The following is a 57671-nucleotide window of genomic DNA, read 5'->3' as shown; positions in this document are numbered from 1 at the left end:
CGATTTTGCCAACCGCCGGCTCGTCAGCAAATAAGGCCTGGCGGGCTTCCTGCGAGATGACGAGCGGTGGATGCGCAGCCACTTCGTCGTGCCGGTTGAACCAGCGGCCTTCCGCCAGCTCCAGGCTCAGCACGTCCTGCATGTCGTCGCCGGCGCTGTAAATGTCGCTGTTGGTTGATTTGCTGTCGGCCTTGAAGTCGGTGCTGCTGTCGCTGAACGAGAAAGGCGTATTGGAGCGGGTGGACGCCACACTGCGCACGCCGGGCATTGATTTCAGATGCTGAATCAGGCGCTGAAACGTAGCGTCCTGCCGGCTGATTGGCTGGCCGTTAGGGTCCATGTCTACCCGCCACACGTGCTCGTAGGTGTAGCCCAGCGGGGCGGTGTACTTGCGGTAGTTGTCAACCAACAGGCTGCCCAGCACGAACAGCACGACGAAGGCAAAGAATATTTCGGCAACCAGCAGGAAATTAGCCCGCTTACGATTCCAGATCAGGGTGAACAGATGGCGTATCATATTGGATTGGAAGAGCAGAAGAGAGAAACTAATTACGGCCGCCTTTCAGGGCCTGTACGGCCTGAAGCTTCGACATTTTGTAGGCTGGATACACACCCGACAGCACCCCGAACAGCAAACTCAGCAGCAGCCCGCTCGCGAAAATGCGGGGGTTGAGCGTGAGCGTGGTGTAAGGAATGAATCCGCTGCTATCAATGATATGCAGTACCACGCTGGCCAGTACTAACCCCAGCACGCCGCCCAGCAAGGTCAGGAACACGTTTTCCACCAGGAACTGCCGGATGAGCGTACCCGAGGTGGCGCCGAAGGCCTTGCGCACCCCGATTTCCGAGGAACGCTCCAGAATGCGGCTTACGTTGACGTTGATGAGGTTGAGGGCCGGCAGCAGCATGAACAGCAACGTCATGAGAGCCACTTTGCCCATGAGGGCGGCCACGCCGTCGTCGGGTTTGCTGTTGTTGTTGAACCAGCGCACCGTGGAGGACAGCAGGTTGCCGGCGTACACGTGCACTTTTGCGTGCTTCTTGGGGTCGGGTACGGGCACCTGGTCCACTACCCGGTTGAACTCGGCCTGAATGACGGGCATATCGGCCGGCGTGCGCGCCTGGATGATGGCCATACAGTCGCCGAAATAGCTAGGGTCTTTGGCGTCCTGGGTGCTGGTGCTGATGGGTGCCCACATGTCGGCGTAGGAGTTGAAGCGCATGCCGGGCACGTCCTTCACCACCCCTATCACCTGGTAGCGGATTCGGTCAGTTTCGATGGTCTTGCCCAACACGCCGCTAGTCGTACCGAAGTACGCTCGGCAGGTACGCTCGTTGATAACGGCTACGTGGGCGCCGCTCTGCACTTCGCTGAGCGTATAGGGACGGCCGGCTACGAAGTCGAAATCCAGCACTTGCCAAAACTGGCCGTCGGTATATTTCAGGTCCACATCCAGCTTCTGGTTGCCCACGTAGGCAGCCGTAGAGGCGAAATACGTGCTAATGGAAATCTTCTCAGGGGTGCGCAAGGGCCGCACGTAGCGCTCCAGAAAGCTGTAGCTGATGGTGCCATTGTTGCTGCCGTCGCCTTCTTTGTAGGATACGGTGGCGCGGTTGATGAACAGCAGCCGCGCCACCTTTTTCTCGGGGGTATGCGGGCCCACCGTGTGGTCGTAGAAGGCATACACCACCAGCAAAATCATGAGGGTGAAGCTGATGCCGAACAAGCTGATGAAGGTGAAGAACTTGCGGCGCAGCAAGACCTTCCAGGCAATTTTGAGGTAGCTAAGCAACATGAGCGTGGGCGTAGGAAGACGAAGAATAGGAGGAGTTGAAGGCCGCCACTTGGCGCTGCAGCACGGCGCGGGCCTTGCTGAGCTGCGACTTGCTGGTACCCTCCGAAATGCCCAGCAGCGAGGCTACTTCGGGGTGCGAATAGCCTTCCAGCGCGCATAAGTTGAACACGGCGCGGTAGCCGGCTGGCAGCTCCTGCACCAGCCGGAGCAAATCGGCGGCTTGCAGCTCCACATCGGCGGCCGGCAGGTCGGCGGCCAGGTGGCCCGTGTAGCAGTCCTCGATGCTGAGCGTGAGGGATTCCCGGCGGCGCAGGATGCTCAACGATTCGTGCACCATAATGCGGCGCACCCACCCTTCCAGGCTGCCCTTGCCTTCGAACTGATGCAGGCAGCGGAACACCTTCATAAAGCCGCGGGCCAACGCATCTTCGGCGTCGAACTCGTGGCGCATGTAGCGCAAGCACAACGCCAACATCTTGGGGGCAAAGCGGCTATAAAGCTGCTCCTGCGCGGCGGCGTTGCCTTTACGGCAGGCGGCTACCAAAGCAGCATCGGAGAGCGGAAGGGGGAGGGTTTTCATACTTGGAAGAATGTCGAACTGCTATTGGGCACTGCCTACTTTAGTGGGGCTTACTGTACTTGGCTACCGTCGAAGAAGCGGATCAGGCGCTGTGTTTTCAGGGCCTGCTGCTCGTCGTGGGTCACCATCACAATGGTGGTTCCCTCCTGCCGGTTGAGGCCCAGCAGCAAATCCATAATTTCCTCGCCCATCACCGAGTCGAGGTTGCCGGTGGGCTCATCGGCCAGAATGATTTCGGGGCGGCCGGCCAGGGCCCGGGCAATGGCTACGCGCTGGCGCTGGCCGCCGGAAAGCTGGCTAGGGAAGTGGTTGGTGCGGGCACCCAACCCTACTTTTTCCAGGGCGGAGTAGGCCCGCTCGCGCCGCTCTTTGCCGCCTACTCCGGGCCGGTACAGCAACGGCAGTTCCACGTTGTCGAGCACCGAGAGGTCGTTGATGAGGTGGTAGCTCTGGAAAACGAACCCTATTTTGTGGTTGCGCAACGAGGCCAGCTCCTTATCGGAATACGACTTCACGGGCCGGCCGTCCAGCTCAATCGTGCCGCTGGTAGGCTCGTCCAGCAACCCGATAATGCTCAGCAGCGTGGACTTCCCGCAACCCGACGGCCCCATGATCGACACGAATTCGCCCTTGTTGATGGTCAGGTTCACGCGGTTCAGGGCTACGGTTTCGATGGTTTTGGTTTGGTACACCTTCTCGATGTCGCGCAGCTGAATAACAGGCTGGCTGGCGGCTGAGCGAGTTGTTTCGGTAGTTGCCTGGGGCCGGGAAGTGGTTTGAGCGAGGACGTTTTCCATGAGAAACTAAAGTCAGTATAGGAAGGATGACGAAGGAAGTGTCCGGTTTCAAGCAGTCCGGCGCTGGGTTCGTAGTAGTATAGCCAAGCGCCGTGCCATGTTTTCAATCATTTGACATACAGTTATTTACACATAAAACGCGCTTTATACCAACTGCAAATCATGTCCAAAAACGGACAGTGTGTTCGAAAATAAAGGGCCGACTGTACGCATTTCAGCTTTTGTTGCAGACGAGGAAATAGAAGCGTGAAATCTGGTTCCAATCTGCTAGCCAGTAGGGTACTCTCAACTTATAGACTGGGCTTTAGACATACTAAGGTGAAACAAGTGGTAACTAGCTAAGCGCCACCGTAAGCCCCATCAAACTTTTCACCCGCCATCAGGTTGCACAAGCTTTGAATTCTACAAGCAATGCTGCCATGACAACTACCGCGCTGAGCACCCTGTACCAAGAGTTGGCGCCCTGTACTGGCCACGACCTAAGCACGCTGCTACCCCAGGGCATTCAGCGGGAAGTGGGCCACTTCAATGTGTTTGATTTAGCTGACCTCTGGGATTCCACTCAGCTACAGCCGGCCACGTCGTATCCTTGCCGCTCGTTCTACAAAATCAGCTTGTTACGCAGCCGCAGCCGCGCTGAATACGCCGACCAAACCATTACTGTTGAGCCCGATGCCCTGGTATTTTCGTCGCCCAAGGTATCGTTTCAGTGGCGGCCCGCCGAGGTGCAACAGGGGCATTTCTGCCTCTTCACGGCGGAGTTCTTGCTCCCGGTTCTCGGCGGCCTTGCTCCCGACGAGTTGCCTCTATTTCAAGCCAACGGCTACCCCGTATTCCAGCTGACGCTCGCCGAAGCCGCACGGGCGGCCAGTATTTTCGCCCAGATGCGCGAAGAATTGGCTTCCGACTACGCTCACAAGTACGACCTACTACGGGCCTATGTACTGGAACTGCTGCATCTGGGCCAGAAACGGCAGCCCGCCACCACGCTGCATCCTGCCCAATCGGCAGCAGCCCGGCTTTCTTCGCGCTTCGTAGAGTTGCTGGAACGGCAGTTCCCGCTCACCACACCCCAGCAACGCGTGCCGCTACGCACGGCCAAAGACTTTGCCGACCACCTGGCCGTACACGTCAACCACCTCAATAAGGTACTCAAGGACAGCACCGGCCGCACCACCACCGACCTCATCGGCGGGCGGCTGGCGCAGGAGGCCAAGGTGCTGCTGCGCCAAACGGAATGGACACTCTGGGAAATTGCCGACAGCCTGGGCTTTGTGGATGTAGCGCACTTCTCGCACTTCTTCCGCCGCTACGCCACCGTGAGCCCCGGCGCCTTCCGGACGCTGGAAGCCGTACCGGTTTGATTTCTACAAAAAGCGGATTGACGAGTACAACATTGCGAGAAGCTACTCGGGAGACCTTTGTCGTGTTCAATTAACACCACAAACGCACTTCATATGAGCACCTCCAAAATAGCCCTCGTAACCGGCGGCAGCCGGGGCTTAGGCAAAGACATGGCCCTCAAACTGGCTCAACAAGGCATCGACGTTATCCTGACCTACCGCAGCCAGCAGGCTGAAGCCGCCACCGTGGTGACTGAAATCGAAGCCCTGGGGCGCCGGGCTGTGGCCCTGGCTCTGGATGCCGCCGACATCAGCACGTTCGAGGCCTTCTTTGGGCAAGTCACCACGACCCTAGCCGATACCTTCGGCACCGACCGGTTCGATTTCCTTGTCAACAATGCCGGTACCAGTTTAAGCGTGCCTATTGCCGAAACCACCGAGACGCAATTCGACGAAATGCTCAACATCCATTTCAAGGGCGTGTACTTCCTCACCCAAAAAGCGTTGCCGCTACTCCGTGACGGCGGCCGAATTATCAACATTTCCTCTGGTACCACACGGGTTACTTTCGCAGGAAGTTCGGCCTACGCCAGTATGAAAGGAGCCGTGGAAGTATTCACGCGCTATCTGGCCCTGGAGCTAGGCCCGCGGGGCATTGCCGCCAATGTGGTAGCCCCCGGCGCAGTATTCGGTGGCGGCGCCATGACGGATACGCCTGAAATCCGCGCCTACGTGGCCCAGATTACGGCCCTAGGCCGCGTGGCCGAGCCCGACGACATCGGGGGCGTTGTTGCCTTTCTCTGCACCGATGCCGCCCGGTGGCTCAATGGCCAGCGCCTCGAAGCCACAGGCGGAATGATGCTGTAGTACGCGGGCGAGGAAACAGTCTATCCGTCTGCATTGCAGACAAAAAGCCCGTCGTTGCCGGTAATTCCGGCAACGACGGGCTTTCTATTTTTAGCAGTGGAACTGGGTATAAGGCGGATTGGAACTGTGTTCTAGCAAGCAGCTACAAAGCCTTTTAGACTGCTATAGATCCTATTCGCGTGGTGTTAAGGCGGCTTACTTTGCCGCCAGCGGCATTTGGCGCTCGAAATCGTAGAGCGTGAGGGCGCGCAGGCGGTAATGGGCCACCCAAGCGGCGCGCAACGCCAGGATGTAGGCGCGGCGGGCTTGGTCTTTTTCGGCGGAGGCAATAGTGAGGTCGGTGAGGCTGATGCGGCCGACTTTGTAGGTAGCCTGGGCAATGGCATAGCGCTGCTGCGCCAGGGAATCGGCTAGGGTTGCGAGGGACAGTTGCTCCCCCAAGGTGCTCAGTTGGCCGGCCTGAACCTGCACAGTTTGCTCGAAGGTGGCCTCCTCCTGGCTGACATCAACCTGCACTTGACGACGGGTTAGTTCGGCGGTTTTCACAATGGCCTTCTGGCGGCCCCAGTCTACGAGCGGCAGCGCAAAAGTAAGCTGTACCTGCTGTTGGTTTTGCAAGGCCGCGTACGTATCCCATAGGTTGGGCGCCTGATTTACGTAGCCCAAGTTGGCCGAAAGCGTGGCCTGGAAACCGGTAGTACCACGGGCTTGTGCTACCACCCGCTCGGCCTCCAACAAGCGGCGGCTGAAGGCCAGCACTACGCTCCGGTTTTGCCGGGCTTCAGTCAGGGCCTGCCCCGCTGGCACCACCAGCCGCGGAGCCGCCACCGGCACGGCTAAGCGTAGCGTTTGCGGGCGCACCCCCGTGTAACTCTGCAAGCTGACAGCGGCATTCTGGGCATCCAGTTGGCCTTGCGCCATGGCTTGGCGGGCGTTGAGTAGGTTCAGTTCCAGCCGCAGCAAGTCGCTCTGAGAGAGTTGGCCGAGCTGGTACCGCTCTTTGCCGAGGCGCAGTAGCTCCTGGTTGGCTTGCACGTTCTGGCTGGCTACCTCGGCGTTTACCTGCTGCTGCAACACATCAAAATACAGCTCCGTAATGCGCTGGGCAATGGTTTCGCGCTCTTCGGCGTACAGCCGCTGGCTTTCCTGATAGCGCAGCGGCTCAATGCGCCGCGCCCAGCGCAACGAATTGAAGCGGCCAATCGGCTGCGTCAGGCCGACGGCTACGGGCTGGTTGTTGTAGCGCTTCAGGCTGCGGTTGAAATCGTCGAAGCGCTGCACCTCTGAGGCAATAAATATTTGCCCGCCCGTCAGGCCGATGTTCTGGCTGGCTGTCAGGGAGAGGTTAGAGTTGTTGATGCGCACGGCCCGGAAGTCGGTGGTACCGTCGGGCTGCACGACAGGCGTTACGGCCCGGCTGAAACCGGGCACCACGCCTTGCAGCCCCAGTTGCGGCTTGTAGTCGGCTTGGTAGCTGCGCCACTGCCAGTAGCTTTGGTCGCGGCTGGTTTGGGTTTGCTTGGCCACCGCCGACTGCGTTAGGGCCAGCTCGATTACTTGGTCTAGCGTCAGACTGCCCGGTTGGGTTTGCGCCAGAACGGGGCTACCAGCCAGTAACAGCAGGAAATAAAGTATCCGTTTCATGGGCTTGGCTAGTTGTTGAGAGTGAGTTCGGGCGTTTCGAGGTGCTCCTTCATATCCGACACCACCACCTCTTCGCCAGGACGCAGGCCCCCGATGATTTCCACGAAATCCAGGTTACTGTCGCCGAACTGCACCACACGCCGCGTGACCTTGCCGCCTTGCACCACAAATACTGGCTGCTCTTTGCCGCCCTGGTAGAACGGCCCGTTTTTCACTCGCACCACGTTGTGATGCGCCTTGGTCACCACAAACACATCGGCCCGCAGGTTGGAGCGAAGCGCCGGGTGGTGGTCTTGTGCTAGGGTGGCGTAGAAGGTCACCACGCCTTTGTCGACGGCGGGGCTTACGGTGCTCACGGTGCCGCGCAAATCGGTGTCGTTGATACGGATTACCACCGGGTCGCCGAGGTGAAGGGCGTCGGCGTAAGCATCGGAAATGGTGGCCCGTACCCGGAAGCGGCTCAGGTCGGCTACGCGGGCCAGTGGGTCGCCGGCCTGCACGGTGGTGCCTAGGTCTTCATTCACCCAGGTCAGCACGCCGGGTTGCTGGCTGCTGATGTTGGCTTGCGCCAGCTTACCGGCCAGTTCGGCAATGCTACGGTCCTGAATTTGCATGGTGAAGCCCAGCTCTCGCACATCGGCCCCGTTGGCGGCGCGCTGGTTACGGATTTGCTCACCCAGCCGCTTCAGCTCTAGCTGCGCAATTTTCAGGTTCAGCTCGGCCTGGCGCACACTCTCCGAGGTGCCGCCCCCTATCTTCAGCAAATACTGCTCATCACGCAGAGCCGACTGCAAGCTGCGGACCCGCACTAGCTGCACCTGCTCCTGCGAGCGAAGGTCGTTCAAGGCTTTTTCTAGACTGAGTTGGAGCTGACTGTTCTTGTTGCGGTTCTGCTGCTGCTCGTCTTGCAGCTTGGCCAGCGCCGACGTGGTCTGCTCTTTATCGAGTTCCAGGATAGTTTGGCCCGGCAGTACCTTGCTACCCACCGCTACCGTTACCTGCCGGATGGTGCTTTGGATGGGGCTGGTTATCACCGCCTCATGCGCCGGAATGACCACGCCCGCCGCTGTCAGGGCCGCTTCTACATCGCCGGTTTCCACTTTGGCGGTCAGGATGGCGTTGCGTTCCAGCGTGGGCTTTAGCACGTTGCGAAACGCAAACAAGCAAGCGGCTAGTAGCAGTAGTGCCCCGGCGCCAAGCAGCCACGTGCGGCGCTGGCGGCGGTTCTGGGTGGAGGTTGAAATAGCTCTGTCCATTTTCGTACAGGAAGGAATAGGATTCCCTTACTGTAAGCCAATGGCCGTGCCACATCTATAAAATATTGAAAATCATAATTTTAAATACAATATTTGTTTATCGACTACTCGGTAATCTGTTCGAAAATGGACAACGTGTTCGGCTGTGAAAAGCAAGTTGTTCACTTATGCAAGCAAAGAGCCCAGCAACTTGCGCTGCCGGGCTCTTTATCACCTAATCTATAAACTGCCTTATAATAATAAGCTCTTGCCTATCAGTAAGCCACCTATATTCTAATCTAATTACTCTTTATAAATCAGCTATTTAGCGCTGGTTACGAATGGTAAAGCTGTTGAACGCCACGGTGGAAGAAGCGGGTCCTTGAGCCAGCAGGCCCACCCGGATGCCCCGGTCCCACGGCGGCAGGTAGGTCCCGTTGAGCGCGAAGCTGTCGAGCACTACTGGCTGCCAAGCGCTGCCATCCATGTTATAGGTGAAGCGGAAACGCTGCCCACCCCAAGCTTCGAGGCGCAGATTCAGGGTTTTGCCGATAGGCAAATCCACTTTCGTAATGCACTCGTGCTGCCCGCCCTTCACCGACCACACTTGCAACGTACCGTCGCCAGCTACCAGGGCCAGCGCGTTGTTGGGGTCACCAATGGCCGAGAGTCCGGCGAAAGTGGCGGGCGGCAACGAGTTCATTTCCACCGCGGTAGTCACTTTGTAAGTGGCCGTGAAGGTGCGTTGCGCTACCAACGAGCCCACGCCGTCGGGGCTGGCGGTGAGCAGTAGTTGCCCGTCGCTCACTCCTACCTGCGGCTGGCGCCCGATGGGCCATTGCCAGGTACCAGCCAGGCAGTTGCCCTCGAAGTTGTCGGCTACGTTGAGGATGCTCACATCATGCAACGGAGCGGCCTGGGGGCTTTTGTTTTCAAATTCCGGCCAGCCTTCTTCGTTCCAGGTGAACTCGCTCAGAATGCCCTGCCGGCCCACAAACTCGTGGCTTTGCACGTGGTAAGCGTGGTGTAGCAGGAACCAGCGGCCCTCAAACTCGGCTACCGTACCGTGGCCTGGGCATTTCCAGGTGGTATTTTTCTTAAGAATCGGGTTTTCGGGACACTTCTCCCACGGACCCAGCAAACTTTCGGCACGGGCTACGCCGGTAGCATAGGTGCAGCACTTGCCGCAGCAGCCGTTGCCGGCATAAAACATGTAGAAGTAGTTGTTGTGCCGCACGATGGCCGAACCTTCTACCAGGCAGCCTTCCCAAGGGGCATCGTTGCGGAACAGTTCCACCTTCTTGCCTACCAGCTTGGTATGCTTAGCGTTGATGCGCTGCGCCCAAATGGGGGTCGGCTTCTTGTACGCGTTACCGTCTTCCTTCCACACCAGATACAGGTCGCCGTGCTCGTCGCGCATCGGGAAGCCGTCGATGGAGCCGTAGCGCTGGGCTACCAGCGGGCCGTGATCAGTGTAGGGGCCGGCCGGGTCGTCGGCCGAAGCTACGCCGATGGCCAGTGGGCCGCCTTTCTTACGAGCGGTGTAATAGACGTAGGTTTTGTCGTTTTCGTGGAAAATCTCGGGCGCCCAGAAGTTGGCTTCCGTCCATTCCGGCAACAAGTCATTGGTAGGGAAAACGTGGCTGACCAACTGCCAGTCTACCAGGTTGGTGGACTTGAACAGTGGGAAAACCGGGCCCCATTCCGCCGAAGTGGCGCTGGCCCAATACGTATCCCCTATTTTGGCAATAGTCGGGTCGGGAAAGTCGCCGGGCAGTACCACGTTGGCGTAGGAGGTAACGGGAGCCGTGGCCACGGGTGGGGCCGTACTAATGGCCGTGTTGGTAGTGGCAGCCGGCACACAATCTGCGGACAAATCCGCCACCGGAGCTAGAGTCTGAACTGATGTTTCTGATTGAAGAACCACAACAGAAAAAGCAAAGAGTGAGAGAAAAGTAGTAAGCCGCTGTGCAAGGAAGCCACCCTTAAAGCAGCTATTTCCTTATGCCAGGCAGTTGTTTGCTAATTACTTAAGCCCAAGCCATGGCTGGTGCCCAAACGGTATCAAGCGTGGAAGTCAGTAGAAAGACTCCGTTTGAGCTGGCCATAACGAAGTAGGCGTTGATGCTTGTGAAGGCACTCCAGTTGATGTCAACTTCCTGGGAAACTCTGATTGAAGCAGTCATAATAAAGTTAGATTTTTTCCAAGAAACACGAATCCTTTCTCCTTCTCGCCAGCACCATCTACCAACACCCTTTTACCGATATCCAAAGGTAGAAAATTACTTGCAATAGCCTAAACAACGCTACTTGGGCGGCTTTTCTGAGTAGGAAGCACAATCCAAGCCAATTATTTTCCAACATCGACAACCAACTCATATAAATTATAACTTTTCTTATAAAAACATCCTCCTCAAGCATTACGCCTGAGCTTATTTGCCCTTGCCCACCAACTGCCGAGAGGGAAAGCCGCAGGCAGCGCTAAACGAATGAAGCCTAGCAGCAAGTGAAAAGCCAACAATTCTGGCCGAATGAATGGGACTATCTGGGTGCTGACCGTCGTTAAAGCAGACATAGGCACTCAACTGGCCAACAACTCTGCGGCTCAGGCAACCCTTTAGTAACGGCTACCATCTACCTGATATGCCCACTATTAAACGAGTGATGGAGCATTTCAAGAGCTTTATATAGAATGCAGCAAATTCATCTACCGGACAGGAGTGCTATAAAAAGCGCTGATAAGCCACCTAGAGCCATTTGGTGCAATGAAAAGTCTAACCGACTGCTATGTAAAGCCAGTTATAGATAAATATTTATCAAAGGTACCTTGCGTTACATAGTACCTTCTGTTACCTTTGGAACATCAACTAGAGAAAATCTCAGCCGCGCCGCTGCTCCCAACCGGGGAGTTGCCCCGGCCGATGCCAGACACCACCGCGCCAGCCGGGCCGGTTGCCGAACAGCCCAGCACGAAACCTAGGTTTCGGCTTGCTGCTCACCGTGTTATGGCCGCTTGATGCGCTGCTTTTATGGTAGCGTCATCCTTCTTTTCTATACCTGAATTTCTAGCAAATAGCCACCCAGCGGAACCGCGGCCGCCTGGAACGGCACCCCTTTGCCTGATGTGTTGACCTAACTCTCCTATCCCGATGACTTCCTTTCCAACCACTCAGGCCCTCCGGTGCCTGGGGCTCCTTACCGCGTCTACACTTTATTTATCGTCGCTGGATTTGCAGGCTCAAAACGCCCTGCCCCAAAGCGCTACCAAGAGCACAGCCGCCGGCAGCATTTCCGGCACTTTGCTCGACAGCAAAACCGGCCAGCCGCTTTCCTTTGCCAGCGTAGTGCTGTTGCACGCCAACGCCGACAGTAGCTTTGTGGCCGGCGCCCAAACCGCTGAAAATGGCGCGTTTGAGCTGACGAAGGTAGCGGCCGGACAATATCTGCTCCGGGTTACGGTGCTCGGCTACAAGCCTTTGCGGCAGGCTGTTACACTTTCGGCCGCTGCTGGCACGGTGCGGTTGGGTGCTTTGCGGCTGGCGCCTACCGCCACCCAACTGGCTGGCGTAACGGTACAGGGTGAGCGGGCCGCCGTGGAAGAAAGCCTCGATAAGAAGGTTATCAACGTGGAGAAGGATTTGAGCAGCGTGGGCGGTACGGCCGTGAATGTGCTGCAAAATGTGCCCTCCGTGGCCGTCTCGCCCGATGGTACGGTGAGCATGCGTGGCAGCAGCAACATCACCATCCTGATTGATGGCAAACCCAGCCAAGCCGCCAACAGCGGCGCCGGCGGCAACCGCTTGGAACAGATACCAGCCAGCGCCATTGAGAAGGTGGAAGTGGTAACCAACCCATCGGCCCGCTACGATGCGGCCGGTAGCGGCGGGGTCATCAACATTATCCTGAAAAAGCAGAAAAAAGACGGCTGGAACGGGCAAGCCACCCTCAACCTAGGCACCCGCGACAAATACAACACCAGCCTGAGCCTGAACCGGCGCGCCGGCAAAATGAACTGGTTTGGCTCGTATGACTTCCGCGACGACCGGTACCGCAGCCGCATGAACACCCAGCAAACTACCCTGCTGGAAGGCCGGGAGCTGCGCCTTCTGCAAGACGGCACAAACCAGCGCCACAGTGTTTCGCACTCGGCCCGCTTAGGCTTCGACTACACCATTTCGCCCGAGCAAAGCCTGACGGTGACCGTAGAACCCAACAAAAACAACGGCCTAAACTCGGGTACGCAGCTGGCTACGCTCACGGCCCCCGACGGTACCACCCGCATTGGCAGCACGTTTCAGGTGCGCGAGAATGTGATGAACACCGAAGGCTCGGTGGATTACCGCCGCACTTGGGAAGCCCACAAAGGCCGCGAGTGGACTACCAGTGTGGCCTACACCAACCTGGACGCCAACGTGGTGATTGGGCAACGCAACACCGAAGGCACCGCCGACCTGCTGGAGTGGAAACAGGACCTGCAAGTTGATTTGAACGCTGCTTCCTACCAAACCGACTACGTACATCCGCTGGGTGAGAAAAGCCGCCTGGAAGCCGGGCTGAAAGGCCAGCTGATGCTAAACGACGGCACCGACGACTTCCTGCGCCAAAACGCCGACGGCCCCAACTTCGAGCGCCAAGTGGACCGGTCGTATGCCTACAACTTCCGCGAGTACACTCAGGCAGGCTACGCCACCGCCCAGCACGAACTAGGCAAGTGGCGCGTGCAAGGCGGCTTGCGGGCCGAGTACACCAACACCAGCGGCCAAGTAGACGGCGGCACCGGCAAATTCAAGCTTAACTACCTGAACCTGTTCCCTTCGGCCACGCTGGTAAAAACGCTGCCTACTGCCGATCAGCGCGTGCAGCTTAGCTACTCACGCCGCCTCAACCGCCCCGGTTTCATGCAGCTGCTGGCTTTCCCGCTCTACCAAGACCAGCGTAGCTACCGCATCGGCGACCCTACGCTCCGGCCCGAGTATATCAATGCCTTCGAGCTGGGCCACCAGGTAACGGTAGGCAAGGCCACGGTCAGCTCCACGCTGTTCTACCGCCAAACCACCAATGCCATCCAGCGGCTGGTGCGGGTGGACACCACCGCTACCCGACTGTACGGCAACGGCGCCGTGGTGACGGCTACCTACGCCGACAACTTTGGGCAAGCCACCAACCTGGGGGGCGAGGTGTCGTTGAACCAGCAGCTTAACAAGTGGTGGCGGGTAGCGGCCAGCGGCTCCTTGTTCCAGAGCAGCGTAACGGCCGCCACCGGCAACGAATCCAGCCGGACCACAGTGTCGGGCACGGCCCGCCTGATGAACAGCTTTACGCCTACCCCTAAGCTGGATGTGCAGCTGACTGGCAATTACCGCGCGGCGGCCCTCACCACACAAGGACGGCTGGCCCCAGTGGGCTCGGTGGATGTGGCCTTGCGCCAGCGCCTCTTCAACGACCGGGCGGCCCTCACGCTCCGCATCAGTGACTTGTTCAACACCCAGCGCAACCTCACCAACGTGTACACCACCGATGCCGCCGGCAACAACTTTCAGGCCCGCTACTATAACAAGTGGGAGTCGCGGGTGGGCTACTTGGGCTTCTCGTGGTACATGGGCTCCAACAAGCCGCCCAAAAAGATTGACAGCCAGCCTCAGGGCGGTGGCGGTGGTTTCGGAGGCTAAGAAAATCAAGCACTTACCTGCAACCGAAAATAAATCCACTGGTCTTTGTAACGTCTCCCCGGTAAGGCGGTATTCACTTCCGAAACCAGCTTTCTTGTTCACCTCCTGAGGCATCAAGCCACCGCAGCGCCCCCCGAAATTATTGTTTCGTTATGCCTGCTGCCCTGCCTCCCGCCGCTCTGCACTATCCACTAGTTTTGCCCCCGCAAAGAAGCTAGCACTTTGCGTTCCGCTCCTGCTTCGCTAGGCGGCGACTTCCACTCGGGAAGTCAGGCCACCCGCCCACCGAAGATTCTTCGCCCAGCCGGGGCGGAGCGTAGTACCCGCCGCCTAGTGTGGCCTTCCATCTCTCTTTTCGTTTTCTGAATTGCGCTTTTTTGGTAGCCCTTCGGCTTGCCTACTGGCTACTGCCTTGCCTTAACTTTTCGTTTTTTCCTTTCCATTCTTCTGTTTCTCACCTTCTTACTTATAACGCATCATGAAATCTTCTCTGTTTTCCCGCCTGAGTGTTGCCTGCCTGTTCGTAGTTGCTTCCGTTACCGGGGCTATGGCTCAGAAAGTAGTGTACAGCGAGCAGCCCGTGGTAGCCACTTCCGGCTATTGGACGCTGGAAACCGACAAAACCGTCGGCGACTACACCGTGGTGAGCTTCTTCAACGACCAGCACGAATTGCTGTATCAGGAACGCCTGAATGGTGTTTGCCTTAACCCTTGCAAAAACGCAGGCTCACACCGCCGCATGGCCCGTATGCTGGGCACTACCTTGCAGCAAGTGCAGCGGCTACAAGCCAACTCTATGGTGTCAACCCGGCTAATGGCCTCTAACCGGGTTGTACAACGCGCCTACGCAGCCCGTTAAGCACGAGGTGTAGGATACTTTGAGTTGCTAGCACCCAAATGCTACGGTAAGTAGCCCCAAACCTGCTAGTCTGTTTTACTGGAAGAGGACGCATAACCACTTTGGCTTATGCGTCCTCTTCGGTCATTAGAAATAGATTACCTAGGCGTCGCTCTCACCGTTGACCAAGCTCGTCGCTAGCACATAACCAACAAATTATATTCCTTTTATAATACAGTGAAAATCCAAATTATCCTGCGTCAACAAAAAGTATAAATCCTATTAGAACATGCGCTAATAGAGCAACCAAACCTATTCTACCCCGGTAAAGTCCTTGCTGTTGCTCACAACAATGGCTATTAGCCGGAGTTGTCACTTGCTGGCTAATAAATAGATAGGTTTTGCGTGACTCTTACTGTACGTTCCACCCCATTTATGCTTGATGTATTTAGAGAAGTGCTGCCCGATGGGTACTTACTGATTCTCTCTCCTGAAATTGCCAACCCGCACGGCGAAGTAAAGCTCAGCCGTGCCCTGCACCGGGCCACCCGTAGCGAAAAACAAGCGGTAATGATTGATTGCAGCCTCGTGGAACGCCTCTCCGATGAGGCCGTGGAGTTGCTACTGGCGTACTCCTTCATACTACGGGCCCAAGGCCGCCGGTTGGTACTGTCACACGTTCCCAACCCGGTCCGCTACCACTTCCTCGACCTTGACCCTGCCTCGCAACCCCTACTGGTATCGTCGTTGCTGGAAGCTGTGGACGAAATAAAACTTTCGTACTAAGCTGGACTTGCACTGGCCGCAACGACGTACGGGCGGGCCGTTGTACCTTCGCGGCATCATTCTGCACTGTTCCCGATGAGCGCCCCAAAACCTAGCATTCCACAAGGCACCCGCGACTTTGGCCCGGCCGTAGTAGCCCGCCGCAACTATATCTTCGGTGTTATCCGCCGCACCTTCGAGAAATTCGGTTACGCGCCGCTCGAAACTCCTACAATTGAAAATCTGTCGGTGCTGACTGGCAAATACGGCGAGGAAGGCGACCAGCTGCTGTTTAAAGTACTGAACTCCGGCAACTTTCTGAAAAAGCAGAAGGGCGACGTTATCAAAGACCAGGTAACGCCCGACGACTTGCAGGCGGGCCCCCGCGCCGTGTTGCCCAAGATTGCCGAAAAAGGCCTACGCTACGACCTGACCGTGCCGTTTGCGCGCTACGTGGTAATGAACCGTGGCACGCTTACCTTCCCGTTCAAGCGCTACCAGATTCAGCCGGTATGGCGCGCCGACCGACCCCAGCGTGGCCGTTACCGCGAGTTCTACCAGTGTGACGCCGACGTAGTAGGCACCGATTCATTGCTTTGTGAGGCCGAAATCGTGCTGATGATGTGCGAGGTACTCAACGGCATTGGCCTGACCGATTTCACCATCAAAATCAACCACCGCCGCGTGCTGGGTGCCATCTACCAGGCCTTGGGCGGCGAAGGCACCGAAACCGACCTGTTCACGGCCATCGACAAGCTCGATAAAATTGGGCGCGAGGGCGTGGAGAAAGAGCTGGCCGAGCGGGGCTTCTCCGTGGATGCCACCGACAAGCTGTTTGCGCTGTTGGGCGTAGAAGGCAGTTTCGAGGAGAAGCTGGAGCGCCTGCTGGCCGGCTTCGTGACAGCCGGCGTGGATGCCGATAACGCCACTGCCGACGGCTACAAAGGCCTGCAAGACTTGCGCCGGGTGCAGGAGTACCTCCAGGAGTTTGGCTTCGCGCAGTTCGACCACCTCGATTTCGACGTGACGCTGGCCCGCGGCCTGAGCTACTACACTGGTTGCATCTTTGAAATCAAGATTAATAACGTAAACATGGGTAGCGTGAGCGGCGGTGGCCGCTACGATAACCTCACGGGCGCGTTTGGGCTGCCGGGCGTATCGGGCGTGGGCTTCTCGTTCGGCGTGGACCGGCTCTACGACTGCCTGGAAGAATTGAACCTATTCCCAGCGGCCGTGGCCACCACCACCCGTTGCCTGGTCGCCAATTTTGATGCCGATGCCGAGCGGGCCGTGCTGCCGGTGCTACGCCAGTTGCGTGAAGCCGGCGTGGCCAGTGAGTTGTACCCGGAGCCCGGCAAGCTCGCCCGGCAGTTCAAGTACGCCGACGCTAAGGGCATTCCGTTTGTGTTGCTGCAAGGCTCCGAAGAACGCGCCGCCGGTCAGTTCAAGCTGAAAACGCTCAGCACCGGCGAGGAACGGGTGCTGTCATTGGAACAGGTACTGACCGAGCTGGCCGTATAACAGAACCAGGCCCCGCATCCGCTATTCGTGCCTAGAACCGGAGCGAATGGCGGATGAGGGCCAATCTATCCCCTACTATTCAACCACCACCCGGCGGCTCACCTCCTGCCCGGCCACGGTAGCGCGCAGTGTGTACAGCCCAGTCGGCAGCCCACGCACCGAGAGCCTCGATGCCTCGGTGAAGGTGCGGACCAGCCGGCCCTGGGCATCAAACAGGCGTAAGCCAATCGGCTGAGTTTCGTGGCGTAGTCGCAGCTTCAGCTCGCTCGTGGCGGGATTGGGATACACAGCAAAGCCCAGGGTTTCGGCGGCACGCTCAGCACTGAGCAGCGTGCCGGAGTTTTGCATGCGGCCAGTGCAGATGTCGCGGCCCGTGGGCGCAGCTCCCGGCGACGACCAGTATACCTGTATTGAACCGTTAGGCTGGCCCACGGGTACATAGTCAAGTTCGTATGGCCGGTTATCGGCCACTGAGTGCAGAATTACACCAGGCGCGGCGAAGGCGACGCTGCCGGTCGGCAGGAGCTTTTGGGCGCGAAAGTTGGCACCGTTGGTATCGGTGGTGTAGAAGGCCATCACCGAGCCATTGTCAGAAGGCGCTATTTTAGGCCGCGGAGCCCCAGCCGACAATGCGTAGACAGGCACGCCGTCGGGGGTCCAGGCGAGGGTACCAGCGGCGTCAATTTTCTGGGCGTAGCACCCATAGTCGAAGTTGCCCGTGCCCACCCGCGTGTCTTCCCATATCATCCAGAGGGCATTGTTATGCCAGAGAGCGTGCGGATTGGTTTGGCGCGAGGCGAAGGTGCACAGGTTTACGTAGCCGGGAGCAGCCCAGCCGAGGGTCCCGCTGGGTAGCACTTTCGATACCAGCGGGTCGCCGCCGTTCGAGGTCCACGCCACATAGAGGTTATTGGCCGGGTCGGTGAGTAGCTGCCAGTCGGAGCCCCGGCCTGAGGGCCCGCCCCCCGACACGATGGTATAGCTCGCCCAGGTAGCCACGCCCGCTGCGCTGAAATGCTGGGCGTATATCTCCGCCCCCAGCCCCCCGGAACTGGCTACCAGGTAGAAACCGTCGGCCCTGTCGGCCACGGTGTGGTAGTAGTCCAGCGCGAAGCCACTCGGGGGCAGTACCTGCACCTGCCGGTCGTTGTTGGGATACGTACGCACCCCAGCCGTATTTATCTGATTGAAGGTGAAGCGGGCACTGCCTCCATTTAGAGCCAGCGCATGCGTAATAGTGGCGCCGGTGCTAGTGGGAATAATGTTAAGGCCTTGCTCACTTTCGTAAATAATGCCGGGCAATACACGGGCCGCAATCAGCGTGGGTTGGGCCCATTGTGCTACCCCGCCGGTGTTGTAGTACTGGCAGCGCACCGTGTCACCACCCACCCCAAAAGCCCCTTGTACCCAGGCTACCAGCATCCCGCCGTTCCAGGGAATGGCTTGCATTCCGAAGATGTCGCGGCCCTGACTTTGGAACAGGCGCAGGCCATTGGCCGTCAGCAGGGGCACACCAGCCGCGTTCAGATGCTGAGTATAAATGCCGGTGCCTGCGCCGGTGTTACTGCCGTTGCGCTTGTCAATCCAGAGCACATAGGAGCCGCCGGTACCATCGGCAAAAGCCTGCACCCCTTGCTGGGTGTTAGCGGCGTTGCACACAAATTGGGTTTGGGACGTCACCGTGGAAAACTGTGCCCACACCGGACTCGCCAGCAACAGAAGCAGCAACAACGTATAGCATCTAGGCTGTAAAGCTTGAAAAAGCAAAATCCTGAACTTCATAGCAGTAAAGGTTGGAGTAAGACGTCCCGGCAAGCAAGCCGTAAATCAGAATAAATATACAATTTACTATATATTATTTATATTGTTTTTCGTCGTGGTTGATGCCAGTTGAGTTTTAGAAGATGCTGCCGCCCCCTCTTCCTTATCCAGATACCTGATTTGGGTAGTACAGTAGATTGGAAGCCGCCCTCAACAGTTTTTCTAGCCATCAGGATTTCCTTACAAGGCGGGCGCAATCAACAACTGAGCGGCTTGCGTGAGGCATGAGCTGGCAAAGCATTGCTTCCGGAAAAAATGGCAAATTTGGCGCTTCACCCCGGCCCCACCCGCCGCCTTGCCACCCCTCCCATGTCCGACGATTTCGCCCTCACCCCCTCCATCCCGCTCAGTTTGACCACCCTACGGAAACTGCTGCAAGAAAGCCCCCGCATAGTACTCAGCGCCGAAGCCCGCCAGCGCGTCGAGCACTGCCACCAGTACCTTCACGAACGGCTAATTCACTCCGACGCGCCGGTGTACGGCATCAATACCGGCTTTGGAGCGCTGTGTGATACCAGCATTTCGCCTCAGGACCGCGGCCAGCTGCAAATGAACCTGATGATGTCGCACGCCTGCGGCACGGGCGCGGAGGTACCATCGGAGTTGGTACGGCTGATGTTGCTGCTCAAGGCCCAAAGCCTGAGTTATGGCCACAGCGGCGTGCAGCCCGCTACCGTGCAGCGCCTGCTGGATATGTTCAACCGTGAAATGCTACCGGTGGTATACCAGCAGGGCTCGTTGGGGGCCAGCGGCGACCTAGCGCCGCTGGCGCATCTGTGCTTGCCGCTGCTGGGGCTGGGCGAGGTGAACTACCAAGGCTACCGCCTGGCCGCCGCCGATGCGTTAAGCTTATTTAGTTGGGCCCCACTCACGCTGGAGGCGAAGGAAGGGTTGGCGCTGCTCAACGGCACCCAGTTCATGCTGGCCTACGGGGTACATTGCCTGCTGCGGGTGCAGCAACTCCTAGATGCCGCCGACGTCATCGGGGCGCTGTCGTTGGAGGCGTTTGATGGGCGCACCGAGCCGTTTGACGAGCGGCTGCACCGCATTCGGCCCCATGCCGGGCAGCTGTGGGTAGCCGAACGGCTGCGCACGTTGCTGGCGGGCAGCGAGTTGCAGCAACAACCCAAAACCGCCGTACAGGACCCCTACTCGTTCCGTTGCATGCCCCAGGTGCACGGCGCCTCCCGCGACGCCGTGGCCTACGTGGTCCAAACCGTGGAAACCGAGTGCAACGCCGTAACCGACAACCCCAACATCTTCCCCGATGACGACCTGATTCTGAGCGGAGGCAACTTTCACGGGCAACCGCTGGCGCTGGCCCTGGACATGCTGGCTATTGCTACTGCCGAAATTGGGAGCATCTCGCAGCAGCGCACTACTCAGCTCATTGGTGGGCAGCGGGGGCTGCCGCCGTTTCTGGTAGCCGAACCGGGGCTAAATTCCGGCTTTATGATTCCGCAGTACACGGCCGCCGGCATCGTCAGCCAGAACAAGCAGTTGTGCACGCCGGCCTCGGTGGATAGCCTAGTGAGTAGCAACGGACAGGAAGACCACGTGAGTATGGGCGCCAACGCGGCCACCAAGGTATTGCGCGTGGTGGAAAATGTGGAACAGATTCTGGGCATTGAGCTGCTGAATGCAGTGCAAGCGCTGGCGTTCCGGCGGCCTACGCAAACCTCTCCGCAGCTAGAGCAAGTAGTAGCGGCCTTCCGCGAGAAAGTGAGCTTCGTGAGCCGGGACCGGGTGTTGTATCCCGACTTGCAAGCGGCAGCCGCTTTTGTACGCAGCTACGATTGGATGTAACTTGGCAGTTGAACGAAGCAGTAATCAGCCGCTTGTGTGCGAATTGCCTTCACTGCTTCGTTAGGACAACGCAACCCGCCTGCGTTGTCACTCATCACCCTTTCGCATCCGCTTGCCATCATATACATGCCTGCAAAAACGTTACTCTCCTGGTTACTAGTGATTTTTGGAATGTTGCTGGCGAGCAACCGGCAGGCGCAGGCGCAGGCGCAGGCGTGTGTTCCTACCGCTAATCCACCCGCTTGTACCTTCCGGGCCATTGATGATGCTACGGGTACCCCCGTAACAAAAATGTGCGTAGGCCGGCCAGTGCGGTTTGAATACTGCACTGGCCGGGATGCTTCATTACAAAACACTTACCAAGTAGTATCAGGGAGTGCCACGCTTCCCAACCCATGCGGTGGCAACTTTCAGCCTCCTTCCGTTAGATACACCCCTACCGCCGCCGGCTTTGTTACGGTAACTGAGAATACGCAGGCCCGGCCTCCTGCACTACCTACCATCTACTTCATCACGTTTCAGGTGTACGACAGTCCGGCACCGGCTTTCACGCTGGCAGCTTGTGCGCCGGGCTCGGTGCAGGTGACCTTGCCCAGCGCCCCCTACGACAGCTACACAGTACAGATTGGTACGGGTGCGCCGGTTTCGGCAGCTTCCGGCCAGGTAGTAACGTATCCAGTACCTACCGGGGCTACTTCCGTGACGGTAACCGGGCGCTACAACGACAACTCCTTGTGCACCAACTCGGCCACGCAGCCCCTGACACAGTTGGCACCACTCGGTCCACTGGCTATTCAACGGGTAATTCGCAACGGCACCAGTACGCAGCTTGACGTGGCCCCGCTGACGGCCGGCTACCGCTACACCGTAGAGCGCGCCGATGCCAGCAACGTGTACCAAACCGTACCAGGGGCCGTGCAGAACAGTACGACCTCCTTCACGGTGCCTAGCACTGCGCCCGGCCGCTATCGGTTGCGCGCTACTGATGTATGCGGCAACGCCTTCTCACCTTCCGCCGCCGTGCCAAACCTGACGCTGACCGCCGCGCCCGCCGAACGGCGCAACGAACTAACCTGGCAGCTCCTCGACAACCCAATTTCCTACGAGCTAACTCGCGACAATGCTCCACTAGCCACACCGCTGGCGCCATCGGCCCGCGCGTACACCGATACGGCCGTGGCGTGTGGAGTGCAGTACACCTACCAACTCACAGCGCGCTATGCGGGCGGGGTTTCGGCGGTTTCCAATGTGGCGCTGGTGCGGGCTACGGCCACCCAACCCCCGGCTACTCCGCGCCTGTTCGCCACCTTCGACTTGCGTAACCGCGTGCAGCTAACCGCCACTGTGGCTCGCTTCTCGGCCACCGGCCAGCTTACCTACCTCACCGAAGGTCGCATTCTGGCTGCTACCACCAGCCGTGCCTTCACCGATTCCTCCACCACGCGTTTTGTACCGGGCACTGGCCCTTGCTACCAAGCCCGTTTCGTGGACGACTGCGCCAACCGCTCCGCCGACAGTGCGCCCTTCTGCCTCGCTGTGCTAGCCGCCGAGCTAGCCGACAGTCGGGGTTCGTCGGTGCGCCTGACGTGGTCGGGGCTGCGCGGCGCGCCTAGCACCGACACGCTCAGCTACCGCCTGCTGGTACTCGACGCAAGCAACGCGGTAGTGCGTAGCGTATCGGTCAGCAACCGAACCTCCTACCTCGACCTTACGCCCTCTGATACTGAGCAGCAGGTACGCTACCGCTTGGAAGTGCGCGGCGGCGGCCTCCCCGGCCCTAGCTACTCCAACGTTGCCACCGCCACCCGCCGCCTCGAAATCTACGTGCCCACCGCCTTTACGCCCAACGGCGACGGCCTCAACGACGTGCTAGAAGTGAAGGGCCGCTTCCTGAAAACCTTCCGCTTCGTGATTGTGGACCGCAATGGGCAGGAAGTATTCCGCGGCACCAACCGCACCCAAACCTGGGACGGGCGCGTCCGCAACGAAGCTCCCGTACCCGGCGCCTTCGTTTGGCGCTTCGAGGCGGTGGATGATGCCGGCCAAATCGTGGTACAACACGGCACCGTCACGGTTCTAAAGTAGACTGGCGCAAGCCTGATAGATAGGCCGCTTTCTTACTGATGCTTACAAGCAGCACGGACTATCCGGAGCAAGAATACGAGTACCGTATGCTTCTGCTTGCTCGTTCTAAATTATTATCTTGCTATTCTACTATCTTGTTGTGTCAAGGCAAGAACAGCCTACTAGTGCCCTACGGAGCACGTGGTTCTATACCAGTTCACGTTCATACAGGGCAACTGGTTTTTCTATCTATTGAATTCTTTATGCTACATGCCTATCGATTCGCCGCTTGATTCTGAAGCTGTTCGCCAAGCCGGAAACCGAAACCGTACCCTAGGCGAAACCGAAGCCCTTTTAGTGGCGGCCCAAGCTCGTATTGCGGCGCTTGAACAGCAACTTGCTGATGATCATACTTTTGATGTAGAACTGCGGACCCTCTCGCACATTCCCCAGCAGAGCCCAAACGCCATTGTGCGGCTATCGGCGACGGGCGAGGTATTATATGCTAACCCCACGGCAGCCTCTCTGCTGCGGGCCTTGGAAACCGATGGCGAAGAGGGCGACTTTCGGGCCCGGATGCTTGCGCTGGTGCATCAGGCCCTGCACACCAACCAGCAACACCAGCAAGAGCTTACGGTGGCCGGGCGGCACTATCTGTTCACCGCCATAGCCCTGCCCGATACAGCGGATGCCACGCTGTATCTAACCGACATCACCGCGCGTCAGCAGGCCGAGCAGAAGCTCACCGAGCAACGGCTTTTCTACGAAACGATTCTTGAGCAGGTACCCATGGCGGTAGCAGTTATTGACAACAACTTCCGTTACTTGTTCATCAACCCACAAACCGAACCCGACCCGATAATCCGGGCTTGGATAATCGGCAAAACCAATGCCGAAGCCAGTGCCTATCGACAAGTTCCGCCAGATATTGAGGCTCGCCGACAGCACTTCTTTGAGCAAGCCATGCGCGAGCGGCGAGAAGTAAGCTGGGAAGAAACATTTCATAAAGAAGGCCAGCAGCACTTCATTTTAAGGCAGTTGCGGCCTATTATAGAGCCCGACGGCAGTATTCAGCGGCTTGTTGGGTCGAGCATCGACCTGACGGCACGCCGGCAGGCAGAAGAGCAGCAGCGCCACATTGAGGCCCTAGTAAAGGAACAGGAGGCTTTTATTCGGCTTATTGTGGACACGCTACCCAATGTGGTATACGTAGCCGACCCCAACGACAACGTGTTGTTTCGGAACGCAGCTTTTGAAGCATTGGCGGCCCGAAGCCAGCACATGTACTCCATCCACAAGAGCGAACAGGTAAAAGCTCAGCTCACTAAGATTAAAGCTTGGCGCCAGCAGGTAATTGCTACTGGCTTACCCCTGACTGTGGAACTGCCGTTGTCGATGCATGACGATGAAATTTGTTACCTGCAAGTGCACATGCGTCCCTTGCGTCGGGCTAACGGCCACATTGATGTGCTCATTGTAAGCACCGACGTGACGGCCCTCATGCAGGCCCAGGAGCAAGCAGAAGAAAATGCACGAGCCAAAGAGGCCTTTCTTTCCCGCATGAGCCACGAAATCCGCACACCTCTGAACGGGGTGCTAGGTATGGCGCAGCTCTTGGAAAAAACTCCGCTGGCTCCTTTGCAGCAAGAATATCTGGCGGCTATGCAACAGGCGGGGCATCACCTATTGGCGTTGGTAAATGATGTGCTCGACTTGGCCAAAATAACCACCCATCCCCCGCAGCTCACCCGTGCGGCCTTCAATTTGAATTGCACGTTGCAGGAAGCTGAGAAAACTGTGGCTGCGCTGGCTACTCAGAAAGAACTGCTCCTCACCGTGGAATCACCTACCACCTCTCCACGGGTAGTTGGCGACGCTTACCGGCTGCAACAGGTGCTACTGAACCTGCTGGGAAACGCCCTCAAGTTTACAGAACGTGGCGCCGTGTGGCTGGGCGCCACGGTAATCAGCCAAACCGCCACCGACCTTACGCTTCGGTTTTGGGTGCAGGATACCGGCCCTGGTATTGCAGCGGCCGAGCAAGAGAAAATATTCGAGGCCTTCACTCAGGTTGCCCCCGATACTAACTCTAGTGGGACGGGCCTGGGCTTGTCTATCAGCGAGCAGCTTGTAAGCCAAATGGGCGGAATGCTGCGCGTGTGCAGCGAACTTGGCCAGGGAACCACCTTTTCGTTCAACCTAACGCTCCCCTTAGCCCCCGACGCGCTACTACCCGAAACCACCTCCCCGCCAGCTGAGCCTGACTACGAAGAGTTGCGAGGCTTGCGGGTGCTACTGGCTGAGGATAACTCTGTGAATCAGTGGATTGCTACGGTGGTGCTAGAACACTGGGGGGTAGTGGTAGAAGCCGTGAGCAACGGCACCGACGCCTTAGCCGCCCTCACTACTGCCCCCTACGATGCCGCCTTGCTTGATATCCGGATGCCAGGCCTGAGCGGCGTGGAAGTCACGCTGGCCCTGCGCCAGCACCCCAACCCTGCCCATGCACAACTTCCCCTTATTGCCTTGACAGCCAACGCCTTCGAAGCCGACCAGATCAGCTACCTGGCCGCCGGTATGGATGCCTGCGTCAATAAGCCCTTCGAGGAAGCAGACCTCTACCGAACTATACTCCAGGTAATCAACCGCCGAAAAAGCGCTTCGCAAAGCCCAACAGCGTAGAGCAGCGCCGCCGAAACCTAACAAACGCAAAAAAAAGCCCCGCCCCCTGATACAGGGACGGGGCTTGGTTAAGTCCGGAGCTTGGCAGATTACTATTTGCCCAGCTTGGCTTTCAGGTTTTCGTCAAGCGCTTCCAGGAACTCCTCGGTGTAGAGGTAGTCGCGGCCGTGCTCCACTTTATTGCCGTGAATGCAGACGGCCAAATCCTTGGTCATTTTGCCGCTTTCTACGGTTTCCACGCACACTTCTTCTAGCGCTTTGCAAAAGTCAATCAGCTCTTGGTTGCCGTCCAGAACACCGCGGAATTCCAAGCCACGGGTCCAGGCAAAGATGGAAGCAATGGGATTGGTAGACGTTGGCTTGCCTTTCTGATGGTCGCGGTAATGGCGCGTTACGGTGCCGTGGGCAGCCTCAGCCTCCATGGTTTTGCCGTCGGGCGTCACCAGCGTGGAGGTCATGAGGCCCAACGAGCCAAAGCCCTGAGCTACCGTGTCGCTCTGCACGTCGCCGTCGTAGTTTTTGCAGGCCCACACGAAGTTGCCGTTCCATTTCAGTGCCGAGGCCACCATGTCGTCAATCAGACGGTGCTCGTAGGTGATGCCGGCGGCTTTGAACTTCTCAACGTAATCCTGCTCGTAAATCTCCTGGAAGATATCCTTGAAGCGGCCATCGTACTTTTTCAGGATGGTGTTCTTGGTGCTCAGGTACAGCGGCCAGCCTTTCATCAGGGCCTGGTTGAAGCAGGCGTGTGCAAACCCCCGAATCGACTCGTCGGTGTTGTACATGGCCAAGGCCACGCCGTCGCTCTTGAAGTTGAATACCTCAAACGACTGCTCTTCGCCGCCATCTTCAGGCGTGAAGGTGATTTTCAGCTTGCCTTTGCCTTTGGTCAAAAAGTCGGTGGCGCGGTACTGGTCACCGAAAGCGTGACGGCCGATGCAGATAGGGGCCGTCCAGTTGGGTACCAGGCGGGGCACGTTGCTCATCACAATCGGCTCACGGAACACGGTGCCGTCCAAGATGTTACGGATGGTACCGTTTGGCGACTTCCACATCTGCTTGAGGCCAAACTCCTGCACGCGCTCCTCGTCAGGCGTGATGGTGGCGCACTTGATACCCACGCCATACTGCTTGATGGCGTTGGCGGCGTCGATGGTTACTTGGTCGTTGGTTTCGTCGCGGTACTCGATGCCCAAGTCGTAATACTTGATGTCGAGCTCCAAGTACGGGGTGATGAGCTTGTCTTTGATGAACTTCCAGATGATGCGCGTCATTTCGTCGCCATCCAGTTCTACTACGGGGTTTGCTACTTTAATTTTTACCATTACTGCTTGGGGGTTATAGCGGTTGTGTGCATCAGGCCCACTACGCGTTGCCGCATATAGTGGGTTTTCGGACAACAGGCCGGGGCTGTTTCCGGCGCCAATGTTAAGCGAGTTTTGTTGATTTACGGCACTTTTTCCGCAGGATTGTACTACGTGCCCTAATTTTGCTTCTTGCGCGGCCCTGCCGGCGCGAACAATGAAGCCGCCGCCGGCTTTACGTAGGTAAGGTAGGCCGAACCGCTGTTGCGCTATCACCACCAACGGCTTATACTGCTCGGCACTACTCAATTTTGAAACTCGTTTAAACGCTCCTAGAGCACTTTTCAGCTTATGTTTGACATGATGGGAATGATGGGCAAGATGAAGGAACTGCAAGAGAAAATGCAGAAAGCCCAGCAGGAAATGCAGTTTGTAACGGCTACCGGCGAAGCGGGCGGTGGGCTGGTGCGGGCCACGGCCAACGGCCAGCACCGCCTCGTGAAGCTGGAAATCGACGAGTCGTTGCTCTCGGACCAGGAGATGCTGTCGGACCTAGTGGTAGCCGCCGTGAACAAGGCGCTGACCGAAGCGGGCGAGAAAGCCAAGGAGGAGTTGAAAAGCAAAACCAGCGGCCTGATTCCCAATATTCCCGGCCTCGACCTTGGCGGTTTTGGCCTCTGATTCAGCTTCGTCCCCTGCTTCCTGCGCCGATGTAGCCGTCGTTCTTTTGAACTGGAACGGAGCATTGTTCCTGCGCCAGTTCCTGCCCGCTGTAGTGGCTCACTCCAACGGAGCGCAGGTAGTGGTAACAGACAATGCTTCCACCGACGAGTCGCTAGCACTGCTGGCGGCAGAGTTTCCGGCGGTAGAAGTAATTAGGCACGCCACCAACCTAGGTTTCTGTGAAGGCTATAACCAAGGCTTGAAGCAATTGACAGCTCGGTTTCGCTACTACGTGTTGCTGAACTCCGACGTGGAAGTGACATCGGGCTGGCTGTTACCGTTGCGGCAATTACTAGAGGAACGCCCCAAGGTAGCCGCCGTGCAGCCCAAAATCCGCCAGTATAGCTCCGATCCGGCACAGCGAGAGCTGTTCGAGTACGCAGGGGCGGGTGGCGGTTACCTTGACCGGCTGGGGTATCCTTTTTGCCGGGGCCGGCTCTTCGACACTATCGAAGCGGACCACGGCCAGTACGACGACCCGCGGCCAGTGGCCTGGGCGACTGGCGCATGCTTGCTGGTGCGCGCTGAAGCTTGGCATACGTTGGGCGGCCTGGAAACGCGCTTTTTCGCCCACATGGAGGAAATAGACCTGTGCTGGCGGCTCTGGAACGCGGGCCACGAAATATGGTACCACGGCGGCAGCACGGTGTACCACGTGGGAGGTGGCACGCTGCACAAGTCCAATCCTCGCAAAACCTACCTCAATTTCCGCAACGGGTTGGCACTGGTGTACAAAAACACTGCCGCGCCGGAACTGCCGGGCGCTATGGGCGTGCGCCTCGTGCTGGATTGGGTGGCCGCCCTGCGCCTACTGCTACAAGGCGAAACCGCCGATACCAAAGCTATTTTGCGGGCACACCTTGATTTTTACCGGGGCCTCTCCTACTGGAAGCAAGTGCGACAACAGCACCCACCTCGCTTGCTGGCATCTGAGCGGCCCGGCGTGTACCAAGGCAGCCTCGTGTGGGCCTATTTTGCGAAAGGGCAGCGCAAATTCTCAGATTTAAAGGCTACTCTTTTACGTTAGCTCACTGCCAACTTCTACAAGAAATACACCCACCGAAAACAGCAAAAAAAAGCCTGCCCCGAAAAGAGCAGGCACTGAAGCACACGAAAACTGTATTCCTACAAATCCCAAACGGTACTGCGCTGCCGACGCAGGGCCCGCCGTACATTCATCCAGAAAGCCAGCGCAAAGTACAGCACAATCGGTGAGCCGAACGTGAAAAACGAAGCATACACGAAGGATAGCCGGACACTGCCCGAAGAAAATCCCAGCCGATTGCCCACAGCATTGCAGACCCCGAAGCTCTGCTTCTCGATATAGTCGGTTAGTTTTTTCATAGCTATTTCTCGTTTCAATCTGTGGCTAACTTGGTTGAAAATAACAAGATACAGTTACGGAAGCAAGCCCAACCGGTACAAATCCCATCCAAGATACGTCGGTGGCGGCTGGTTTTTCGTTTGCTTGCTGAAATTCCCCCGCCCCTATTGCCTATGAGAAGCTCGTTGCCCCTGATTTCGTTTGCGCTGCTGGTTGCAGGAACTAGCATATTACCCGGTTGTACGTTGCCTCGGATGCTGAAGGTTGCGCAGGCCGGCCAACAAATAAGCGTGCAGCCGTCGGTGCTGGAAACCAACGGCGAAAACGTGCTTTTCGAAGTTACGGCCCGCGTACCGGCCAAACACTTGAAGGATGGCGCTGCCTTCAGCCTGAACATGCGCTACCGTTACGACAACGAACTGCGCGAAGACACCCTGGGCCGCCTCTCGTTTCAGTCAGGCGAGTACACCTATAACGAAAACCAGAAAGACCAACTGGTGATTACCAAGCAGATGTCGTTTCCGTACGCGCCCAACAAGAGCCCTGGCGAGTTGCTGGCGCAGGCCGAAGTACGTCAGTTGAAACCCAATGGCAAACGCCTAAAGGGCCGGGAAACCCGTGTGGCACGCGGCATTGTGAGCACCGGGCAACTGGTAGTGCGCCAGGATTCAGCCATTGCCCTGCTCGCAGAAGCAGCTGACAACAATATGAGCGGCACCCGGGTACTGCCCTTCTACTTCGACAACGGCAAGGCTGAAATCCGCAACTTTCTGGGTACCAACGTGGCGGCCTTGGAAGATTTCATTGAGGCCAACCAACACACCACCAAGGTGATGATAGTGGCCGGCCACTCGCCCGACTCCATCGATTCGCGTGACTCCCGCCTAGCCAACAAACGGGTGCAGGCGCTGCTCAAGTACTATAAGAAGCGCGTCGATACCGATTCCTACCTCAACAAGGTCAGCGCCATCGACTTCGAGACGGAAACCTACGTCCGCCGCTGGGACCTATTCTTAAGCAAGGTGCAGCAGTCGGCGCTCAAGCCTGCGCAGATTGATTCGGTGCTGCTGCTCGTCAACGACACACCGGGCAGCTATGCCCAGAAGGAAAAGAGCCTGCACCAGCTTTCCTACTTCGATTATCTCGAGCAATACATCTACCCAGTGATGCGCTTCGGCACGGTGGCCGTGCAGTACACCGCCCCCAAGCGCTACGATTCCGAGATTTATCTACTCTCGAAAAAGATAGTGGACAAGCAGTTGGAAACCGATGCCCTCACGCCCGAGGAGCTGCGCTACTCCGCCACGCTCACCCCGCTACTCGCCGAGAAACAGCGCATCTACGAAACTTCGGTGGCGGCTACTGGCAACTGGGAAGCCTACCACAACCTGGCCGTGGTGCTACTACAACGCTCCGAGAAGGAAGTGAGCGACAAAGTGCGCCGGGCCTATCTACGGCGCGCAGCAGTCAACTTTACGCTGGCCGCTCACCGCAACCCCACGGCCGTTATGTTTTACCGGGTGGCCACCGCTTACCACCGCGCTGGCGACAAACTAGAGGCGCTTCAGAGCTATGATTACGCCATCAAGCTAGGTGGTTCACGCCCTGTCCTCGATAAAGTGTTTGCCGATAAAGCCGCGCTGGAAATCGAAATTGGGCAGTTGGATGATGCCCTGAGCAGCCTTAGCTACAGCTCGAAAAGCTACCAGAACACCATGAACCGCGCCCTTATCTACCTGCTGAAAAGCAATTACGACGGCGCCGCCGGCATCTACCAGGAGGCCCTCACCCTCAAACCCAACGACCCGCTGGCTTACTACTGCTTGGCCGTGGTGGCCGCCCGCCAAAAAGATGAAGCCCGTATGGGCGAAAACCTGCGCCGCGCCGTGCAGCTAGACCGCAAGTTCGCCCAGCGCGCCGTCGAGGACCTCGAGTTCATGGACATGGCCCGCACCAAGACGTTTGTGGAGGTGCTGAAGCAATAGGTGACTTTATGCAGCTTCTGAACTTCGCTATCGGCCGCCAAAACATCGACCTAGAATGGCCTGATGATGGTTATGCTGATTTGCATAACCACTACGATTTCAGCCAGCTTACTTATGTACCAGCAGAAGCTAGGCTCATACTTTCTTGGCAGAAATCATCGGGCGAGTGGGCGAAGAATGCGGCGGCACAAACTTTATACCTACTATTTGAGGGAGTCGGCTACATGCAAGTGAAGGCGCGAGACCCAGATTACCCACTTAGTGAGGATGCTTGCCTACAAAGTATCTGTCGCACCCCGACTGAAAGTCGTGATGAGTTTGAAAACATTTATTTCAATGTGGATGCTCAGCACAGCTATGATTTAACTCTGTATTTTCAGAGCGAATGGGGCATTAAAGTCAACGCTGATACAGTGCGGCTGCAACTTGAATCATGAACCAGCTTGCCCAACCGGGCTTGCCGTTGTAGCTTTACGCGCCGGCCCGAGCCGGTTTTTGCTGTTTTCACTTTTCGATTTTCTGCTAATCAACATCTATGCGGACCATTCAATTCCGGGAAGCCCTGCGTGAAGCGCTGTCCGAAGAAATGCGGCGCGACCCACGCGTGTTTCTGATGGGCGAAGAAGTAGCCGAGTACAACGGGGCCTACAAAGTAAGCCAGGGCATGCTCGACGAATTCGGCCCGGAGCGTGTGATTGACACCCCGATTGCCGAGCTAGGTTTTGCCGGTATCGGCGTAGGCGCGGCCATCAACGGCCTGATTCCCGTTATCGAGTTCATGACCTTCAACTTCTCGTTGGTGGCCATCGACCAGGTTATCAACTCGGCCGCCAAGATTTACTCGATGTCGGGCGGACAGTACTCCTGCCCTATCGTGTTCCGCGGCCCAACCGGCAGCGCCGGTATGCTTTCCAGCCAGCACTCGCAGAACTTCGAGAACTGGTACGCCAACACACCCGGCCTGAAAGTGGTAGTTCCTTCGAACCCATATGACGCCAAAGGCCTGCTGAAAGCCGCCATCCGCGACCCAGATCCAGTGATTTTCATGGAGTCGGAGCAGATGTACGGCGACAAAGGTGAGGTACCCGAAGAAGAGTATCTGCTGGAAATCGGCAAAGCCAACGTAGTGCGCGAAGGCAAGTCGGTGACGCTGGTTAGCTTCGGCAAGATGATGAAAGTGGCTTTGGCTGCTGCTGACGAGTTGGCCAAAGACGGCATTGAAGCCGAGGTTATCGACCTGCGCTCAGTGCGCCCAATCGACTACGATACGCTGGTAGCTTCGGTGAAGAAAACCAACCGCATGGTGGTGGTAGAAGAAGCTTGGCCGTTGGCCAGCATCAGCTCGGAGCTGGCCTACATCGTGCAGCGCCGCGCCTTCGACTACATGGATGCCCCCGTAGTGCGCGTAACCTGCATGGACGTGCCGCTGCCCTACGCTCCTACCCTCATCGAAGCTTCGCTGCCGAACGTGGCCCGCACCGTACAGGCTGTGAAAGAGGTAACGTACCAGAAAGCTTAAATCACAGAATCTATAGATCAAAAAACACCCCGCTGGCATCTGCCAGCGGGGTGTTTTTTTTGTGGACTACTTTGCCGAGAAGCCGAAACGGTAAAGATGCTTCGAAAGACTCAACATTACCATTCACATATGCTTTTGAGAGGGATACAGACACACTACCACAACGAGCGGGGCCCAAATTCCAGCGTGGCTTGCGCGGAAGCGGAGGCGTAAAAGCACAGTGCCACAAACACGAGGTATGCGGCGGCCACAGTCAGCAGTTGGCGGCGGCCAATGTTGATCGGCTGCCACTGAGCGGGCCAGCCGAAGCAGATAGTGGCGTAGAGTACCAAATGTAGCGGCAGCAGGAAACGGCATTCCATACTCATAGGCAGCATAGGCAGGCAGGGCACCAGCAGCACGGCCAGCACCAGCCACTGCCGCAGCGGCCACCGCCGAAACCGAGTATGCAGCACCACTAGCAGGGCCCCAAACCACACGGTGTAATTCAGTCCGGCCAGCCCCAGCGTCGAGACGTAAATCTTTGTAATGTACGGGGTCGGGTATTGCACATCAAGGCCGTTGAAGAGGCGCTGGGCGTACATCTTACTGAATACCAGTGGTTGGCGCAACACCAGCCAGAAGTAATCGGCGTAGGAATCAAACCAAGTGATATGCTCGTTGCGGATTAGCTGCTCGCCCGCTACGTCGCGGAAGATGAGCATTTGGTCGGGGTAGCTGCGGTCGAGGGAGGTTTCCAGCTTTTGATGCAGCAGACCCCATTTCATCTTTTCGCGGTAGAGGTTGTTGGTTTCCAGCTCCTTAATGTAAGAGAGCACTACGGGCGTATTCTGCCCAAACTGATGGCGGTTGATGGCCCATTGCGGCCCGAGTACCAGCCCCGCCCCCAACACCAGCGCCGCCGTGCCCAGCAGCCGTGGCCGGGTACCGGCATAAGGAGCCAGCAGTTGCACACCCAGAAAAAACGGCGCGGCAATCAGGTAACTAGGACGGATATTATAGGCCGCCGCCATGCACGCCCCAGCCGCTACCATCCAGCCCAGCCCCCGGAACCGATGCAGCAGCAGCAACCCCAGCCCTAGCACCCACAGCGCCGGAAAATCGGAGAGGGTGAAGTTGAAATAGTCGCGCCACAGGACAAAACCCAGGGCCGCAAATGCCAACCGCCGCGGCCACCCCAGTGGCTCCGGACGCCCCCGTACCACCTGCCACAGCGCTGGGGACAGCCAGCCAAAGCCCACCGCCGCCGACACGGCTCCCAGCAGCCGTCCGAACACGATGGGCGGCACATCGGTGTAGAACTGCACGATGCGGAACGGAAACAGCAGCAGCGGCAGCAGGTAGCCGCGCAGACTGTTATGATAGTTCAGCAGGGAGATACTGCCCTCGTGATGGAAGTAGATGGAGATAAACCAGTAATCCAGTGCATCATAATACATCTTGGTATACCCCGAAAAGGGCAGATACACCAGATACACCACCAGAATCAGCAGCGTCAGCGGCCGGTACTCGCGGAAGGCATGCCCCGCCGGGCGCGGCAATACAGAGGAAGGCAGCAAGAGTATAGGTTGGAGAGTAAATAATTCAGCCTGAGCGATAAAGTAAGGGCGCCAGCCAGTGTAGCCAGCAAAATACTATCTAGTCATCAACTAGGGTTTTAAGCTGGTCCGGTTGCAGGGTGCGGGCCGTGGAATCCGAGAGCCAGAAGCAGCCGCCCAGCCACAATCCGGCCAGCAGCACTACGGCCAGCCGGGGCCACTGCCGCAGTTGGCCGGGGCTGAACCAGAAAGCGGCCAACGCCAACAGCAGCAAGTGCAGCGGCAGCAAAAACCGCGTTTCGATGGCCGTGGGAATGGCCACAAGGCAGGGCAGCAGCAACGCCAGCAGCATCCCGGCGCGCGGCCAGCCCGGCAGGCGGCCCGGCGGCAGCCGCAGCAGCACGCTCAACCCCGCGCCCAGAACACTGTAGTTGAGCAGCTGCACCCAGAAACGAACCGGCTCGTATTTCTGAAATAGATACGGTGTGGGCTGCCACACATCAAGCCCATTGAAAAGATGGCGCACATATCGCCAGCCGTAGTTGAGCGGATGGCGCGCGGCCACCCACAGAAACTGCGTATACGACTGATACTCCCTGAGGCCTTCCCGGCGGAGCAGCGCCAGCCCAGCCGAATCGGCATAGATAAGGGCACGGTCCTGGTTGGTGTCGTAGCGCAGTACGCGGGTGCCCCAGGTGAGCTGCTTGAGGTAGAGCGGCGTGGTTTGCTGGCTGGATACCCGCGCCAGTACCAGCGGACTGTTGCTATTGAAATACAGGCGGTTGATGGCCAGTTGCGGAGCAAGGGCCACGCTCACGCCCACCGCTAGGGCCAGCCACCGCACCCAGCCCAAGCCTTGGTGCTGCCGGTTCCACCAGCCCGCCAGCAGCAAAGTTGGTAGTACGGCAGCCAAATACATCGGCCGGCTGTTGAAAGCCGCAGCCAGACTCAGACCGGCCACCAGCCACCAGCTAATGCCAGCCCGGCTAACGGCCCAGAGCGCCAGCAATAGCAAGCTTAACGCGGGCATGTCGGTGGTGGTGAAGCTGAAATAGTCGCGCCAGAAACAGAAGGCCAGCAGTATCAGCAGCAGCCACCGGCCACCGCTCACCGGCCGCCGACTAACGCTTTGCCACACCTCCGGAATCAGAAACGCAAAAAGCAGGGTTGCCCAGCCGGTACCCATCACTTTGGCGGCGGTGGGCATGGAGCAGCCCGTAAAGAAGCGTACCATTAACGCCGGAAACTGAAGCAGCGCCGCCAAGTAGCCCCGGGTTGGGTCGTGGAAGTTGAGCAATGAAAACGACTGGTGGTGCTGCTGAAACCCAACGGCCAGCTCCCAATAGTGCCCGGCGTCGAACGGCATCCTTTCCCCTTGCAGGCCGCCGCCCAGCAGAAAGTAGCCGCCATAAAGCCCCAATACCACCAAGGCCCGCACCCACACCGGCCACGGCTGGGCCAGAAGGCGCCGCCAGATGGCTACGCGGACGGCAGGGGTAATTGGCTGAACAGATGAAGTAGATCGAGTGGGCATTCAGCGGCAGATTGCAAAATAACGAAGCAGGATATGGGTCGGGACCTTAAGCAGCGCCCCAACATTCCGGCCCGACCATAGGCAGGTATTCTACGTACCTTTCACCCAAAGCTACGCCGCTTCTCTCCTACCGCCACTTTCCCACATGAATCATCGTTTGCACCTTCGCTTCGAGCAACTCGAACTTGCTACCAACCACTTGTTCCAGAGTGCCGAAGCCCTTGGCCCTCGGGCCCATCAGTCGCCGGGTGCGGGGCAGTGGTCGGCGGCGCAGGTGGTGCACCATCTGCTGATATCCGAGACGGGCATCAACCACTACATCGACAAAAAGCTACGTAGCACCGAAGAACTACAGAAAGCTAGCATGGGCCACCAGCTGAAATACTTTTTAATGAGAGCGTTGTTCCGGATACCGGGCATCAAATTTAAGGCTCCTTCCAAGCTCAAAGCGCTGACACCCGAGCAGGTCCCGCCCCTACCCGAACTGCGGCAGGAATGGGAATCGGTGCGCCGCAGCCTGGAGCAGATTCTTAACGAGTATCCCAACAATCTGCTCGATCGGGCCATTTTCAAGCATCCCCGTTCGGGCATGCTTACCATCTACCAAACGCTGGATTTCATGCTCGACCACATCCTGCACCATCAGCGCCAGCTCAACCGGATTACGAAACAGGTCAGCTAATTTCTTACAAACCGTAAGCTCATCAACTGAAAAGCCCTTGACGCTACCTATGCGTCAAGGGCTTTTCAGTACTTATGCCTCCGGGAGAATTACGCTTGCCGCTCGCGTACTATGTCGGCATAGCTGGTGTGGCGGGTGATGTCGTTGAAGGCGGCGGTGAGTTCAGCAGGTGGGATGGTGAGCTTGCGCTTGCTCAAATCCAGCCAGGCCCCATCTACGGCTACCACGGCAGCTTCCTGGCCATCGGCTTTGTAGATGGTGTGGATGATGCGCCACCGCGAACCGTCTTCGTTCATACCGCCCAGTTCGGCCGTCACGCGGATGGTTTCACTCAGGTGGATTTCCTTGAGGAAACGGGTGTCTTCGCGAAACAAAATCGGGCCGATGTTGAGGCGGGCAAACTCCTGCATGGGGTAGCCTTGGTCGGCTAGGAACTCCAGGCGCACCTGCGCGGCGTAGTCGGTGTAGGCGGAGTGGCGCATGTGCCGGTTGGGGTCCATGTCGGCCCAGCGGGCGGTGAAGGTCTTTTCGTAGGCCATGTGGCGAAGTATAGGTAAAGGGGAAAGCAAGGATTAGGCGTTCTGGTTTTGGGCTTCGCGCTCCGGCCGCAACGTAAGCCGCACTAGGTACTGCTGCTGTTCGTCTTCGCCCAGGTATTCCACTTCGTAGCCGGCCTGCTCGGCGTAGTCCTGCATGATGCTAGCATCGGCAAACAACCAATGAAATACGTGGCCGGTTTGGGTGTCGTAGCTCATGGTGTACTCCACCTCGCCGTAGTAGGGGCCATTGAGGTCGAAAACCAGGGCGCCATCTTCGTCTTCGTAGAGGTAGCTAATGTCGGAGGACGTAGCCAGGATTTGGCCGCCGGGGGCCAGCAGGGTTTTGGCGCGCTCCAGAAATTTCTCTAGCCCTTCCAACGTTCCCACTAGTCCCAGGCCATTCATGAGCATGAGCAGCGTGTCGTATTTGGTGACGTCGGGCTTTACGTCGAAGATGTTGTGCAAGGCCACTTCCCGCACGCCGCGGGCCTGCATTACCCGCACCGCCCCTTCCGAGACGTCAATGGATTTCACTTGGAAGCCTCGCTCCTGTAGCTCAAGCGCGTGGCAGCCCGCGCCGCCGCCTAGGTCGAGCACGTAGCCGCGGCACTCTTCCAGCGCCTCGCGCTCTAGTTCGGGCATCTCCCACAGGCTGCGGAAAAAGTAGCTGGCCGGCAGCGGCTCTTCTTCGGCCACGTTGCTGAGTACGGTGATGGTAGCATCGAGCTGGCCCTGCTGATAATCGAGCAAAGCATGACCCAGCGGGTCGGGATGGGGAACGGACATAAATGAAATACAAACAGAAAGCGCCAACACCGCGTCGGCGCTACAAAGTACGGCAATGGTGAAGTGGTGAGGTAGTGAAATTGTGAACTGGTGAGTTTGACGTTCGAACCGCGCCGCTTGCGCAGAACTGTGCCAGCAGAACGTCAACTCGCAATTTCACCATCTCACAACTTCACCAGTATGTATCCTTCCACGGCTGGGCTGCGTTGTGGGTTTCAGACCACATCCTTTCGTCCTGCCTTTATGTCCAGCAACCTCGACTACCTCAACCCCAGCCTGCAACCGCTCGAAGACAAACTAGCTGCCTACCTAACTGCCGAAAAGGAGCTGCAACGGGCAGAGGTTAAGCAATCCAACCTGCCCGCAGTGGAAGCCGACGAGCAAGCCTCCGCCAACTCTTTCGAGCAACGCCCGCCCACCGGCAGCTTCGACCAACATGCCGACGAAGTGCACAACGAGCTACTCAACCTGCGCGACGACCAGGCCATACTGCGCCAGGAAATCATCAACCTGCTGCCCGTCCGCGACGAGTGGGTGAAGGTGAACCTCGGCTACGGCCCCAGCCGGGTGGGCGCATTCCGCGTAGCGGGCTCTACAGACGCAGAACCCCAATATGAGCTGCGCATCGTGCACTAACCCAACAACCAGCTTACCAACCTACACAAGGCCGGTCCTAGCAATTGGGGCCGGCCTTGTTGCGTGATAGGCCTGACGGTAGAAGCAGCCTCACTTACCATCAACCTAGCAGGTCTTATGCTGTGGCTGTCCGCGGCAAGCACCGACCGCTCACAAGCTGCTTACTGTAAGATATTAGCATGGGCTATTCCTGCAAGCCAACGATACACTTTGCGGGCGTATCGAATAGTATGGATTGATTCCGGCAGTCTGTGGCCTTAGGAGAGTGGCAGCAGCGGACGCTGGATTTCTGGGGCGCACCAAATGAGTTGCGCGTGCGGCAAAAACGGGATTCACTTAGGCTATTCACGGTTTTTCCGCGTTTTGGCCGCTATGCTAACATCCTACAACAAGATGCCAAAGAGGAGGACAGCCGCGGCAGTAGGAACTCTAAATTTGCAGATACCACTACTTACTTGTATTAAAACCACTCTATACTCCGATTATTTCTAGGTATTCTCTGCTCAGTTACTCACGCCAACCGCCCTCTCCCACCCACCCGACAGAACGTAAAGCAATGACCCTGAATTGTTTTCTACGTTTCAACAAGTCTTTAGCACTATCTATAGTGGCGGCTATTCTGGTGGCAGCCCACCAGCCCTCTGATGCGCAGCAGCTGGCCACCACCAACTTGAAGTGCGTCTACCAACAGCAGCCATTGGGTGTTGAAACCCCAAAGCCTAACTTCAGTTGGGAACTGACCTCTAGCCAGCGAAACACCACCCAAACGGCCTACCGCATTCTGGTGGCCGACAACGAGAAAAGTTTCGCCAAAAACACCGGTACCATCTGGGATTCGCAGAAAGTAACGTCCGGTGCTTCCATTCAGGTACCCTACGCTGGGCCGGCTTTGCAAGCCACCAAAACCTACTATTGGAAGGTGATGACGTGGGACAACCACGGCAACGCCTCCTCGTGGAGCAAGCCGGCTCGCTGGCAGATGGGGTTGCTGTCGGCCGCCGACTGGCAGGGCGCGCAATGGATAGCCTACGAAGAGCTGCCCGCCGAGCGGGTGAACGTGCTGCCCTTGGACGGCAAAAAAGACGACTACCTCGGGACCAACGTGCTACCCCTGTTGCGCAAGGATTTCACGGTGCCCAAGAAGCTGCAACGCGCCACGGCCTACGTGTGCGGGCTGGGCCAGTTTGAGCTGCACCTGAACGGGCAGAAAGTCGGCAACCACTTCCTCGACCCCGCCTGGACCAAATTCGACAAGCAGGCGCAGTACGTGACCTTTGATGTGACCGAACAGCTACGCAAGGGCACGAACACGGTGGGCGTGCTGCTAGGCAACGGCTTCTATTACGTGCCGCCGGTGAAAAACCGCTTCCGCAAGCTCAAATCGGCCTTTGGCTACCCCAAGCTGCTGTGCCGCGTGGTGCTCGACTACCGGGATGGCACCTCGGAAAGCATGGTGAGCGACGCCAGCTGGAAAACGGCGGCCGGTCCGGTCACTTTCAGCAGCATCTACGGCGGCGAGGACTACAACGCCACGCTGGAACAGCCCGGCTGGGACGCCCCGCGCTTCAACGATACCGCCTGGAAACCAGTGGTGCTGACGAGCGGCCCCACCGAACTGAAAGCACAGATGGCCGAGCCGCTGAAAGTCCACGAAACGTTTGGCAGCCAGAAAATTACGCCAGCCCAGCCCGGCAAGTGGGTGTACGACTTCGGGCAGAACGCCTCGGGCATCATCGAGCTGCAAGTGCAGGGCCACGCCGGTGACACGGTACGCATCACGCCGGCCGAGCTACTGGCCGCCGATGGCACCGTAAACCAGAAGAACAGCGGACGACCCTACTATTTCACGTATGTACTGCGCGGCAGTGGCGTGGAAACCTGGCGGCCTCGCTTCAGCTACTACGGTTTCCGGTACGCCCAGCTGGAAGGTGGCGTGCCGAAGGGCCAAACCAACCCCAACAGCCGGCCAGTGGTGCTCAAACTCACCAGCCTGCACACCCGCAACGCCGCGCCGGCAGTGGGGGAATTTGCGTGTTCCAACGGCCTGTTCAACCGCACCAACACGCTGATTGACTGGTCTATCAAGAGCAACATGGCCAGCGTGTTTACCGATTGTCCGCACCGTGAGAAGCTAGGCTGGCTGGAAGAAACCCACCTGATGGGCGCCTCCATCCGCTACCGCTACGACATTGCCACGCTCTGCCGCAAGACCATTGCCGACATGCAAGCCTCACAGCTGCCCAGCGGGCTGGTACCGGAAATTGCACCCGAGTACGTGAAGTTCGAGTGGGGCGGCGACATGTTCCGCGACTCGCCGGAGTGGGGCAGCGCCAGCATCATCCTGCCCTGGTACGTGTACCAGTGGTACGGCGACCAGCAGGTGCTCGAAAGCAGCTACCCCATGATGCAGCGCTACGTCGCCTACCTCGGCACCAAGGCCCAGGGTCACATCCTCAGCCAGGGCCTCGGCGACTGGTACGACCTGGGCCCCAAGCCGCCAGGCACCTCGCAGCAAACCCCCATGGGCGTAACCGGCACCGCCACCTATTATTACGACCTCACAATTCTAAGCCAGGTGGCGCGCCTGCTCGGCAAGCCGCAGGAGGCCGCCACCTATGAGAAGCTGGCCGCCGAAGTTCGGGCTGCTTTCAACCAGAAGTTCTTCAACCCCAGCACCAAGCAGTACGCCACCGGTAGCCAGGCCGCCAACGCCATGGCCGTGTACATGGGTTTGGTAGAGCCCGCCTACAAGGCCGCCGTGGTAGAGAACATCGTGCAGGATATCCGCAGCCGCAACAACGCCCTCACGGCCGGCGACATTGGCTACCGTTACCTACTGCGGGTGCTGGAAGACGCCGGCCACTCCGACGTCATCTTCGCTATGAACAACCGCGCCGACGTGCCCGGCTACGGCTACCAGCTGGCCCATGGCGCCACGGCCCTCACCGAGTCGTGGGCGGCGCTGCCCACGGTATCCAACAACCACCTAATGCTGGGGCACTTGCAGGAATGGTTTTACGGCGGCTTGGCCGGGATTCAACCGGCCGCCGATGCCGTGGCGTTCAACAAGATCAATATCCGGCCCGAGCCGGTGGGCGACGTTACCAGCGCCACCGCCAGCCATCATTCGCCCTACGGCCCAATCAAAAGCGAGTGGAAGAAAACCGCCACCAACTTCGAGCTGACGACCACTATTCCGGCCAACACCACCGCTACCATCTACCTGCCAGCCACGACTGCTTCCACCATTCTGGAAGGCACACAGCCACTGGCGCGCTACCCGGAACTCAAGCTGCTGGGCATTGAAAACGGCAAAGCCCGCATCCAAACAGGTTCGGGCACTTACCATTTCACAGTCAGTCAACAGCTAGAATAGAACGTCATGCTGAGCTTGCCGAAGCATCTCGCGTGCTGATGCTGGATTACTAACTCAACGTCAGCACGCGAGATGCTTCGACAAGCTCAGCATGACAGACGATTTGAAGACTGAAAACTTTTCCCGCATGAAACTGAAATCCGCCTGCTTACTTCTCCTCGCCTGCCTCAGCCAGACGTACGCCCATGCGCAAGCTGGCAAGCCCAAAGAGGTGCCGGCCGCGGTGATGCAGAAGGTGTACGAGGAAGTAAAAACGCCCCACAAGTACGGGCTGGTACTGGTAACCGACGACAACCAGAAGAAGATGGACTGCCCGAGTGTGTTCCGCAAAAATGGGCAGTGGTGGATGACCTACATCATTTACGATGGGCGCGGCTACGAAACCTGGCTGGCCCAAAGCAAGGACCTGCTGAAGTGGGAAACCAAGGGCAAAATCATGGCCTTCACCGACACCGCCGACTGGGATACCAACCAGAAAGCCGGCTACGTGGCCTTACAGGACTATAAATGGGGCGGCAGCTACGAGTGGCAGCCTTACCAGGGCAAGTATTGGATGTCGTATTTCGGGGGTAAGTCGCGGGGCTACGAGAAGGGGCTGCTATCCATCGGCATGGCCTACACCAACCAGGACCCGACCACCGTGCACCAGTGGCAGCGCCTGCCCCAGCCCGTGCTGCGCCCCGACGACAAGGACGTGCGCTGGTGGGAAAACCACACCATCTATAAAAGCTCGGTTATCTGGGACAAGAGCAAGCTGACCGGCCACCCTTTCGTGATGTACTACAACGCCAACGGCGACTCCCTGGACACCAAGCGCGGGGCCGAGCGCATCGGTATGGCCGTGTCGGACGACATGAAAAACTGGAGCCGCTACCTGCGCAACCCGGTGGTCAACCACCACAAAGGCATCACCGGCGACGCCTACATCCAGCAGATGGACCAGGTGGAAAAGGGCCTGTATGTGATGTTCTATTTCGGCGCCTTCTACCCCGGCGTATCAGGCGCCGTGAACCGCTTCGCCTGCTCCTACGACCTAAAAACCTGGACCGACTGGTCCGGCGCCAACCTAATCGAGCCCTCCGAACCCTACGACGAGCTGTTCGCGCATAAGTCGTTTGTGGTAAAGCACAAAGGCGTGGTGTACCACTACTACTGCGCCGTAAACAAGCCCGACCAGCGCGGCATTGCCGTGGCCACCTCCAAAGACCTGGGCAAAAGCAAGCTCACGTTCATCGCCCCACCCGTGAAGAAACCGAAAGCCGAAAAAGCCGATGCTAAGTAGGCCGTCATGCAGAGGCGCAGCCGAAGCATCTCGCCTGCTGACGCAGGATTACTAACCTAACATCAGCACGCGAGATGCTTCGCTGCGCTCTGCATGACAAACGACTTTTCTGACTGACATAACTACACACCCTATGCCCCGTCTCCTCCCCTTACTATTGCTGCTGTTATTGCTCGGTACCCGGCAAGCTGCCGATGCCAAGCCGCGGCCAGCTGGGCGGGTGGTGGCGGAGTTCAACAAGGGCTGGAAGTTCTTGCTCGGCGACGAGGCGCAGGCCAAAGAAGCGGCTTTCAACGATGCCGGCTGGCGGCAGCTGACTTTGCCGCACGATTGGAGCATCGAGGGTAAATTCGATGAGAAGAACCCCGCCAAACCCGAGGGCGGCGGCCTGCCCACCGGCATCGGCTGGTACCGCAAAACGTTCACGCTGCCCGCTACTAAGGATAAGCGCGTCTACATCGAGTTTGATGGGGTGTACCAGCACAGCGACGTGTGGGTGAACGGCCACCTGCTGGGGCACCGCCCCAACGGCTACATTTCCTTCCGCTACGACCTGACGCCCCACCTGCGCCCCGCCGGGCAGCCCAACGTGCTGGCCGTGCGCGTCGATAACTCGGCCCAGCCGAACTCGCGCTGGTATTCCGGCTCGGGCATCTACCGCAACGTGCGGCTGGTCACCACCAACGCCGTAGCCGTGGACCACTGGGGCACTTTCGTGACGACGCCGCGGATTAGCGCCGCCGCTGCCACGGTGGCTGTGCAAACGCAAATTCGTAACACGGCGGGTGGGCAAGCGCCCGTGAACCTGCAAACGGTGGTGCTGGATGCGCAAGGCAAGGAGGTGGCCCGGCAGTTCACCCAAAACATCCGCCTGACCGATTCGACCACCCGCGTGGCGCAGTCCCTCAGCCTCAGCAACCCGCAGCTGTGGTCAACCACGCGGCCCTATCTGTACCGGGTGCAGACCACCGTACTGCGCGGGAAGAAGGCCATAGACTCCTACGAGACGCCACTGGGCGTGCGTACGGCTGTGTTTGGGCCGCAGGGTTTTCTGCTGAACGGCCAGGTGCTGCGCATTCAGGGCGTCAATCAGCACCATGATTTGGGGTCGCTGGGGGCGGCTTTCAACGTGCGGGCCGCCGAGCGGCAGCTGGAAATCCTGCGGGCTATGGGCTGCAACGCCATTCGGATGTCGCACAACCCGCCCGCGCCCGAACTGCTCGACCTCTGCGACCGGATGGGCTTTCTGGTGATGGACGAGGCCTTCGACATGTGGCAGAAAAAGAAGAACGGCAAAGACTACCACCTCGACTTCAAGCAGTGGCACCGCCGCGACCTGGAAGACATGGTGCTCCGCGACCGGAACCACCCGAGCGTGTTCATGTGGAGCATCGGCAACGAAATCAGGGAGCAGTTCGACAGCACCGGCACCCGCCTGGCCCGCGAGCTGACCGCCACCGTGAAGCGCCTCGACTCCACTCGGCCTGTCACGTCGGCCCTTACGGAGCAGGAGCCCGACAAGAACTTCATCAGCCAGGCCGGCGTGCTCGATGTGCTGAGCTTCAACTACAAGCACGCGGAATACCCCAAGCTGCCCCAACGCTTTCCCGGTCAAATCTTCCTGGCCACTGAAACCGCGGCGGCCTTCGAAACCCGCGGGCACTATGATATGCCTTCCGACAGTGTCCGCGTGTGGCCCCTGGACGGCAAAACCAAGCTCACCACCGGCAACCCTGACTTCACGGCTTCCAGCTACGACAACGCCCGCCCATACTGGGGTGCCACCCACGAAGCCGCCTGGGGCGCCATCAAGCAGAACCCGCACCTGACCGGCACCTTCGTGTGGAGCGGCTTCGACTACCTCGGTGAGCCGCTGCCCTACCCCTGGCCAGCGCACAGCTCCTATTTCGGTATCATCGACTTGGCCGGCTTCCCCAAAGACGCTTACTATCTGTACCAGAGCGAGTGGACCACCCAGCCCGTGCTGCGCCTGCTGCCGCATTGGAACTGGCAGTCCGGCCAGACCGTGGATGTGTGGGCCTACTACAACCAAGCCGATGAAGTGGAGCTGTTCCTGAACGGCAAGTCGCTCGGCACCAAAAAGAAAGCCCCCAACGACCTGCACGTATTCTGGCGCGTGCCCTACGCCCCCGGCACGCTGCAAGCCGTATCGCGCAAGGCGGGCCAAACCGTCCTGACGCGCACCATCAGCACCGCCGGCCCAGCCGCCAAAATCGAGCTAACCGCCGACCGGAGCAAGCTGCAAGCCGATGGCAAAGACCTGTCGTTTCTGACGGTGCGGGTGCTGGATGCCGCCGGCAACCTGGTGCCCGCCGCCGCCAACCTGGTGAAGTTCGCCGTCAGCGGCCCCGGCTTTGTGGCCGGCGTGGATAACGGCTACCAGGCCAGCCTCGAACCCTTCAAAGCCGACTCCCGCAAAGCCTACAACGGCATGTGCCTGGCCATCATCCAGACCACCGAAAAAGGCGGCACCATCACCATCCAAGCCACCGCCGACGGCCTTGCGCCAGCTACGGTAACGCTTAAAAGCAACTAATTCGACCCATGTCATACCTCCGGAATTTCTCACGCAGACAGGCCGAATGTAGAGACGCAATACGTTGCGTCTCGGCGTTGAACGGCCGGCAATGCGCAGTTCCAACAACATCAGCTACGACGAGACGCAGCGTATTGCGTCTCTACATCGTTCTAACTGCCTTTCTATCACCCTTCGCAGCCAGCGCCCAGGAAGCCAGCGTGTACTTCTTCCCTGGCATTTCCAACCCGCCCAAAATCTACGCCGGCCCTGAGGGCGACGCCTGGGAAATTCCGCAAATCACGGAGTTGAACCGGGACCGGACGCGGGCCACGGCATACTCCTTCCCCACCGAGAAAGACGCTTTACTCGGTGACCGGTCTAAGACGCCGCGCCTGCTGAACCTGAACGGCAACTGGGATTTCAACTTCGCCATCAAACCCGCTGATGCGCCCAAGGACTTCTACAAAAGCCGGGTGAGTGGCTGGAAGCAGCTGGCCGTGCCGGCTAACTGGGAGATGAACGGCTACGATTTGCCGATTTACAAGAGCGCCAAGTACCCGTTTCGGCCCGTGAATCCACCCTTCGTGCCGCAGGACTACAACGGGGTGGGCTCCTATCAGCGCACGTTTACGGTGCCCACGGGCTGGCAAAACCAGAACGTGACCTTGCACTTTGGCGGCGTCAGTTCGGCGTTCAAGGTGTGGGTGAACGGCAAGTTTCTGGGCTACGGCGAAGACAGCTGTTTGCCCTCGGAGTTCAACGTGACGCCCTACCTGCAAGCCGGCGAAAACGTGGTGTCGGTGCAGGTAATCCGCTGGTCGGATGGCTCGTACCTGGAAGACCAGGACCACTGGCGGCTGAGCGGCATCTACCGGGAGGTCCTGCTGCTGGCCGAGCCGAAGATGCGGCTGGCCGATTTTCACTGGCAGGCCAAGCTCGACAAGCAGTACAAAGACGCGGTGCTGAGTGTCCGTCCGCGCCTGGAAAACCTGACCGGCAACAACGACCTGAGCGGCTACCAGATAGCGGCCCAACTCTACGACAAAACCGGCAAGGCAGTATTAGAAAAACCCTTGCAGCGCACCGCCGAAAGCATCATCAACGAGCCCTACCCGCGCCTCGACAACGCCAAGTTCGGGCTGCTGGAAACCACCGTGCGCAACCCGCTGAAGTGGAGCGACGAGGCCCCCAACCTCTACACGCTGGTGCTCACGCTCACCGACAAAACCGGCGCGGTGCTGGAAGCCAAGAGCTGCAAAGTAGGCTTCCGCAGCATCGAGTTTTCCAAGGACAACGGCAAACTGCTTGTCAACGGCAAGCAAACCTACCTCTACGGCGTCAACCGCCACGACCACCACCCCACCAAGGGCATGGCCATAAGCCGGGAGGATATTCGAGAAGACGTGCGCACACTTAAGCAGTTCAATTTCAACTGCATCCGCACCAGCCATTACCCCAACGACCCGTATTTCTACGACCTCTGCGACGAGTACGGCATCCTGGTAATCGACGAAGCCAACCTGGAAACCCACGGCCTGGGCTCCAAACTCAGCAACGACCCGGCCTGGACGGCCGCTTACCAAGAGCGGAGCATGCGCATGGCCCTGCGCGACAAAAATCACCCCAGCATCATCTTCTGGAGCCTCGGGAATGAGTCGGGGCGCGGGCCGAACCACGCGGCCATGGCGGCCTGGCTGCACGATTTCGACATCACCCGGCCCATCCATTACGAGCCCGCCATGGGCGACCCGCATGTAGAAGGCTACATCGACCCCAACGACCCCGCCTACCCCAAAAACCACGCCTACCGCATCCAAACGCCCCGCGACCAGGCCTACGTGGACATGGTGAGCCGCATGTACCCCGGTTTGTTTACTGGTGAACTACTGGCCAACCAGCAAAACGGCGACAATCGGCCCATTTTCTTCTGCGAATACGCTCACTCCATGGGCAACGCCACCGGCAACATGAAAGAGTTTTGGGACGGCTGGCGCGCCACCAAGCGCGTGATTGGCGGCTGCATCTGGGAGTTCAAGGACCAGGGCCTGGAGAAGCGCGACTCCACTGGCAAGGCCTTCTACGCCTACGGCGGCGACTTCCAGGAGAAGTACTACGACGACTTCACCATCAAGGGCATCGTGGCTTCCGATGGCAAACCCCACGCGGCCATTTACGAGTGCAAGCGGGTGTACCAGCCGCTGGAATGCACGCTGACCGATGCCGGCAAAAGCCTAATGAAAGTCGAGAACCGGCACGCCATGAAGTCGGCCGTTGACTACGCGGCAGCGTTGGTGGTGCGCGAAGATGGCCGGGTAGTGAGTACCAAACCGCTGCCCCGGCTACGGCTGGCCGCCGGCCGCGACACAGTGCTAAACCTCAAGCCGTACCTGCCGAAGATGAAAGCGGGCGCCGAGTATCTGGCCACGATTTCCTTCACGCTGCCCGAAGCCACCAACTGGGCGCCGAAAGGCCACGAGGTAGCCAGCAACCAGTTCGCGCTGAGTGGCTTGGCCCAGCCGCAAACCAAAACCGCCAAGTACCCAGCCGTAGCGGTGCGCGACGAAGCTGCGGCCTATACGCTGAGCGGCAAGGACTTCCAGGTGACCATCGACAAAACCACCGGCGCACTGACCTCTTACCGCCACCGCGGCACCGAGCAGCTAGCCACCCCGCTCCTGCCGCACTTCACCCGCCCGCTCACCGACAATGACCGGCGCGGCTGGAAGGCCGACAAGAAGCTGAAGGAGTGGTTTGCAACGGAACCCAAGCTGCAAAACCTGACCCTCGATAAGTCGAACCCCAGCCAGCCCAGCCTCACCAGCACCTACTCGCTCATCGACGGTAAGACCACAATGCGCGTGAATTACACCCTGAACGGCGACGGCACCCTGAAGGTAGATTATGCTTTGACGCCTGCCGCCGGTCTGCCCAACATTCCGCGGGTGGGCATGCAAGTCGGCATCAAGCGCGCCTACGACAACATCAGTTTCTACGGCCGCGGGCCCATGGAAAACTACATCGACCGGCGCTACGGCTTCGATGCGGGTATCTACCGCCAGCCGCTCAGCGAGTTTGCCGATTCGTACGTGGTGCCGATGGAGTACGCCAACCGTACCGACGTGCGCTGGATGCACCTCGCCGACAAGCAAAACGCCGGCCTGCTGGTGGTGGCCGACAGCCTGTTGAGCATGAGCGCCTGGCCCCACACCGAGCAAAATATCCAGAAAGCCCGCCATACAAACAAGCTTCAGGACGCCGGTTTCGTCACCGTCAACATCGACCTAGCCCAAATGGGCGTCGGTGGCAACACCAGCTGGGACGCCCAAGCCGCCCCCATCGACAAGTACCAGCTGCCCGCCAAACCCTACAGCTACAGCTTCTACCTGCTGCCCACCGTCGGCAAGAAAGACGCTTCCGCGCTGGCCCGCACCATCCGATTCAACAGCCAAGCGAAACGCAATGCTCAGTAACCGAAACGCCATGCGGAGCAACGGAACGTGTTATGCCCAATCGAAGACGAGTCATAACCAACCGAAGAATGTGTTGTGTCCAACCAAAGAACCTGTCATGCAGAGCGCAGCGAAGCATCTCGCGTGCTGACGTCTGATTACTAACCCAACATCAGCACGCGAGATGCTTCGCTGCGCTCTGCATGACGGGCTTCTATATAAGATCTGTTTTCAAATGCCAACCGAACCCATTCACTTAAAAGGAATTACCTGGAACCACAGCCGCGGCTACGTGCCGATGACGGCCACGGCGCAACGCTTCTCGGAGCTAAACCCGCACGTGACCATCAGCTGGGAGAAACGCTCGTTGCAGCAGTTTGCCGACGAGTCGATTCAGCAGCTGGCGGAGCGGTTCGACTTGCTGGTGATTGACCACCCGTGGGCTGGTTTTGCGGCCCGCACCGGCTCCATCTTGCCGCTGAACGAGCATTTACCGGTTGAATTTCTGGCCGACCAGCAGCAGAACACCGTGGGTCATTCCTTTGAGAGCTACAGCTTCAGCGGCCACCAGTGGGCCCTACCCATCGACGCGGCCACGCCCGTAGCCGCTAGCCGCCCCGACCTGCTGGCCCAGCACGGCCTGCAACTCCCCGAAACCTTCGACGACCTGTTGGCGCTGGCCGACCGAGGCCTGGTGGCCTTCTCGCTCATCCCCATCGACACGCTGATGAGCTTCTACATGTTCTGCTGCTCGCTGGGCGAAGACCCCTGCCAGCGCGAAGACGAGGTAGTGAGCGAAGCCGTGGGCGTGCAGGCGCTGCAACTGTTCCGCCAGCTCGCCAGCAAAGTAGACCCGGCCTGCTTCCACCGCAACCCCATTCAGGTGTACGAGGCCATGACCCAGACTGACACGCTGGCCTACTGCCCCTTCGCCTACGGCTACTCCAACTACGCCCGCCGCGGCTACGCCCGCCGCCTGCTGCACTTCCACGACATGGTGGCCCTCACGCCCAGCGGCACGCGCCTGCGCAGCACCCTCGGCGGCACTGGCCTAGCCATATCCGCTAAATGCGCCCAGGTGAAAACCGCCGTACGCTACGCCGAATTCGTGGCCTCGCCCGCCTGCCAGCAAACCCTGTATTTCGACAACGGCGGCCAGCCCGGCCACCTCGCCGCTTGGCAGGATGAGCACGTCAACCAGCAGAGCAGCAACTATTTTGCGGCCACGTTGCCCGCCTTGCAGCGCGCCTTCCTGCGCCCTCGCTACCACGGCCACATGTTCTTCCAAGACCACGCCGGCGAGCCAGTTCGTCAGTACCTGATGCACGGCGGCGACGAAAAAGCCTTATTGCAGGAATTGAACACCTTATATCTGAAATCCAGAGCAATGGCCTAAGGCACAACTCATAGACCGTCATGCAGCATAGAACGTCGTGCAGCATAGAACGTGTCATGCAGAGGCGCAGCCGAAGCATCTCGCCTGCTGACGTTTGATTACTAACCCAACATCAGCACGCGAGATGCTTCGGCTCCGCCTCTGCATGACGGCCTACTTATCAGAACCAAATTACCCACCATGCCCCTCCCTTTAGAAGGTCTTTTAGTAATCGAGTTTTGTCAGTTTCTGGCTGGGCCGTCGGCGGGCTTGCGGCTGGCTGATTTGGGGGCGCGCGTCATCAAGATTGAGCGGCCGGGCTCGGGTGAAGCGGGCCGGCAGATTGCTATCAAGAACCTGTTCGTCGATGGCAGCAGCCTGGTGTTCCACACCATCAACCGCAACAAAGAATCATACGCCGCCGACCTCAAAAACCCAGCCGACCTGGCTTGCGTGAAGCAACTCCTGGCCCAGGCCGACGTGATGACCCACAACTTTCGGCCGGGCATCATGGAGAAAATTGGGCTGGACTACGACGCGGTGCGCGCCCTGAACCCGCGCATCGTGTACGGCGTGGTGACCGGTTACGGCCCCACTGGCCCCTGGGCCGCCAAGCCGGGCCAAGACCTGCTCATTCAGTCGCTCTCGGGCCTCACGTACCTCTCCGGCACCCGCGACGCCGGCCCCACGCCCTTCGGTATTGCCGTGGCCGACATCATCTGCGGCTCCCATTTCACGCAGGGCATTCTGGCGGCGCTGCTCAAGCGCAACCAAACCAAGCAGAGCGTACTGGTGGAAGTCAGCCTGTTGGAATCGGTGCTCGACATGCAGTTCGAGCTGCTGACCACCCACTTCAACGACGGCGGCCAACTCCCCCAGCGCAGCACCGCCCGCGGCACCGCCCACGCCTACCTGAGCGCGCCCTACGGCGTGTATCAAACCCAGGACGGCTACTTGGCGCTGGCTATGGGCAACCTCGACAAGCTCGATGCCACCATTCAGGGTGGCATCCTGGCCGACTACCCCACCGCCAGCTCCTGGTTTGAAGGCCGCGACGATATTGCCGAACGCCTCGCCACCGCCTTGCGCGAAAAGCCCACGGCAACCTGGCTGACGGAGCTGGAACCGCAGGGCATCTGGTGCGCCGAAGTGCTCAACTACCAGCAGGCCACCACCAGCCCCGGCTACCAGGCCCTCGGCATGCAGCAACTCGTGGAGCTGCCCACCGGCCAGCAGCTGCCCACCACCCGCTGCCCCATTCGCATCGATGGGGAGAAGCTGTACTCCGCCCAAGCCGCCCCCCGCCCCGGCCAGCACACCGAGACCATTCAGCAGGAATTCCAGTTGGATTCGCAGGTAGTGGCCGCGGCTCCTAGCCCTATTTCTGAGTCCGCGCCTAGTGTTCCCAGTCAGCACAAGCCCCTGGAAGGCTACTTGGTGGTTGATTTCAGCCAGTTCCTCTCTGGCCCTTCCGCTGCCTTGCGGTTGGCCGACTTGGGGGCGCGGGTTATCAAGATTGAGCGGCCCGAAACCGGCGACATCTGCCGGCACCTGTACACCTCGAACGTCATTATGAATGGCGAGTCGTCGGTGTTCCACGCCATCAACCGCAACAAGGAAAGCTTCACCGCCGACCTCAAAAACGAGCTGGACCGGGAGCAGGTGCGCGAGTTGGTTCGGCAGGCCAACGTGGTGATGCACAACTACCGCCCCGGCGTGATGGAGCGCCTTGGCTTCGACTACGCCAGCGTCAAGCAACTGAACCCCAACGTGGTGTACGGCGAAATATCCGGCTACGGCGCCGAAGGCCCGTGGCGCGACAAGCCCGGTCAGGACCTGCTGCTGCAATCCGTTTCGGGTTTGACGTGGCTGAGCGGCAATGCCGACGCCGGCCCGGTCCCGATGGGCTTATCCATTGTAGACATGCTGGCCGGCGCGCATTTGGCGCAGGGCCTCTTGGCTTGTTTAATGCGCCGCAGCACCAGTGGCGAAGGCGGGCTGGTGCAAGTGAGCATGCTGGAATCGGCGTTTGATTTCCAATTCGAGACCATCACCACCTTCTTCAACGACGGCGGCCAACTCCCCCAGCGCACCCAGCACAACAACGCCCACGCCTACCTCGGCGCGCCCTACGGCATCTACCAAACCCAAAACGGCTACTTGGCCTTGGCTATGGGCTCGATTCCGGTGCTGGGTAAGCTGCTGGGGTGTGACGCGCTATTGGCCTACCCCGAGCCGGCGCAGGCCTTCGCCCAACGCGACGAAATCAAGGCCACGCTGGCCAAACACCTGCAAACCGACACCACCGAAGCCTGGCTAGCCATTCTGGAACCCGCCGATATTTGGTGCGCCAACGTTCTGATCTGGAACCAGTTGATGGCGCACGAAGGCTTCAAAACCCTAGATATGGTGCAGGGCGTGCGCATGGTGGACGGCTACCAGTACCAGACCACCCGCTGCCCCATCCGCCTGGATGGCGAGTTGCTGACTTCCGCGAAAGGCTCCCCCAAGCTCGGGCAAGACAACGAGGCCATCCTTCAGGAAATAGCCAACCTAACTGCCTTCCGCTATGGCGTCTGACTCGTCCACTTTCCGCATTGCGGTCCGCAAGTTCGGCCCCTTCGAGAGTGCCCTGGCGAAGCTGTGGGCCAACTACTGCCAGTACTCCGGCTGCCAACTGGCCGTGGAAATGGTGCCGATGGATTTGCACGAGCTGCACCACAGCCTGCTGACCGACAAGGGGTTGCTACGCGGCAACTGGGACGTGGCCCACATCAACACCGACTGGCTCCTGGAAGCACACAGCAGCGGCGCGCTCGAAAACCTAACCCCCTATATCAACGAAAACCCACCAGCTGACTTCCCGCACGGCTGGAGCGCCTCGTTGCGCACCATGCAGCAGTACGGCGACGCGGTGGTGGGGCTGCCGTTTCATGATGGTCCCGAGTGCCTGATTTACCGCAAAGACCTATTCGACAGCCCACAAGAGCAGGCCGCCTTCCAGCAGCAGCACGGCCGCCCGTTGCAGGTACCCGAAACCTGGGAGGAGTTCCTGAACGTAGCGCGCTTCTTCCACCGGCCCGCGGAAAACCTCTACGGCCTCGTCGCCGCCGGCTACCCCGATGGGCACAACACGGTGTTTGACTTCTGCCTGCACCTCTGGACCCGCGGCGGCCAGCTCGTGGATGAAACGGGCCGCGTGACCATCAACTCCCAGGCGGCCATCGATGGCCTGACCTACTACCGCGCGCTGCTCAACGACACCACGGCCGTGCACCCCAAGTCCGGGAGCTACGAATCGGTGGCGGCGGGGCAGGCGTTTGCCCGGGGCGAGGCGGCCATGACCATCAACTGGTTTGGGTTTGCGGCGGTGTGTGAGGTGGACGAAGCTTCCGCCGTGAAAGGCAAGGTGGATATCACCAGCATTCCGCGGGGCGCGGGCGGGCAGTCCACTTCGCTGAACGTGTACTGGCTGTACGCCATCGGGGCAGGCAGCCGCCACAAGGACGTGGCTTACGACTTTATCCGTTTCGCTGTTAGCGCGCCCAACGACAAGCTCCTGACGCTGGAAGGCGGTATCGGCTGCCGCATTTCCACCTGGCACGATGCGGAAATTAACGCCCTGGTGCCTTACTACCACAAGCTGGAAATGCTGCATCAGCAAGCCAACAGCTTGCCGCAGAAAGCGAATTGGGCCGCCATTGCCGCCATCATTGATGAAGTGGTATTGCGGGCTATCAATTCCGATACGCCCGTGGCGGAGCTGCTTGCCGAGGGTCAACGCCAACTCAACCTACTCGACCATGCAGCTAAGTAGAACCTCATTTTCAACCGTCATGCAGAGCATGTGGCGCATCAAGCCAGGGACGAAGCATCTCGCCTGCTGACGTTGCAGAGCCGATTCAACGATTCGAGCGAGATGCTTCGGCTGCGCCTCTGCATGACGAGCTGCTTAGTTCTCAAATTAAATTATCAGATCTACCATGTTTAAGATACAGGACACGCCCATTCCCTACCTGCCCGTCCGGCCCAAGCAGCCGCTGCCCATCGTGGTGATTGGCGCGGGCGGCATTGTGGGCGATGCGCATTTGCCGGCCTACCGCAAGGCGGGGTTCGAGGTGGTGGGCATCACCAACCGCACCCGCGCCCGCGCTGAGAAGCTGGCTGCCGCCTGGAACATTCCGCACGTCTACGACTCGGTGGCGGAGGCCGTGGCCCACGCGCCCGCCAACGCCGTCTACGACATCACCATCATGCCCGAGCACTTCGTGGAAACGCTCAACCAGTTGCCCGACGGCTGCGGGGTGCTGATTCAGAAGCCGATGGGCGACTATTTCTGGCAGAGCCAGGAGATATTGGAGGTGTGCCGCCGCAAAAACCTCACGGCCGCCATCAACTGCCAGCTGCGGTTTGCGCCCTACGTGAGTGCCGCCCGCGAGATGATTCGGCAGGGCCTCATTGGGGAGCTGTACGATATGGAAGTGCGCGTGACGCTGGAAACGCCGTGGGAGCTGTTTCCGCACGTGATGGTACACCCGCGCCTGGAAATCCAGTACCACAGCATCCACTACATCGACCTGATTCGCAGCTTCCTCGGCGACCCAAACAGCGTGATGGCCAAAACCCTGAAGCACCCGGCCAAGGCGCTGTCGTCGTCGCGCTCCACTATCTTATTCGACTACGGCGACACGATGCACGCCGTCATCAACACCAACCACGACCACTCCTTCGGCCCCGCAAATCAGGAGAGCTTCATCAAGTGGGAAGGCACGAAAGGCGCCATTAAAGCCCGCATGGGGTTGCTGATGGACTACCCCCATGGCGTCCCAGACAAGTTCGAGTACTGCCTGCTGCGCGAAGACGGGAAGCCCACCTGGCACACCGTAGACCTAGAAGGCTCCTGGTTCCCCGACGCTTTCATGGGCACGATGGGCACTCTGATGCAGTACAAAAACGGCGAAATCGACACCCTGCCCACCAGCGTGGAAGACATAATAAAAACCATGGCCGTAGTGGAAGCCGCCTACACCTCCAGCGACACGGGCGGCGTGCAAGCCGAAGTCATAAAAGAGCAGCCCCACTAACCAAAGCCCGTCATGCAGAGCGCCGCGAAGCATCTCGCGTGCTGACGCCGGAGTGCACCACAACCTCAGCACGCGAGATACTTCGCGGCGCTCTGCATGACGGCCTACCATCGACATGACGGACCTGCCTGATTAACAAGCAACTACCAGCAATCAACAAACAAGACATGTACTTCAAATCCACCTTCTTCGAAGACTACACCCTTGGCGAGAAGCGCGTGACCCTTGGCCGCACCATCACCGAGACGGACTTCGTGGTGCATGCCGGGCACACCGGCGACTTTTTCCCCCACCACCTCGATGCCGAGTGGTGCAAAACACAGCCGTTTGGCCAGCGCATCGCGCACGGCACCATGATTTTCAGCATCGGCATCGGCCTCACAGCTTCCGAAATCAACCCCGAGGCGTTTTCCAAGGGCTACGACCGGCTGCGGTTCGTGAAGCCAGTGTTCATTGGCAACACCATCCACTCCGAAGTCACGATTTCCAACAAAGAGGAAGGCAAAAAGCCCGGCTACGGCACCGTGACCGAGCACGTGGAAGTCATCAACGAGCACGGCGAAGTGGTGCTGGCCTGTGACCATCTGCTGGTGGTGAAACTGCGCGCTTAGAACTTAGATGTCAGATATTAGAGCTTAGAAACGTCCTTTCCTGCTTCTAGGCTCTGGTAGCTAAGTGTTCCGTTGTAATTTCTCTCTTCCAAGCTCTCCCATCTAAGTTCTTACTTCTCTAAATCCCGCCCATGGCCCTCCCCACCACTGCTGCCCCCATTGCCGTCGCTACCACCGACCAGAACCGGAATTACCTGTTCCCGTTCATCCTGGTGGTGGGCGTATTCTTTCTGTGGGGCATGGCGCACAGCCTGGATTCCATCCTGATTCCGCACCTCCAAAAGGCCTGCCAGCTCAACAACCGGCAGTCTACCTTGGTTGATACGGCCGTGTTTCTGGCCTACTTTCTGATGGCTATTCCGGCCGGAATCCTGCTGAAGCGGCTGGGCTACAAGACGACCATCATCCTGGGCTTGCTGGCCTTTGCGGGTGGGGCTTTCCTGTTCGTGCCCGCCGCCGATGCCCGTTCCTACGGCCTGTTCCTAACCGCGCTGTTCATCATCGGCTGCGGCCTGACCACGCTGGAAACGGCCGCCAACCCCTACGCCGCCGTACTCGGCCCACCCGAATCCTCAACCAGCCGGCTGAACCTGGCGGCGGCCTTCAACGGCTTGGCCGTTTTCGTGGCGCCGCTCATCGGCACTCGGATGATTCTATCGGGCAAAGAGTACAGCAAGGAGCAGCTGGCGGCCATGACCGACACGGTACGCACAACCTACCTCAATCACGAAGCGGCCGCCGTGAAGCTGCCATATATCGTGCTGGGCGGCGTGCTGGTAGCCGTGGCAGTGCTGTTCTTTTTCAGCAAGCTGCCCGAAGTGAAGGCCGCCGAAGCCGAGCCCTCCGAAGGCGGTGGCTTCTTCGCGGTGCTCAAGCATCGGCACCTCACGTGGGCCGTGGTGGCGCAGTTTTTCTACGTGGGGGCGCAGGTATGCGTGACCAGCTTCTTCATTCGGATGGCCAAGCAAGGGGCGGGTGTCGATGAAATAACGGCCGGCAATTATTTGGCCGTGTACGGGCTGTTGTTCATGGTGGGGCGCTTCATTGGCACCGCTTTGCTGAAGTACATCGCCTCGCAAAAGCTACTCTCGATTTACGCCATCGTTGCTATGGCGCTGTGTGCGGTGGCTGTGTTCGGCGACGGGGCCTACGTCATTTACGCGCTTGGCGGGCTGGGCTTCTTCATGAGTATCATGTTCCCCACCATCTTCGCCCTGGGCATTGCCGGCCTCGGCGACGACACCAAACCTGGCTCGTCGTGGCTGGTCATGTCGATTGTGGGCGGCGCCATTATGCCCTATCTGATGGGCTCCCTCATCGACCTGCGCGGCGACAATATCCAGATTGGCTACCTCATCCCGCTGGTCTGCTACCTAGTGGTGCTGCTCTTCGGGCTGTACGGCTACCGGATAAAAGGGAAGCTAGCATAGCTCATCCGCACAAACCAACACGACGACCTAACAAATTAAACGCTCCCATGAAAACCCGCTTGCTTCCCAAGGCCCTCCTACTGCTCGCGCTGCCGTTTTGCGGTGGGCTGCCGGCTCCGGTGTGTGCCCAGCAAGCACCAGCAGTTGACTTGCAAGCAGTCTTCCAGAACCCGCCTGAGGCCGCCAAGCCGTGGGTTTTCTGGTACTGGATGAACGCCGCCGTAACGCCCGAGGGCATCACCGCCGACTTGGAAGCCATGCGCGAGGCTGGCATCGGCGGCGCCTACCTCATGCCGATTAAGGGCGTGGAAAATCCGCCGGCCATTACGCCCCCGGCTGTGCAACTCTCGCCGCGCTGGTGGCAGATGGTGAAGCACGCCATGACCGAAGCCGACCGCCTCAACCTGAAACTGGCCATGCACGTCAGCGACGGGTTTGCACTGGCGGGCGGCCCCTGGATTACGCCAGAGCTGTCGATGCAGAAGGTGGTGTACACGCAGACCCAAGTGCAGGGCGGGCGGCGCATC

At 58.9% G+C, this 57671-nt stretch carries 41 protein-coding genes (2 of these 41 cut by a window edge); 27 read left to right on the top strand and 14 right to left on the bottom strand.

Annotated elements, in window-relative coordinates; genetic code table 11:
• The 4 genes in view from G536_RS0106650 to G536_RS0106635 are tightly spaced (at most 50 nt apart) and all read right to left on the bottom strand, a layout consistent with a single transcriptional unit that may run on beyond the window.
• On the bottom strand, window positions 1-517 hold the 5' portion of the coding sequence (locus tag G536_RS0106650) for an ABC transporter permease (RefSeq protein WP_022822806.1). 677 nt of this gene lie to the left of the window's left edge; only the first 517 of its 1194 coding nucleotides appear in the window; its start codon is at window positions 515-517; its stop codon lies beyond the left edge, outside the window.
• 28 nt (window positions 518-545) lie between these two features.
• Window positions 546-1796: an ABC transporter permease gene (locus G536_RS0106645; RefSeq protein ID WP_022822805.1), complete on the bottom strand. Its 1251-nt coding sequence runs from the start codon at window positions 1794-1796 to the stop codon at window positions 546-548.
• Complete coding sequence (locus G536_RS26605; RefSeq protein ID WP_022822804.1) at window positions 1786-2376, bottom strand: RNA polymerase sigma factor; 591 nt, start codon at window positions 2374-2376, stop codon at window positions 1786-1788. Before G536_RS26605 ends, G536_RS0106645 begins: the two co-directional genes overlap by 11 nt.
• A gap of 50 nt (window positions 2377-2426) precedes the next feature.
• Complete coding sequence (locus G536_RS0106635; RefSeq protein ID WP_022822803.1) at window positions 2427-3173, bottom strand: ABC transporter ATP-binding protein; 747 nt, start codon at window positions 3171-3173, stop codon at window positions 2427-2429.
• A 419-nt stretch (window positions 3174-3592) separates the two neighbouring features.
• On the opposite strand from G536_RS0106635, the gene G536_RS0106630 reads away from it, so the two are divergent.
• Entirely contained in the window at window positions 3593-4537 is a 945-nt protein-coding gene (locus tag G536_RS0106630) for a helix-turn-helix transcriptional regulator (protein ID WP_022822802.1), read from the top strand.
• A gap of 93 nt (window positions 4538-4630) precedes the next feature.
• Window positions 4631-5383 carry an SDR family NAD(P)-dependent oxidoreductase gene (locus G536_RS0106625; RefSeq protein ID WP_022822801.1) on the top strand — a complete coding sequence of 251 codons (753 nt, stop codon included), beginning with the start codon at window positions 4631-4633 and terminating at the stop codon, window positions 5381-5383.
• 195 nt (window positions 5384-5578) lie between these two features.
• On the opposite strand, the gene G536_RS0106620 is transcribed toward G536_RS0106625, so the two are convergent.
• The 3 genes from G536_RS0106620 to G536_RS0106610 all read right to left on the bottom strand — a co-directional run bounded on the left by G536_RS0106620 (window position 5579) and on the right by G536_RS0106610 (window position 10138).
• Complete coding sequence (locus G536_RS0106620; RefSeq protein ID WP_022822800.1) at window positions 5579-7027, bottom strand: TolC family protein; 1449 nt, start codon at window positions 7025-7027, stop codon at window positions 5579-5581.
• Between the two features lie 8 nt (window positions 7028-7035).
• Window positions 7036-8283 carry an efflux RND transporter periplasmic adaptor subunit gene (locus tag G536_RS0106615; protein WP_022822799.1) on the bottom strand — a complete coding sequence of 416 codons (1248 nt, stop codon included), beginning with the start codon at window positions 8281-8283 and terminating at the stop codon, window positions 7036-7038.
• Window positions 8284-8587: 304 nt separating this feature from the next.
• Entirely contained in the window at window positions 8588-10138 is a 1551-nt protein-coding gene (locus G536_RS0106610; protein WP_169515052.1) for a family 43 glycosylhydrolase, read from the bottom strand.
• 1273 nt (window positions 10139-11411) lie between these two features.
• Here G536_RS0106610 and G536_RS0106600 point away from each other — a divergent pair.
• The 4 genes from G536_RS0106600 to hisS all read left to right on the top strand — a co-directional run bounded on the left by G536_RS0106600 (window position 11412) and on the right by hisS (window position 17055).
• Complete coding sequence (locus G536_RS0106600; RefSeq protein ID WP_084708512.1) at window positions 11412-13931, top strand: TonB-dependent receptor; 2520 nt, start codon at window positions 11412-11414, stop codon at window positions 13929-13931.
• A 478-nt stretch (window positions 13932-14409) separates the two neighbouring features.
• Window positions 14410-14790 carry a hypothetical protein gene (locus tag G536_RS0106595; protein WP_022822796.1) on the top strand — a complete coding sequence of 127 codons (381 nt, stop codon included), beginning with the start codon at window positions 14410-14412 and terminating at the stop codon, window positions 14788-14790.
• 414 nt (window positions 14791-15204) lie between these two features.
• The gene (locus G536_RS0106590) at window positions 15205-15555 is read left to right on the top strand and encodes an STAS domain-containing protein (RefSeq protein ID WP_022822795.1); all 351 of its coding nucleotides are present in this window, start codon (window positions 15205-15207) and stop codon (window positions 15553-15555) included.
• A 75-nt stretch (window positions 15556-15630) separates the two neighbouring features.
• On the top strand, window positions 15631-17055 hold the full coding sequence (gene hisS / locus G536_RS0106585; protein ID WP_022822794.1) for a histidine--tRNA ligase: 1425 nt from the start codon (window positions 15631-15633) through the stop codon (window positions 17053-17055).
• Window positions 17056-17130: 75 nt separating this feature from the next.
• Here hisS and G536_RS0106580 read toward each other — a convergent pair whose 3' ends face one another.
• The gene (locus G536_RS0106580) at window positions 17131-18786 is read right to left on the bottom strand and encodes a T9SS type A sorting domain-containing protein (RefSeq protein ID WP_022822793.1); all 1656 of its coding nucleotides are present in this window, start codon (window positions 18784-18786) and stop codon (window positions 17131-17133) included.
• Window positions 18787-19185: 399 nt separating this feature from the next.
• Here G536_RS0106580 and hutH point away from each other — a divergent pair, with 399 nt between their 5' ends.
• From hutH to G536_RS30420, 3 genes are all read left to right on the top strand, one after another.
• Window positions 19186-20682: a histidine ammonia-lyase gene (hutH, locus tag G536_RS0106575; protein WP_051166908.1), complete on the top strand. Its 1497-nt coding sequence runs from the start codon at window positions 19186-19188 to the stop codon at window positions 20680-20682.
• Between the two features lie 126 nt (window positions 20683-20808).
• Window positions 20809-22767: a T9SS type B sorting domain-containing protein gene (locus G536_RS0106570; protein WP_084708510.1), complete on the top strand. Its 1959-nt coding sequence runs from the start codon at window positions 20809-20811 to the stop codon at window positions 22765-22767.
• Window positions 22768-23016: 249 nt separating this feature from the next.
• Window positions 23017-25428 carry an ATP-binding protein gene (locus tag G536_RS30420; RefSeq protein ID WP_157530458.1) on the top strand — a complete coding sequence of 804 codons (2412 nt, stop codon included), beginning with the start codon at window positions 23017-23019 and terminating at the stop codon, window positions 25426-25428.
• Window positions 25429-25520: 92 nt separating this feature from the next.
• Here G536_RS30420 and G536_RS0106560 read toward each other — a convergent pair whose 3' ends face one another.
• Complete coding sequence (locus tag G536_RS0106560) at window positions 25521-26753, bottom strand: isocitrate dehydrogenase (NADP(+)) (protein WP_026879905.1); 1233 nt, start codon at window positions 26751-26753, stop codon at window positions 25521-25523.
• Window positions 26754-27083: 330 nt separating this feature from the next.
• Between G536_RS0106560 and G536_RS0106555 the strand changes: the two genes are divergently transcribed.
• The gene (locus G536_RS0106555; RefSeq protein ID WP_022822788.1) at window positions 27084-27413 is read left to right on the top strand and encodes a YbaB/EbfC family nucleoid-associated protein; all 330 of its coding nucleotides are present in this window, start codon (window positions 27084-27086) and stop codon (window positions 27411-27413) included.
• Window positions 27403-28482 carry a glycosyltransferase family 2 protein gene (locus G536_RS0106550; protein ID WP_051166878.1) on the top strand — a complete coding sequence of 360 codons (1080 nt, stop codon included), beginning with the start codon at window positions 27403-27405 and terminating at the stop codon, window positions 28480-28482. The genes G536_RS0106555 and G536_RS0106550 overlap by 11 nt, the downstream gene beginning before the upstream one ends.
• Before the next feature lie 98 nt (window positions 28483-28580).
• Here the strand turns inward: G536_RS0106550 and G536_RS0106545 are convergent, their stop codons facing one another.
• A complete protein-coding gene (locus G536_RS0106545) occupies window positions 28581-28799 on the bottom strand; it encodes a PspC domain-containing protein (RefSeq protein ID WP_022822786.1) in 219 nt (72 codons plus the stop codon).
• 153 nt (window positions 28800-28952) lie between these two features.
• Between G536_RS0106545 and G536_RS0106540 the strand changes: the two genes are divergently transcribed.
• The 3 genes from G536_RS0106540 to G536_RS0106530 all read left to right on the top strand — a co-directional run bounded on the left by G536_RS0106540 (window position 28953) and on the right by G536_RS0106530 (window position 32283).
• Window positions 28953-30764 carry a tetratricopeptide repeat protein gene (locus G536_RS0106540; protein WP_157530456.1) on the top strand — a complete coding sequence of 604 codons (1812 nt, stop codon included), beginning with the start codon at window positions 28953-28955 and terminating at the stop codon, window positions 30762-30764.
• An 8-nt stretch (window positions 30765-30772) separates the two neighbouring features.
• Window positions 30773-31201, top strand: coding sequence for a hypothetical protein (locus G536_RS0106535; RefSeq protein WP_022822784.1), 429 nt, complete (start codon window positions 30773-30775; stop codon window positions 31199-31201).
• A gap of 98 nt (window positions 31202-31299) precedes the next feature.
• Window positions 31300-32283, top strand: coding sequence for a pyruvate dehydrogenase complex E1 component subunit beta (locus G536_RS0106530; protein ID WP_022822783.1), 984 nt, complete (start codon window positions 31300-31302; stop codon window positions 32281-32283).
• 155 nt (window positions 32284-32438) lie between these two features.
• On the opposite strand, the gene G536_RS0106525 is transcribed toward G536_RS0106530, so the two are convergent.
• Together G536_RS0106525 and G536_RS0106520 are read right to left on the bottom strand one after the other, a co-directional pair.
• Window positions 32439-33842: a hypothetical protein gene (locus tag G536_RS0106525; RefSeq protein ID WP_157530454.1), complete on the bottom strand. Its 1404-nt coding sequence runs from the start codon at window positions 33840-33842 to the stop codon at window positions 32439-32441.
• 79 nt (window positions 33843-33921) lie between these two features.
• Window positions 33922-35355: a hypothetical protein gene (locus G536_RS0106520; protein WP_022822781.1), complete on the bottom strand. Its 1434-nt coding sequence runs from the start codon at window positions 35353-35355 to the stop codon at window positions 33922-33924.
• Between the two features lie 145 nt (window positions 35356-35500).
• Here G536_RS0106520 and G536_RS0106515 point away from each other — a divergent pair, with 145 nt between their 5' ends.
• Window positions 35501-36037 (top strand): DinB family protein, encoded by a 537-nt coding sequence (locus G536_RS0106515; protein WP_033369743.1) that lies wholly within the window; start codon window positions 35501-35503, stop codon window positions 36035-36037.
• Window positions 36038-36126: 89 nt separating this feature from the next.
• Here the strand turns inward: G536_RS0106515 and G536_RS0106510 are convergent, their stop codons facing one another.
• Both G536_RS0106510 and G536_RS26595 read right to left on the bottom strand, forming a co-directional pair.
• Window positions 36127-36576: an acyl-CoA thioesterase gene (locus G536_RS0106510; RefSeq protein ID WP_022822779.1), complete on the bottom strand. Its 450-nt coding sequence runs from the start codon at window positions 36574-36576 to the stop codon at window positions 36127-36129.
• A gap of 33 nt (window positions 36577-36609) precedes the next feature.
• A complete protein-coding gene (locus G536_RS26595; RefSeq protein ID WP_022822778.1) occupies window positions 36610-37362 on the bottom strand; it encodes a class I SAM-dependent methyltransferase in 753 nt (250 codons plus the stop codon).
• 243 nt (window positions 37363-37605) lie between these two features.
• Between G536_RS26595 and G536_RS0106500 the strand changes: the two genes are divergently transcribed.
• The 12 genes from G536_RS0106500 to G536_RS26580 all read left to right on the top strand — a co-directional run.
• Window positions 37606-37998, top strand: coding sequence for a hypothetical protein (locus G536_RS0106500; RefSeq protein ID WP_022822777.1), 393 nt, complete (start codon window positions 37606-37608; stop codon window positions 37996-37998).
• 607 nt (window positions 37999-38605) lie between these two features.
• Window positions 38606-41374: a family 78 glycoside hydrolase catalytic domain gene (locus tag G536_RS0106495; protein WP_211223320.1), complete on the top strand. Its 2769-nt coding sequence runs from the start codon at window positions 38606-38608 to the stop codon at window positions 41372-41374.
• 127 nt (window positions 41375-41501) lie between these two features.
• Window positions 41502-42656, top strand: a complete 1155-nt coding sequence (locus G536_RS0106490; RefSeq protein ID WP_033369828.1) for a glycoside hydrolase family protein — start codon at window positions 41502-41504, stop codon at window positions 42654-42656.
• 133 nt (window positions 42657-42789) lie between these two features.
• Window positions 42790-45213, top strand: coding sequence for a beta-galactosidase GalB (gene galB, locus G536_RS0106485; protein WP_026879901.1), 2424 nt, complete (start codon window positions 42790-42792; stop codon window positions 45211-45213).
• Between the two features lie 134 nt (window positions 45214-45347).
• A complete protein-coding gene (locus tag G536_RS26590; protein ID WP_022822773.1) occupies window positions 45348-48665 on the top strand; it encodes a glycoside hydrolase family 2 TIM barrel-domain containing protein in 3318 nt (1105 codons plus the stop codon).
• Between the two features lie 214 nt (window positions 48666-48879).
• Window positions 48880-50040 (top strand): ABC transporter substrate-binding protein, encoded by a 1161-nt coding sequence (locus G536_RS0106475; protein WP_022822772.1) that lies wholly within the window; start codon window positions 48880-48882, stop codon window positions 50038-50040.
• A gap of 180 nt (window positions 50041-50220) precedes the next feature.
• Complete coding sequence (locus G536_RS32705) at window positions 50221-52599, top strand: CaiB/BaiF CoA transferase family protein (protein WP_245575765.1); 2379 nt, start codon at window positions 50221-50223, stop codon at window positions 52597-52599.
• Window positions 52589-53836 (top strand): ABC transporter substrate-binding protein, encoded by a 1248-nt coding sequence (locus G536_RS0106460; protein WP_022822771.1) that lies wholly within the window; start codon window positions 52589-52591, stop codon window positions 53834-53836. The genes G536_RS32705 and G536_RS0106460 overlap by 11 nt, the downstream gene beginning before the upstream one ends.
• Window positions 53837-54002: 166 nt before the next feature.
• Window positions 54003-55103 carry a Gfo/Idh/MocA family protein gene (locus G536_RS0106455; protein WP_022822770.1) on the top strand — a complete coding sequence of 367 codons (1101 nt, stop codon included), beginning with the start codon at window positions 54003-54005 and terminating at the stop codon, window positions 55101-55103.
• A 167-nt stretch (window positions 55104-55270) separates the two neighbouring features.
• On the top strand, window positions 55271-55714 hold the full coding sequence (locus tag G536_RS0106450) for a MaoC/PaaZ C-terminal domain-containing protein (protein WP_022822769.1): 444 nt from the start codon (window positions 55271-55273) through the stop codon (window positions 55712-55714).
• 131 nt (window positions 55715-55845) lie between these two features.
• Complete coding sequence (fucP, locus tag G536_RS0106445) at window positions 55846-57144, top strand: L-fucose:H+ symporter permease (protein WP_022822768.1); 1299 nt, start codon at window positions 55846-55848, stop codon at window positions 57142-57144.
• Between the two features lie 47 nt (window positions 57145-57191).
• On the top strand, window positions 57192-57671 hold the 5' end (the start) of the coding sequence (locus G536_RS26580; RefSeq protein WP_022822767.1) for a glycosyl hydrolase. It continues 2991 nt past the right edge of the window; 480 of the gene's 3471 nt are visible here — the first part of the coding sequence; it begins with the start codon at window positions 57192-57194; its stop codon lies beyond the right edge, outside the window.

Origin of the sequence: Hymenobacter norwichensis DSM 15439 (assembly GCF_000420705.1) — a bacterium.
Taxonomy (GTDB): domain Bacteria; phylum Bacteroidota; class Bacteroidia; order Cytophagales; family Hymenobacteraceae; genus Hymenobacter; species Hymenobacter norwichensis.
Note: the sequence above shows the minus strand (reverse complement) of the source record. Positions and strands in the feature narration are given on the sequence as shown.

Coding starts and splice junctions, on each gene's coding strand:
- G536_RS0106545 (WP_022822786.1), bottom strand. CDS start 28,799: ATGAAAAAACTAACCGACTATATCGAGAAGCAGAGCTTCGGGGTCTGC.
- G536_RS0106600 (WP_084708512.1), top strand. CDS start 11,412: ATGACTTCCTTTCCAACCACTCAGGCCCTCCGGTGCCTGGGGCTCCTT.
- G536_RS0106560 (WP_026879905.1), bottom strand. CDS start 26,753: ATGGTAAAAATTAAAGTAGCAAACCCCGTAGTAGAACTGGATGGCGAC.
- G536_RS0106500 (WP_022822777.1), top strand. CDS start 37,606: ATGTCCAGCAACCTCGACTACCTCAACCCCAGCCTGCAACCGCTCGAA.
- G536_RS0106630 (WP_022822802.1), top strand. CDS start 3,593: ATGACAACTACCGCGCTGAGCACCCTGTACCAAGAGTTGGCGCCCTGT.
- G536_RS30420 (WP_157530458.1), top strand. CDS start 23,017: ATGCCTATCGATTCGCCGCTTGATTCTGAAGCTGTTCGCCAAGCCGGA.
- G536_RS32705 (WP_245575765.1), top strand. CDS start 50,221: ATGCCCCTCCCTTTAGAAGGTCTTTTAGTAATCGAGTTTTGTCAGTTT.
- G536_RS0106515 (WP_033369743.1), top strand. CDS start 35,501: ATGAATCATCGTTTGCACCTTCGCTTCGAGCAACTCGAACTTGCTACC.
- G536_RS0106490 (WP_033369828.1), top strand. CDS start 41,502: ATGAAACTGAAATCCGCCTGCTTACTTCTCCTCGCCTGCCTCAGCCAG.
- G536_RS0106460 (WP_022822771.1), top strand. CDS start 52,589: ATGGCGTCTGACTCGTCCACTTTCCGCATTGCGGTCCGCAAGTTCGGC.
- G536_RS0106510 (WP_022822779.1), bottom strand. CDS start 36,576: ATGGCCTACGAAAAGACCTTCACCGCCCGCTGGGCCGACATGGACCCC.
- G536_RS0106635 (WP_022822803.1), bottom strand. CDS start 3,173: ATGGAAAACGTCCTCGCTCAAACCACTTCCCGGCCCCAGGCAACTACC.
- hisS (WP_022822794.1), top strand. CDS start 15,631: ATGAGCGCCCCAAAACCTAGCATTCCACAAGGCACCCGCGACTTTGGC.
- G536_RS26605 (WP_022822804.1), bottom strand. CDS start 2,376: ATGAAAACCCTCCCCCTTCCGCTCTCCGATGCTGCTTTGGTAGCCGCC.
- G536_RS0106555 (WP_022822788.1), top strand. CDS start 27,084: ATGTTTGACATGATGGGAATGATGGGCAAGATGAAGGAACTGCAAGAG.
- G536_RS0106625 (WP_022822801.1), top strand. CDS start 4,631: ATGAGCACCTCCAAAATAGCCCTCGTAACCGGCGGCAGCCGGGGCTTA.
- G536_RS26595 (WP_022822778.1), bottom strand. CDS start 37,362: ATGTCCGTTCCCCATCCCGACCCGCTGGGTCATGCTTTGCTCGATTAT.
- galB (WP_026879901.1), top strand. CDS start 42,790: ATGCCCCGTCTCCTCCCCTTACTATTGCTGCTGTTATTGCTCGGTACC.
- G536_RS0106595 (WP_022822796.1), top strand. CDS start 14,410: ATGAAATCTTCTCTGTTTTCCCGCCTGAGTGTTGCCTGCCTGTTCGTA.
- G536_RS0106615 (WP_022822799.1), bottom strand. CDS start 8,283: ATGGACAGAGCTATTTCAACCTCCACCCAGAACCGCCGCCAGCGCCGC.
- G536_RS0106620 (WP_022822800.1), bottom strand. CDS start 7,027: ATGAAACGGATACTTTATTTCCTGCTGTTACTGGCTGGTAGCCCCGTT.
- G536_RS0106535 (WP_022822784.1), top strand. CDS start 30,773: ATGCAGCTTCTGAACTTCGCTATCGGCCGCCAAAACATCGACCTAGAA.
- fucP (WP_022822768.1), top strand. CDS start 55,846: ATGGCCCTCCCCACCACTGCTGCCCCCATTGCCGTCGCTACCACCGAC.
- G536_RS0106475 (WP_022822772.1), top strand. CDS start 48,880: ATGCCAACCGAACCCATTCACTTAAAAGGAATTACCTGGAACCACAGC.
- G536_RS0106530 (WP_022822783.1), top strand. CDS start 31,300: ATGCGGACCATTCAATTCCGGGAAGCCCTGCGTGAAGCGCTGTCCGAA.
- G536_RS0106540 (WP_157530456.1), top strand. CDS start 28,953: ATGAGAAGCTCGTTGCCCCTGATTTCGTTTGCGCTGCTGGTTGCAGGA.
- G536_RS0106520 (WP_022822781.1), bottom strand. CDS start 35,355: ATGCCCACTCGATCTACTTCATCTGTTCAGCCAATTACCCCTGCCGTC.
- G536_RS0106590 (WP_022822795.1), top strand. CDS start 15,205: ATGCTTGATGTATTTAGAGAAGTGCTGCCCGATGGGTACTTACTGATT.
- G536_RS0106455 (WP_022822770.1), top strand. CDS start 54,003: ATGTTTAAGATACAGGACACGCCCATTCCCTACCTGCCCGTCCGGCCC.
- hutH (WP_051166908.1), top strand. CDS start 19,186: ATGTCCGACGATTTCGCCCTCACCCCCTCCATCCCGCTCAGTTTGACC.
- G536_RS0106645 (WP_022822805.1), bottom strand. CDS start 1,796: ATGTTGCTTAGCTACCTCAAAATTGCCTGGAAGGTCTTGCTGCGCCGC.
- G536_RS0106570 (WP_084708510.1), top strand. CDS start 20,809: ATGCCTGCAAAAACGTTACTCTCCTGGTTACTAGTGATTTTTGGAATG.
- G536_RS0106450 (WP_022822769.1), top strand. CDS start 55,271: ATGTACTTCAAATCCACCTTCTTCGAAGACTACACCCTTGGCGAGAAG.